The organism is Pseudoalteromonas sp. S1650, from assembly GCF_005887195.1.
In the GTDB taxonomy this organism is placed as follows: domain Bacteria; phylum Pseudomonadota; class Gammaproteobacteria; order Enterobacterales; family Alteromonadaceae; genus Pseudoalteromonas; species Pseudoalteromonas simplex.
The window spans coordinates 1-57,671 of the sequence record NZ_PNDF01000031.1; the positions used below are offsets into that span (position 1 = coordinate 1).

General features: G+C 40.8%; 43 protein-coding genes (1 of these 43 running past the window's edge). 37 read left to right on the forward strand and 6 right to left on the reverse strand.

Annotated features, from left to right (window positions below; genetic code table 11):
• Nucleotides 1–236: 236 nt before the first annotated feature.
• The 19 genes from CWB80_RS11155 (at nt 237) to CWB80_RS11245 (ending at nt 28,871) form a co-directional block, all read left to right on the forward strand.
• Nucleotides 237–632 carry a hypothetical protein gene (locus CWB80_RS11155; protein WP_054551399.1) on the forward strand — a complete coding sequence of 132 codons (396 nt, stop codon included), beginning with the start codon at nt 237–239 and terminating at the stop codon, nt 630–632.
• A 125-nt stretch (nt 633–757) separates the two neighbouring features.
• On the forward strand, nt 758–1,219 hold the full coding sequence (msrC, locus tag CWB80_RS11160; protein ID WP_138600640.1) for a free L-methionine (R)-S-oxide reductase MsrC: 462 nt from the start codon (nt 758–760) through the stop codon (nt 1,217–1,219).
• Complete coding sequence (locus tag CWB80_RS11165) at nt 1,216–1,494, forward strand: hypothetical protein (RefSeq protein ID WP_054551397.1); 279 nt, start codon at nt 1,216–1,218, stop codon at nt 1,492–1,494. The genes msrC and CWB80_RS11165 overlap by 4 nt, the downstream gene beginning before the upstream one ends.
• A 14-nt stretch (nt 1,495–1,508) precedes the next feature.
• The gene (proQ, locus tag CWB80_RS11170; RefSeq protein WP_054551396.1) at nt 1,509–2,159 is read left to right on the forward strand and encodes an RNA chaperone ProQ; all 651 of its coding nucleotides are present in this window, start codon (nt 1,509–1,511) and stop codon (nt 2,157–2,159) included.
• Between the two features lie 27 nt (nt 2,160–2,186).
• Nucleotides 2,187–4,211, forward strand: coding sequence for a carboxy terminal-processing peptidase (gene prc / locus CWB80_RS11175; RefSeq protein ID WP_138600642.1), 2,025 nt, complete (start codon nt 2,187–2,189; stop codon nt 4,209–4,211).
• Nucleotides 4,212–4,389: 178 nt separating this feature from the next.
• Entirely contained in the window at nt 4,390–5,871 is a 1,482-nt protein-coding gene (nhaC, locus tag CWB80_RS11180; protein WP_054551394.1) for a Na+/H+ antiporter NhaC, read from the forward strand.
• 41 nt (nt 5,872–5,912) lie between these two features.
• Nucleotides 5,913–8,507, forward strand: coding sequence for an aminopeptidase N (gene pepN / locus CWB80_RS11185; protein ID WP_138600644.1), 2,595 nt, complete (start codon nt 5,913–5,915; stop codon nt 8,505–8,507).
• Nucleotides 8,507–8,728 carry a DUF2835 domain-containing protein gene (locus tag CWB80_RS11190; RefSeq protein WP_082389168.1) on the forward strand — a complete coding sequence of 74 codons (222 nt, stop codon included), beginning with the start codon at nt 8,507–8,509 and terminating at the stop codon, nt 8,726–8,728. Before pepN ends, CWB80_RS11190 begins: the two co-directional genes overlap by 1 nt.
• Before the next feature lie 298 nt (nt 8,729–9,026).
• Nucleotides 9,027–11,111: a DUF1302 domain-containing protein gene (locus CWB80_RS11195; protein ID WP_054551392.1), complete on the forward strand. Its 2,085-nt coding sequence runs from the start codon at nt 9,027–9,029 to the stop codon at nt 11,109–11,111.
• Between the two features lie 12 nt (nt 11,112–11,123).
• Nucleotides 11,124–12,488 carry a DUF1329 domain-containing protein gene (locus CWB80_RS11200; RefSeq protein ID WP_138600718.1) on the forward strand — a complete coding sequence of 455 codons (1,365 nt, stop codon included), beginning with the start codon at nt 11,124–11,126 and terminating at the stop codon, nt 12,486–12,488.
• Between the two features lie 123 nt (nt 12,489–12,611).
• On the forward strand, nt 12,612–13,616 hold the full coding sequence (locus CWB80_RS11205; protein ID WP_138600646.1) for a WD40/YVTN/BNR-like repeat-containing protein: 1,005 nt from the start codon (nt 12,612–12,614) through the stop codon (nt 13,614–13,616).
• Nucleotides 13,616–15,940, forward strand: coding sequence for an efflux RND transporter permease subunit (locus tag CWB80_RS11210; RefSeq protein ID WP_054551390.1), 2,325 nt, complete (start codon nt 13,616–13,618; stop codon nt 15,938–15,940). The genes CWB80_RS11205 and CWB80_RS11210 overlap by 1 nt, the downstream gene beginning before the upstream one ends.
• Nucleotides 15,941–16,152: 212 nt before the next feature.
• Nucleotides 16,153–20,991, forward strand: coding sequence for an NAD-glutamate dehydrogenase (locus tag CWB80_RS11215; protein ID WP_138600648.1), 4,839 nt, complete (start codon nt 16,153–16,155; stop codon nt 20,989–20,991).
• 114 nt (nt 20,992–21,105) lie between these two features.
• The gene (gene pyrD, locus CWB80_RS11220) at nt 21,106–22,116 is read left to right on the forward strand and encodes a quinone-dependent dihydroorotate dehydrogenase (protein WP_054561585.1); all 1,011 of its coding nucleotides are present in this window, start codon (nt 21,106–21,108) and stop codon (nt 22,114–22,116) included.
• A gap of 120 nt (nt 22,117–22,236) precedes the next feature.
• Complete coding sequence (locus CWB80_RS11225) at nt 22,237–22,767, forward strand: cell division protein ZapC domain-containing protein (RefSeq protein WP_138600650.1); 531 nt, start codon at nt 22,237–22,239, stop codon at nt 22,765–22,767.
• Nucleotides 22,768–22,845: 78 nt separating this feature from the next.
• Nucleotides 22,846–24,963, forward strand: coding sequence for a bifunctional 23S rRNA (guanine(2069)-N(7))-methyltransferase RlmK/23S rRNA (guanine(2445)-N(2))-methyltransferase RlmL (gene rlmKL, locus CWB80_RS11230; RefSeq protein WP_138600652.1), 2,118 nt, complete (start codon nt 22,846–22,848; stop codon nt 24,961–24,963).
• Complete coding sequence (locus tag CWB80_RS11235; protein WP_054551385.1) at nt 24,956–25,189, forward strand: glutaredoxin family protein; 234 nt, start codon at nt 24,956–24,958, stop codon at nt 25,187–25,189. The genes rlmKL and CWB80_RS11235 overlap by 8 nt, the downstream gene beginning before the upstream one ends.
• Before the next feature lie 14 nt (nt 25,190–25,203).
• Nucleotides 25,204–27,114: an ATP-binding cassette ATPase Uup gene (gene uup, locus CWB80_RS11240; RefSeq protein ID WP_138600654.1), complete on the forward strand. Its 1,911-nt coding sequence runs from the start codon at nt 25,204–25,206 to the stop codon at nt 27,112–27,114.
• An 11-nt stretch (nt 27,115–27,125) separates the two neighbouring features.
• The gene (locus tag CWB80_RS11245; protein WP_138600656.1) at nt 27,126–28,871 is read left to right on the forward strand and encodes a DUF3466 family protein; all 1,746 of its coding nucleotides are present in this window, start codon (nt 27,126–27,128) and stop codon (nt 28,869–28,871) included.
• Between the two features lie 78 nt (nt 28,872–28,949).
• On the opposite strand, the gene CWB80_RS11250 is transcribed toward CWB80_RS11245, so the two are convergent.
• Nucleotides 28,950–29,459 (reverse strand): DUF2062 domain-containing protein, encoded by a 510-nt coding sequence (locus CWB80_RS11250; protein ID WP_054551382.1) that lies wholly within the window; start codon nt 29,457–29,459, stop codon nt 28,950–28,952.
• Between the two features lie 96 nt (nt 29,460–29,555).
• Here CWB80_RS11250 and CWB80_RS11255 point away from each other — a divergent pair, with 96 nt between their 5' ends.
• Genes CWB80_RS11255 through tcdA form a run of 7 tightly spaced genes read left to right on the forward strand, consistent with a single transcriptional unit; the run spans nt 29,556 to nt 36,890 of the window.
• Nucleotides 29,556–31,709 (forward strand): DNA internalization-related competence protein ComEC/Rec2, encoded by a 2,154-nt coding sequence (locus CWB80_RS11255; protein WP_138600658.1) that lies wholly within the window; start codon nt 29,556–29,558, stop codon nt 31,707–31,709.
• A gap of 59 nt (nt 31,710–31,768) precedes the next feature.
• On the forward strand, nt 31,769–33,511 hold the full coding sequence (msbA, locus tag CWB80_RS11260) for a lipid A export permease/ATP-binding protein MsbA (protein WP_138600660.1): 1,743 nt from the start codon (nt 31,769–31,771) through the stop codon (nt 33,509–33,511).
• Nucleotides 33,511–34,488 (forward strand): tetraacyldisaccharide 4'-kinase, encoded by a 978-nt coding sequence (gene lpxK, locus CWB80_RS11265; protein ID WP_138600662.1) that lies wholly within the window; start codon nt 33,511–33,513, stop codon nt 34,486–34,488. The genes msbA and lpxK overlap by 1 nt, the downstream gene beginning before the upstream one ends.
• Nucleotides 34,478–34,675: a Trm112 family protein gene (locus CWB80_RS11270; protein WP_036968654.1), complete on the forward strand. Its 198-nt coding sequence runs from the start codon at nt 34,478–34,480 to the stop codon at nt 34,673–34,675. Before lpxK ends, CWB80_RS11270 begins: the two co-directional genes overlap by 11 nt.
• Nucleotides 34,663–35,418, forward strand: a complete 756-nt coding sequence (gene kdsB, locus CWB80_RS11275) for a 3-deoxy-manno-octulosonate cytidylyltransferase (protein WP_138600664.1) — start codon at nt 34,663–34,665, stop codon at nt 35,416–35,418. Before CWB80_RS11270 ends, kdsB begins: the two co-directional genes overlap by 13 nt.
• Nucleotides 35,419–35,420: 2 nt before the next feature.
• Nucleotides 35,421–36,095 carry a TIGR01621 family pseudouridine synthase gene (locus tag CWB80_RS11280; protein ID WP_138600666.1) on the forward strand — a complete coding sequence of 225 codons (675 nt, stop codon included), beginning with the start codon at nt 35,421–35,423 and terminating at the stop codon, nt 36,093–36,095.
• The gene (gene tcdA / locus CWB80_RS11285) at nt 36,096–36,890 is read left to right on the forward strand and encodes a tRNA cyclic N6-threonylcarbamoyladenosine(37) synthase TcdA (protein ID WP_138600668.1); all 795 of its coding nucleotides are present in this window, start codon (nt 36,096–36,098) and stop codon (nt 36,888–36,890) included.
• Nucleotides 36,891–36,893: 3 nt separating this feature from the next.
• On the opposite strand, the gene CWB80_RS11290 is transcribed toward tcdA, so the two are convergent.
• The 3 genes from CWB80_RS11290 to CWB80_RS11300 form a co-directional block, all read right to left on the reverse strand.
• Complete coding sequence (locus tag CWB80_RS11290) at nt 36,894–37,307, reverse strand: SufE family protein (RefSeq protein WP_054551375.1); 414 nt, start codon at nt 37,305–37,307, stop codon at nt 36,894–36,896.
• Between the two features lie 13 nt (nt 37,308–37,320).
• The gene (locus tag CWB80_RS11295; RefSeq protein WP_138600670.1) at nt 37,321–38,535 is read right to left on the reverse strand and encodes an aminotransferase class V-fold PLP-dependent enzyme; all 1,215 of its coding nucleotides are present in this window, start codon (nt 38,533–38,535) and stop codon (nt 37,321–37,323) included.
• Nucleotides 38,536–38,646: 111 nt separating this feature from the next.
• Entirely contained in the window at nt 38,647–39,933 is a 1,287-nt protein-coding gene (locus CWB80_RS11300; RefSeq protein WP_054551373.1) for a citrate synthase, read from the reverse strand.
• A 408-nt stretch (nt 39,934–40,341) separates the two neighbouring features.
• Between CWB80_RS11300 and sdhC the strand changes: the two genes are divergently transcribed.
• From sdhC to argA, 9 genes are all read left to right on the forward strand, one after another.
• Complete coding sequence (gene sdhC, locus CWB80_RS11305; RefSeq protein ID WP_082389167.1) at nt 40,342–40,719, forward strand: succinate dehydrogenase, cytochrome b556 subunit; 378 nt, start codon at nt 40,342–40,344, stop codon at nt 40,717–40,719.
• The gene (sdhD, locus tag CWB80_RS11310) at nt 40,710–41,057 is read left to right on the forward strand and encodes a succinate dehydrogenase, hydrophobic membrane anchor protein (protein ID WP_054551371.1); all 348 of its coding nucleotides are present in this window, start codon (nt 40,710–40,712) and stop codon (nt 41,055–41,057) included. Before sdhC ends, sdhD begins: the two co-directional genes overlap by 10 nt.
• Nucleotides 41,058–42,830 carry a succinate dehydrogenase flavoprotein subunit gene (gene sdhA, locus CWB80_RS11315; protein ID WP_054551370.1) on the forward strand — a complete coding sequence of 591 codons (1,773 nt, stop codon included), beginning with the start codon at nt 41,058–41,060 and terminating at the stop codon, nt 42,828–42,830.
• A gap of 10 nt (nt 42,831–42,840) precedes the next feature.
• On the forward strand, nt 42,841–43,557 hold the full coding sequence (locus tag CWB80_RS11320; RefSeq protein ID WP_054551369.1) for a succinate dehydrogenase iron-sulfur subunit: 717 nt from the start codon (nt 42,841–42,843) through the stop codon (nt 43,555–43,557).
• A gap of 84 nt (nt 43,558–43,641) precedes the next feature.
• On the forward strand, nt 43,642–46,461 hold the full coding sequence (locus CWB80_RS11325; RefSeq protein WP_138600672.1) for a 2-oxoglutarate dehydrogenase E1 component: 2,820 nt from the start codon (nt 43,642–43,644) through the stop codon (nt 46,459–46,461).
• Nucleotides 46,462–46,464: 3 nt separating this feature from the next.
• The gene (odhB, locus tag CWB80_RS11330) at nt 46,465–47,985 is read left to right on the forward strand and encodes a 2-oxoglutarate dehydrogenase complex dihydrolipoyllysine-residue succinyltransferase (protein ID WP_138600674.1); all 1,521 of its coding nucleotides are present in this window, start codon (nt 46,465–46,467) and stop codon (nt 47,983–47,985) included.
• Nucleotides 47,986–48,162: 177 nt separating this feature from the next.
• Nucleotides 48,163–49,329: an ADP-forming succinate--CoA ligase subunit beta gene (gene sucC / locus CWB80_RS11335; protein WP_054551366.1), complete on the forward strand. Its 1,167-nt coding sequence runs from the start codon at nt 48,163–48,165 to the stop codon at nt 49,327–49,329.
• Complete coding sequence (gene sucD, locus CWB80_RS11340; RefSeq protein ID WP_054551365.1) at nt 49,329–50,201, forward strand: succinate--CoA ligase subunit alpha; 873 nt, start codon at nt 49,329–49,331, stop codon at nt 50,199–50,201. Before sucC ends, sucD begins: the two co-directional genes overlap by 1 nt.
• Before the next feature lie 194 nt (nt 50,202–50,395).
• Nucleotides 50,396–51,736 (forward strand): amino-acid N-acetyltransferase, encoded by a 1,341-nt coding sequence (argA, locus tag CWB80_RS11345; RefSeq protein WP_138600676.1) that lies wholly within the window; start codon nt 50,396–50,398, stop codon nt 51,734–51,736.
• 23 nt (nt 51,737–51,759) lie between these two features.
• Here argA and CWB80_RS11350 read toward each other — a convergent pair whose 3' ends face one another.
• On the reverse strand, nt 51,760–52,830 hold the full coding sequence (locus tag CWB80_RS11350) for a DUF3083 family protein (RefSeq protein ID WP_138600678.1): 1,071 nt from the start codon (nt 52,828–52,830) through the stop codon (nt 51,760–51,762).
• Nucleotides 52,831–53,058: 228 nt separating this feature from the next.
• Between CWB80_RS11350 and glnS the strand changes: the two genes are divergently transcribed.
• Entirely contained in the window at nt 53,059–54,726 is a 1,668-nt protein-coding gene (gene glnS / locus CWB80_RS11355) for a glutamine--tRNA ligase (protein ID WP_054551362.1), read from the forward strand.
• A gap of 85 nt (nt 54,727–54,811) precedes the next feature.
• On the opposite strand, the gene CWB80_RS11360 is transcribed toward glnS, so the two are convergent.
• A complete protein-coding gene (locus CWB80_RS11360) occupies nt 54,812–57,220 on the reverse strand; it encodes a TonB-dependent receptor (protein WP_138600720.1) in 2,409 nt (802 codons plus the stop codon).
• A 164-nt stretch (nt 57,221–57,384) separates the two neighbouring features.
• Between CWB80_RS11360 and CWB80_RS11365 the strand changes: the two genes are divergently transcribed.
• Nucleotides 57,385–57,671, forward strand: the 5' portion of a protein-coding gene (locus CWB80_RS11365) for a YaeQ family protein (RefSeq protein ID WP_138600680.1). It continues 241 nt past the right edge of the window; only the first 287 of its 528 coding nucleotides appear in the window; its start codon is at nt 57,385–57,387; the stop codon falls past the right edge of the window.

Here is a 57,671-nt window from a genome sequence, read left to right on the forward strand (position 1 = left end):
GGCCAGAGTGGTCGAATGCACCGGTCTTGAAAACCGGCAGGGGTTTGTAGCCCCTCTAGGGTTCAAATCCCTATCTCTCCACCATCATTGAAGCCGCTGAATTTATTCAGCGGCTTTTTTGTTTCTTAAGCTTCTCATTTGTTCTGCAAATTACGACTATTGTCGATATTTCGCATTTTAACTAGTTAGTCCATGCTTAACACTTCTCGTATTATCTTTGTGACATTAGGGAATTTATGAAACATCGTTTAGCAAAGAGTGTAGGACTTTCTTTATTATCGCCTGTGATCATCGGTTGTATCTTAGGCCTTTATTATGCATTCACACTTGAAGGAAATGGTTTTAGCATTTTCTTTAACTTACTTGTTAGCGCAATTGCCAATGCACACATAGTAGGCTTAACTATGGCAGCATTTGTAGTGCCTGGTTATTTACTTATGTTTAAATATGCAAAGGTTAATTATTCAGGTGTTCTGACACTTGGCTTACTAGGTGGCGCTATTTTTAGCTACTTACTGAGCGCTACAACAGGTATGGCTTTTGTAGTCAATGCTATGATGTCTGCTCTGGCAGCTGGACTGTTTTTATTTGGTCTAAGACAGGGCCTTACAACACAATCTTCTCATCAATAGCAGAATATTTAATCAAGCTGACTGAAATTGAGGGCAAAATGTTTTTTTTTGCCCTTAAAAGGTTTCATTTGTCGTCTACAAAGAGTACCTTTAGCTACTGTATGTTTAATAAGAAGTAGTTTGGTATGCAAAAGCAAGATTTTTACCAGTCATTAGTTAAACAAACTGAGTCGCTAATCGCTGGTGAATCAAATGTTATTGCCAACATGGCAAATATTAGTGCGCTGTTATTTACCTCTTTAGAGGATATCAATTGGGCGGGCTTTTATTTAATGGATTCACCTGAAGAATTAGTGCTAGGGCCGTTTCAAGGTAATCCTGCATGTATCCGTATTCCAGTAGGTAAAGGGGTATGTGGAACTGCCGCGCAAACACAACAAACACAACTCATTGAAGACGTGCATGCATTTGCTGGTCATATTGCCTGTGATGCTGCATCTAACTCAGAAGTAGTTGTGCCGATTTTCAAAGACGGTAAAGTATTTGCTGTACTTGATATCGACAGCCCAAGCATTGCGCGATTCGATACTGATGATCAAGCTGGTTTAGAAGCATTGGTAAAATGCTTTGAGGCAAATCTAAAATGAAAGATCTGCTAAATGTGCAAGATTACCTCTTTGCAATCCATGATGTTGGTGATTGGGAAGGGGAAGAAGAAGTTGTTGCCGAAAGGCTCAACGACTTGATTCACATGGCATGGGAGCGTCTACCAGATGACCTTGACTGTGAATCAATTGATGAAATTATAAATGGTATTTGGGAACACCTTCGTGGTGATTTAGCGCTTATTGAAGCGGACTTCGAAGAGTTGACCGACTGGGTAACACACTATGTCGATTCATCACTTGATGAAAAGATGTAATAAAAGGTTCTAACATGGAAACCACAAACAAGCTAAAAGATATTAATGAAGTATTGGATTTCTTATACCAAGAATTTCCACAATGTTTTAAACAAAAAGACGGTATTCAGCCGCTTAAAGTAGGTATCTTTAAAGATATCGCTGAGCGTATTGAAGGTTCTGAGAAAGTAAGTAAAACTCAGGTTCGTCAAGCACTAAGAAAGTACACCTCAAACTGGCGCTATTTAGAAGCTGTGACTAAGTCTGAGTTCCGTATCGATCTTGATGGTAATCAAGATGAAAAAGTAGAACAAGAGCACATTGAGCACGCACAAAAAGCGTTAGAAGAAAGCCGCGCTAAAATGGCAAAGCGTAAGAAGCCACAACGTCCACGTAAAGACGGTGACACAAAATCTTACAAAAAGAATAGTGGCCACCACGCTAAATCTGGCGAAAAAGGCGCTAAAGTAAATAATAAGCCTGCTAAAGCTGCTCCTGCAAAACGTTCAGGAAAAGTTGAACCTTTACCTGCCTCAGAGGTCAAGGTTAATAGCAAAGTTAAAGTTAAACTTGGCCAAGCACTTGTAAACGCGGTTATTACTGAAGTGAATAAAGATGAAGTTCACGTTGAGTTAGTAACAGGGATGCAAGTTAAGACCAAAGCAGACAGCCTGTATATCATTTAATAGCTGTAAAAAATAAAGGAGTTGTGTATGAGTAAAAAGTTTACGCTCATTCCGTTAGTCGCTGCCCTGTTTTCAGGTTCATTACTGGCATCATCAGACAATCTGACTGAAAAAGACCTGCCAGTACTCAAGCAAGAAAGCCAACATAGTACGGCAAGCAAACGGGTGACAAACTTATTTACTCGTGCACACTACAAACCAATTAAATTTAACGATGAATTATCTGAGAAGGTTTTTGATCGTTATATTGAATCTCTCGACTACAATAAAAATGTGTTTTTAGCGTCTGACATTGCCTCGTTTGAGCAATATAAAGACCAATTTGATAATGCATTGTCGACAGGTAAATTGGGATTTGCCTTTGATATTTTTAACTTAAGTTTAAAACGTCGTTTTGAACGCTATGACTATTCTTTATCGTTACTTGAAAACGAAATGAAGTTCGATAAAGAAGATGAGTATCTGTTTGATCGCGAAGACGCAAACTGGGCAACAAGCCAAGCTGAGCTTGATGAACTTTGGCGTCAGCGCGTTAAATACGATGCTTTACGATTAAAAATGACCGGTAAAGATTGGCAAGGCATTAAAGAAGTCTTGACCAAACGTTACCACAATGCACAAAAGCGTTTATTACAAACTAACAGTGAAGATGCTTTTCAAATCGTGATGAACTCATTCGCACGAAGCATTGAAGCGCATACCTCTTATTTATCACCTCGTCGCGCTGAGCAATTCAAGATGGACATGGATCTTGAATTAGAAGGTATTGGTGCGGTACTCAGTTATGACGAAGATTACACGGTAATCCGTAGCTTAGTCCCAGGCGGACCGGCTGATAAGTCTGAACAAATAAAAGCAGATGACCGTATTATTGGTGTTGCGCAAGAAGGTGAAGAGTTTGTTGATGTGATTGGCTGGCGTTTAGATGACGTCGTTGATTTAATCAAAGGCCCGAAAGGGACAAAAGTTCGCCTGCAATACTTAAAAGGGGCTGATGCTCACGGTACACCAAAAGTGGTTGAAATCACGCGTGATAAAATTCGCTTAGAAGACCGTGCTGCAAAATCTGAAGTATTTGAAGCAAAATATTCAGACTTAACCAGCAAAATTGGTGTGATTGAAATCCCTGGTTTCTATAACAATTTATCGCAAGACGTAAAAGTTGAAATTGCGAAGTTAAAAGAAGCCAAAGTTGACGGTATCATTATCGATTTACGTCAAAACGGCGGTGGGTCACTTTACGAAGCGACGCAACTTTCTGGCTTATTTATCGATCAAGGTCCAGTTGTACAAATTCATACGCTAAATAATCGTATTGAAGAGCAAAAAGACCGTGATGGCGTCACTTTTTACGATGGCCCACTGACAGTGTTAGTTGATCGCTACAGTGCGTCTGCCTCAGAAATTTTTGCAGCAGCAATGCAAGATTATGGCCGTGCAATTGTGATTGGTGAGCAAACCTTTGGTAAGGGAACTGTACAGCAGCATAAACCACTTGGCCGTGCTTATGACCTATACGACCACCCATTAGGTAGCGTGCAGTATACCATTGCAAAATTCTACCGAATTAACGGCGGAAGCACACAGCACAAAGGCGTGATCCCAGATGTGTCATTCCCATCGGCAATTGAGCCATCAGAATGGGGTGAGAGTCAACAAGACAACGCGCTACCTTGGGATAGCATCATACGTGCTAAGTACAACTCTGTTGATAACCTCAAACCAGCGATTGCTTACGTTAATAAGCTTCATGATGCCCGTATTGCAGACGAGCCTGAGTTTGGCTATGTATTTGCTGACATTGAGCGCTATCAAGAAGAGAAAGACCGTAAGACTATTTCATTGGTTGAAGCGACGCGTCTAAAAGAGAAAGACGAAGGTGAAGAACGCGCGTTAGAACGTGCTAATGAACGACTTGTTCGCCTTGGAGAAAAGCCAGTAGAGAAGCTTGACGATTTACCTGATAGCCTTGATGAGCTAGACCCTTTCTTAGAAGAAGCGGCATTAATCACCCAAGATTATATAAAATATGGTCGTATCGCTAAGAAATAATTAGCAATTAATTAGCAATATTGATTAATAAAAAGGCGCTTAAGCGCCTTTTTTGCTACCTAAAACAGGTTAGATTGGTATAATCACAAAATCTGGCTGCATAAGGCCACTGAAGTTTTGCGTCAAAGCTTACAATAATAATTAAACACGCCACATAAGACGTGTAGGAGACTATCTTTTGAATTCAATTGAAGAGAAGCCAATAAAACAGGCCAGTTTTTTAGATGCCTTAATCCCAATTACTGTGCTCGTGTGCCTACTAGGCGCTGCTGTTTATTTATTCGGTGATAACTCATCATCTGGTCCTAACCAAATCGCTCTATTATTCGCTACGTTTACCGCGGCATTAATTGGCTTAAAAAATGGTTACACCTGGAAGAAACTAGAACAAGCCATGATTGAGGGGATCACCTTATCCCTTGGAGCAATCATTATACTGTTAATGGTGGGTGCCTTAATCGGTACTTGGCTGTTATCAGGCACCGTACCCACTCTAATTTACTATGGCTTACAAATTATCAATCCTAGCTGGTTCTATGCCGCTAGCTGTTTGATTTGTGGCATTGTAGCTATGAGTATTGGTAGCTCTTGGACAACAGCTGCGACTATCGGTGTGGCGTTATTAGGTGTTGCAACTGGTCTTGGTCTTGAACAAGTTGTTACAGCAGGCGCGGTCATTTCTGGTGCCTACTTTGGTGATAAATTAAGCCCGCTTTCTGAAACAACAAACTTAGCGCCAGCAGTGGCTGGGGCTGATTTATTTGAGCATATTCATCACATGCTTTGGACTACAGTGCCAAGCTTCATTATTGCGTTAATTATTTTTATCTTTATGGGCTTTAATGCCGGTGGTTCAACAGAAGCGGGCCGTATTGATGAAATCGTTAATTTATTAGAGCAAAACTTTAATATTGGTTTTGAAATGCTAGTGCCACTGGTGGTGTTGTTGTTTTTAGCAATTCGTAAGATGCCAGCTTTCCCAGCTATTTCAATTGGTGCGGTGCTAGGCGCGATTTGGGCTATGTTATTTCAATCTGATTTAATCAATAGCCAAATTGATGCATCACAAGGCCAAGCAATTGGTTACTTCAAATTAGTTTGGACAACGTTCTTTGATGGTTTCAGCATCGACACTGGCGATGAAAAAATGGATTCATTATTGAGCGGTGGTGGTATGGCTGGCATGTTAACAACCACTTGGCTGATTATGACGGCCTTGATGTTTGGCGCTATCATGGAAAAAACTGGCTTACTTGATATGTTCGTTAAGAGCATCTTAAAAATTGCTAAAAGCACGGGCTCTCTTATCACAGCAACGATTGCAACCTGTATTGGTACCAATGCGGTTGCAGCTGACCAATATATCGCGATTGTTGTTCCTGGACGTATGTTTAAAGACGAATATGAAAAACGTGGTTTAAAGCCTGTAAATTTATCTCGCACATTAGAAGATGGTGGCACAATTACTAGCCCACTTATTCCTTGGAATACCTGTGGTGCCTATATGCAAAGTGTTTTACTAATCAATCCATTTGACTATGCAATGTACGCGTTCTTTAATTTAATTAATCCATTCTTAGCGGTTGTTTATGCCTATTTTGGTATTAAAATTTTACGTATTACCCCAAAACATCTTAAACAAGAAGCTAACGCCGAATAAACTATTTAGGCCCTGCTAAGCAGGGCCATTTGGAGTCAGTAATGTCTGCTACGAGTAAACCTCAAGCTCAATATTTAAAAGATTACCAAGCCCCACAATTCTCAATCCAGCACATCGATTTACGCTTCGAATTAGCCCCTTTAAAAACATCAGTGCAGTCAACCATGACAATCAATCGTACCGATGAAAGCAATGCAGATCTTTTGCTTGATGGTGTTGATTTAACGCTAATTTCATTGATGGTTGATGACAAAGCGTATGATGATTACACGCTTGAAGATGAAAAGCTGATAATTCATAACCTGCCTGAAAGCTTTATTCTGAAAATTGAAAACCATATTGATCCGCAAACGAATACCTCTCTAGAAGGTTTGTACTTGTCGGGTGGTGCTTATTGTACTCAATGTGAGGCTGAAGGTTTTAGAAAGATTACCTATTACCTTGACCGCCCAGACGTACTTGCCAGCTTTGATGTCACTATTATTGCCGACAAAAAGTACACTCACTTGCTGTCCAATGGTAACCAAGTTGAATCAGGTAACTTAGATGACGGTCGTCATTTTGTAAAATGGCAAGACCCATTTAAAAAGCCTAGCTACTTATTTGCATTAGTCGCCGGTGATTTTGACGTATTACGTGACCATTACACGACGCAGTCTGGACGAAAAGTTGAATTAGCTTTGTTTGTTGATAAAGGTAATTTATCAAAAACGCCTCATGCCATGACATCTTTAAAGAAATCAATGCAATGGGATGAAGAGCGCTTTAACCTTGAATACGATTTAGATATTTACATGATTGTTGCCGTTGATTTCTTCAACATGGGCGCAATGGAAAATAAAGGCCTGAATATCTTTAACTCTAAATGTGTTCTTGCAAATCAAGAAACAGCCACAGACAAAGATTACCATACGATTGAATCTATTGTAGGGCATGAGTACTTCCATAACTGGACCGGCAACCGTGTGACTTGCCGTGACTGGTTCCAACTGTCGTTAAAAGAAGGCTTAACGGTTTTCCGTGACCAAGAGTTCAGTAGCGACTTAGGTTCACGTGCGCTTAATCGTATTGATGCCGTTAAAGTCATGCGTACTCACCAGTTTAGTGAAGATGCAGGGCCGATGGCACACCCAATTCGCCCAGAAAAAGTCATTGAAATGAATAACTTTTATACGGTGACTGTGTATGACAAAGGGGCTGAAGTTATTCGTATGATGCACACCTTACTTGGAGAAGAAAAGTTCCAACAAGGTATGGCATTGTATTTCGAGCGCCATGACGGACAAGCAGTTACTTGTGATGATTTTGTTGCAGCCATGAGTGATGCGTCTGGCATTGATTTAACACAATTTAAGCGTTGGTATAGTCAAGCGGGTACACCTAAGCTCAATGTAGAGCAGGCGTATGATGAACAAAACCAGACTTTCACATTAAGCATTGAGCAGTTTGCACCTGATAATCAGCCTAACAATGTCTTACTGCATATTCCTTTTGCTATTGAGCTTTTAGATAGTGAAGGGCAGTCATTACCTCTTGTGATTGATAATCAGCCGCAAGATTCTGTATTGAATGTTACTGAAAAAACGCAGCAGTTTGTTTTCGAAGGTATTAAACAGCGCCCAGTAGCAGTGCTACTCGAAGATTTCTCTGCGCCATGTATAGTTAATCAAAATACACCTGCCGCTGATCTGTTACATATTATGCGTTTTGCTCGCAGTGACTTTTCACGTTGGGATGCTCAGCAGCGTTTATTTACTAATGAAATGAAAGCAGCGATTGCCAATGGTGAAGCTTGCTTATCTGATGATATCTTGTCGGCATTAAAGCTACTAGTTAATAATCGTGAAGGTGACCTTGCATTGATTGCGGAGCTGTTAAAACTGCCTAGCTACGATACTCTTGCAGCAGAATATGCCGTCATCCCTGTTGATGACATTATTGCTGTACAAAATGCATTTGAATCGCAAATTGCCAACTTCTTAACAGAATCATTGGTTAATTGTTATAAAGTGCTTGAAGATGATGGTTCAACATCCGCTACAGCCGTTGCAGTACGTGCTCTTAAGCAACTTTGTTTATACTATTTAGCGAAAACAAATCACAGCGATGTTAATAGCCTCATCAGAGAGTCAGCCCACAGTAATAATATGACCAATGCCCTTGCTGCATTAAGTGCTGTTGTAAAAGCAAATCACTCACTATGTGATACGCTTTTAACAGAGTTTGATGCTAAATGGCGTCATGATGTACTCGTTATGGATAAATGGTTTGCACTGCAAGCGATGAAAGATTCAGCAACGAGTATCAGCGATATCAAAGCGCTTTATGATCATCCAAGTTTTGACTTTGGTAACCCTAACCGTGTGCGTGCTTTGGTTGGTAGCTTTAGTCACTTTAATATCACTCAGTTCCACCGAGCTGATGGTGAAGGGTACCAGCTATTAGGTGACTTATTAGTGAAACTAAATGATATTAACCCCCAAAATGCATCGCGCATGCTGACACCTTTTATGTCATGGAAACGCTATGATGAAAATCGTTCAGCGGCAATGAAAGCACAATTGCAACGTTTAGCTGATTTAGATGGCCTTAGTGATGATCTGTTTGAAAAAGTAGAGAAAGCACTCGAAAGTTAATGACAGAATATTATTTTGCCTTGTATCTGAGTTACTCGGAATGTCTTGATTATTACCATGGTAAATATAAATCAGTGCAAGTCACAGAGGATGGTGGCAAGACAGTTCGCTTTGATGCTCACCATTTGCGTCCTTTTATTTCTTCGCTAGGAATAAGAGGGCGCTTTAGGCTGACATTAACGTCTGAAAATCAGTTTTTAAAACTCGAGAAAATTAGTTAAAAAAGCAGCTACGGCTGCTTTTTTTTGATGATTTTTCATAAAAAATACTAATTTTATCTATCCCCAATTCGCTAAATTTATTATATTTTTGTTAATTCAATTTGTTCTATTGTTAATTTACGTGTATAAATTATCTGGTATGACGTCTTACCAATACGTAAACGTCACATTTTTAAATAAATATTAACCGATTAGACGCGTTCTATATTGTAATTTTACTGTTTCGCTTCTATCGTTAGAAAGATACTAAAAACAACAATTTGATCACAAAACAACCCGTTACAGGGGGATGAACACAATGATAAAACGATCGCTTTTTGTTAAAAACAAAATAGCTTTGGGGCTTGCAGCAGCAACACTAGGTCTCTCAAGCACATCTTTGCACGCGGCTAATTTCGAGTTAGGTGACTTTGACATACGTTTTGACTCTAACTTTTCTTATGGTCAAAGCATTCGTGTTGAAGACCGAGACTTTCAACACATAGGTAAAAGTAATAATCCATCATTTGATTGGACGGGTTATCACTCAGCTCTAAACCCTATTTATTCTTCAGCTGATGTTTGGAACCAACCAGGTGCTTACTCAAATAATGGTGATGCCGGAAACTTAAACTTTGATAGTGGAGATTCATTCTCAAAGTTATTAAAAGGCACTCATGAGCTTTCTATCAGTAAAGATAACTTTGGTTTCTTCACTCGCTTTATGTATTTTTATGATTTTGCCTTAATGGATGGTGACTTTGCTTATACCAATCCAACGTCGGGTAAAAAAGTTGACCCTTGTGATGATGACGACACTAAAGAACAAGTATGTGCTGATTTACGTTTACTTGACGCTTATGTTTGGGCAAATTTTGATTTAAATGAAGGCCGTAACCCGCTGTCTATTCGTTTAGGCCAACAAGTTGTGAACTGGGGTGAGAGTACTTTGATTTCTCATGGTATTAACGTTAACCCTGTTGATATCGATCGTTTAAAAGCGCCAGGTGCAGAGTTAAAAGAAGCTTTCATACCTGTTGGTATGCTTTGGGCATCACTAGGCATCACAGATAACTTAACGCTAGAAGGTTTCTACCAATATGAATGGCATGAAACACGCCTTCCAGCGGCTGGTACTTACTTCTCGACGAACGATTTCGCGTCAGAAAATGGCTATCAGCAGAATATTCAATTAGGCTTCACGTCTAACCCAGATATCGATTTAGCATTCTTAACAGAAAGCTTAAATAATTTAGATGATATTGTTCGCTCGCAAGGTGTTGACCCTACATCAGCACAAGGCATAGCGATGATGTCGCAAATGTATCTCGCTTACCCAACCAAAGTTGCGTTGAAAGGTAAGGGCGGTGCAGGTAAAAATGAACCTGATGATGGTGGTCAATACGGTTTACGCTTGGGTATGTTTTTACCTGAGTTAAACGATACTGAAGTAGCGTTATACCACATTAACTACCATAGCCGTCGTCCTGTGATTTCAGGCCAGGTATCAAACTTCACTGATGCGGCAATCGCTGCTGATATCGGTATGTTATTAACAACAGATATCACTGAAGATAATGTAACTAGTTTACAAGCATTTACCAAAGGCCAGCTAGAATACCCAGAAGACATTAAGCTTTATGGCTTGAGCTTCAATACATCAATTGGTGAAACGGCTTTTTCTGGTGAATTTGCTTTCCGTCAAGATGAGCCTCTGCAAATTGATGACGTAGAGTTACTTTACGCGGGTATGCCAGAGCAATTGGCTGTTGCAGGTATTCGCCCTGATTTTGCAGGTATTTCGCAAATGAGTCCGGGTGATGCAACTAGCGTTGTAGGTCCTGGTGAAGTAGCACAAGGATTTATTCTTCGTAACACTGCTCAATTACAATTTACTGCAACACACTTATTTGGTCCATCATTAGGTGCTGATAGCTGGGCGGTAGTTGGTGAAGTTGGTGGCGTTAGAATTAACGATATGCCGGATTATGACGAGCTCCGTTTAAACGTTTCCGGTACTGGTCGAAGCGGCATTATGCAAGGCCCATTAAGTGATGATTATTCAACACTTCACCTAGGTCTGTCTAATGGTCCTGAAACAAACCCATTCCCAACAGCGTCTGCATGGGGCTATCGCCTTATCGCTAAGGGTGATTACTACAATATTTTTAGTGGCGTAAACTTCTCACCTCGTTTTGTTTTCTCACACGATGTGAATGGTATTACACCAGATCCAATGTATTTATTTATTGAAGATCGTAAATCACTCGGTGTTACTATGAACTTCAATTATCAAAATGCGTGGTCATTCGACTTTAGCTACAACTCATTCTGGGGTGGTGGCGCGACGAATACTTTCTCTGATCGCGATTATGTTTCATTTAATATTAAATATTCAATCTAAGGGTAAATTATGATTATTAGAAAACCTACCCTCATTGCTGCAGCGTTTTGCGGCGTTTTCGCAAGCTCAAGTGTACTTGCAAAAATTACCGCTGATGAAGCGGCACGTTTAGGCAGTGATTTAACGCCAATTGGCGCTGAAAAAGCAGCGAATAAAGACGGTTCTATTCCAGCTTGGGATGGTGGTATCACAACACCGCCAGCAGGTTACAAACCGGGTATGCACCATCCAGATCCATATGCTGATGATAAAATTTTATTCACGATTGATAAATCGAACGTTGCCCAGTACAAAGACTACTTGAGCCCAGGTCAAATTGAATTATTCAATACCTATCCTGATACGTTCAAAATGAACATTTACCCAACCCGTCGTAGTGCGTCATATCCACAGTTTGTATATGATGCAACTAAAAAATATGCGACGACAGCTGAATTAGTTGAAGGTGGTAACGGTATTAAAAATACCGCTGTGGGTGTACCTTTCCCAATTCCTAAAGATGGTTTAGAAGCTATTTGGAACCACTTGTTGCGATTCCGTGGCCTATCAATTGAACGTTCTGGTGGTCAAGCTGCACCGACAGCCTCTGGTTCATATAACTATGTAGGTTTTGATGAGCAACTTTTAGTTGAGTACTCATCACCTGAAGCAACACCTGAGAAGCTTCAAGAATCTAATATCTTGTTTAAGTTTAAGCAAAAGGTAACTGAGCCTGCTCGTCTTGCCGGTACTGCGTTATTAGTACATGAAACGATGGACCAAATTTTAACACCACGCCAAGCATGGACATACAATTCAGGCCAGCGTCGTGTTCGTCGTGCTCCAAATGTTGCCTACGATGCACCGGGAACAGCCGCTGATAGCTTACGTACGACTGATGACTTTGATATGTTCAATGGTTCTCCGAATCGTTACAACTGGACATTAAAAGGTAAGCAAGAGCTTTATATTCCTTATAACAGCTACAAGCTTCACAGCGACAAACTAAGCTACGATGATATTCTACAAGCAGGTCATATCAACCCTGAGCATGTTCGTTATGAAAAACACCGTGTTTGGGTGGTTGAAGCGAACCTAAAAGAGGGCACGCGTCATATTTATAAGAAACGTGTCTTTTATATTGACGAGGATAGCTGGCAAGTACATGTAGCGGATATCTATGATAACCGTGATCAAATGTATCGTGTAGCGATGGCGCATGGTCTTAACTACTATGAAGTACCAACTCATTGGAGTACGTTAGAAGTTTATCATGACCTTAACTCTCGTCGTTATTTAGCAATTGGTTTAGACAACCAAGAAAAAATGTATGATTTCTCACAATCATTCAACGATAACGAGTTTACTTCAAGCGCATTACGCCGCGAAGGTCGTTAATCCATTTAAGGCACCTGACTCCAGGTGCCTTTTGCAATTCGCGTAAGTCATCAGTACACGCATTAGGTTTCCCAGTGACTTTTTTGACTTCTCTTTTTATTTTTTCGAAGGCGATTTATCTTTATGAAGTATTTGCTTTATGCCTGTCTTGCTTATAGTGCTTCATGTTTTGCTCAAGACATGCCTATGCCACAACAAGCCATTAGCGCTGTTAACGCAAACAAAACTCTTCTCACCGACATTGAACTAGCTGGCCCAAATCTCATTGCAGTTGGCAAACACGGTGTGGTTATCACAAGTACAGACGCTCAAACCTGGCAACAAGCCAGTGTGCCTACTCAAGTGCTGCTAACAGCCGTTGATTTTTATAATAGCGATTTAGGTTGGGCATGCGGCCATGATGCTACCATCATCAATACCGTAGATGCAGGTAAAACGTGGCAATTACAGCAATCATTACCAAACATGGATAAGCCATGTTTAGACATTTTATTTACTACAGACAAACAAGGGTATGCAGTCGGTGCATATGGAATGTTTTATGAAACTAACGATGGTGGCCAAACTTGGCAGAAACGTTTTTTAGATAGCCTGTTATTTGAAGAAGACCGTGAATACCTCAATGATTTAAAAGACAGTGACCCAGAAGGCTATGAAATTGAAACTGCTTCAATACTGCCGCACTTTAATCGCATCGTTAAAACCGATGAGAGTCTATTTCTAGCCGGTGAAATGGGTTTAATGGCACAAAGTGTCGACAATGGTCAAACCTGGCAGCGTCTTGAGGAGATATATATGGGCTCTTTCTTTACGTTTGCGTCAACTGCGGATCAAGGTGGGGAAGACCTAGTTGCAGGCCTTCGAGGCAACATTTTCACTCGCCAAGCAGGCAGCGAACAGTGGCAACAAATACCACACGACAATTATGCAACCGTAAATAGCGCGATTAAATACAACAACCAGTGGTTATTATTTGCCAATAGCGGGGTGATATTCCAAATTGAGGATGGCCAATTATCAGAACAACAAATGGCCGATGGTAAATCGTTACTTGATGGTGTTGTGTTTCAAGACAAACTAGTTATGGCTTCAGAAAATGGCATTAAAGTGAAGGAGTTGAATCCGTAATGCGTGGTTTTTTAGATATTTTAGAAAGAGCGGTGTTTCGTCATCGCTTATTCGCAATTATTTCCTTTGCTTTGATCACTTGTTTCTTATTATTCAAAGCAACACAAATTCAATTAGACGCGTCGTTTAATAAAAATATTCCGCTTAATCATGACTACATGAAAGTTTACACCAAACATGAAAAACAGTTTGGCGGCGCTAACAGCATTTTAATTTCTGTCTGTGATGCAGATGGTGATATTTTTAATGAGGAATTTTTCACCCAACTTAAAGCAGTTCATGATCAGCTTTACTTTATTCCGGGTGTAAATCGCCCGTTAGTTAATTCAATCTTCGCACCGAGTGCGCGTTTTGTTGAAGTAGTTGAAGATGGTTTTGCTGGCGGTCCAATTATTCCGGCAAACTTCACTGCTGATAAACGTGGTCTTGCGGTTGTAAAAGAAAACATCGAAAAAGCAAAAGTCGTTGGCCGTATGATTGCCAGTGACTATTCGTGTGCAATGGTAACCGCTCAGCTACTTGAGACTGATCCACAAACGCAAGAAAAACTCGACACTTTAGCATTTGCAGAAAAGCTAGAAACACAAGTTCGTGAACCGCTCAGTACTGACAAGGTTAGTATTCATATTATCGGTTTTGCGAAAATGGCAGGGGATGTCGCAGAGGGCGCTAAGGGCGTACTGCTATTCTTTGCTATTGCCATTGCTTTCACATTTGTGATGGTTTGGCTGTTCTGCCACTCTTTAAAACTGACAATTTTACCGATTGCCTGTTCAATCATTGCCGTTGTTTGGCAGTTGGGCTTGCTTTCAAGCTTAGGTTTTGGTCTAGACCCAATGTCAATTTTAGTGCCGTTTTTAGTGTTTGCGATTGGTGTAAGCCATGGCGTGCAAATGATCAATGACATCGGCAAAAAAGTGTCTACGGGTAGTTCAACTCGGGTTTGTTGTCAGGCAAGCTTTAGAGCACTTCTGATCCCAGGTGGTATTGCACTGCTATCAGACACAATTGGTTTTTTAACTTTACTCACCATTGATATTGGTATTATTCGTGAACTTGCTATCACCGCAAGTTTGGGTGTAGCGGTAATTATTTTCACTAATTTAATTTTATTACCTGTATGGGCATCGTACATGCGCTTTGAAGGCTCTGTGCATATTCAAGCAGGTACTCACACAGACAAACCAAATCTACTAGACAAGTTACGCGAGCTATTAGTAAAAGCGACAGACCGTAAAACGGCGGGTTTTATTATCGTCTTTACGGCTGTGTTATTTGCAGTGGGTTACTGGCAAGCTGACAAAATGCGTATTGGTGACTTGCATGCTGGTGCGCCATCTTTGCACCAAGATGCCCGCTATAACCAAGACACCTTTTTGATTTCTGATAAATACACTATTTCTTCAGATATCCTAAAAGTGATTGTAGAAGCGTATCCTGCTGCGTGTACGGAGCATGATGTTATGGAGCGTATTAGTCGTTTCCAATGGCAGATGGAAAACGTTGCAGGGGTACAATCGGCTGTGAGCTTAAGCTCAGTTGCGCAATCTGTGAACGCCGGCTTCAACGAAGGTAACTTAAAATGGCAAAGCCTGCCGCGCAATACGGCAAGTTTAGTGCAAGCTACTTCACGGGTTGAAACAAGCTCAGGTTTACTTGATGGAAACTGCTCTGTAATGCCAGTGATTATTTTCTTAAATGACCACAAAGCAGAAACGATTGACCATGTGGTAGCGAAAGTTAAAGAGTTTGCTAAGGCAGAAGAAACCGATGAATTAAAGTTTAAGCTAGCGTCAGGCCCTGTCGGTGTTATGGCCGCAACGAACGAATCGGTATCAGCTGCACAGCTACCTATGATGCTTTACGTTTACGGCGCCGTAATCCTGCTATGCTTAATTAGCTTTAGAAGTGTTAAGGCAACGGTCGCGGTTGTATTACCTCTGTACATCGTATCAACCTTAGCGCAAGCGTTGATGGTACAACTTGAAATAGGTTTAACAGTGTCGACATTACCAGTTATCGCTTTAGGTGTTGGTATTGGTGTCGATTACGGGATTTACATACTTTCATCAATGATGGGGCAGCTAAAACAAGGTGTGGCACTGGAAGTCGCTTATCGTAATGCATTAGCAGAGCGAGGTAGTGCAGTGCTGTTCACAGGTATTACCTTAGCCATTGGTGTTAGCACATGGATTTTCTCTGATCTGAAGTTCCAAGTGGATATGGGTATTCTTTTAACCTTCATGTTTTTGGTTAACATGTTGGGTGCAGTACTACTTTTACCTGCAATTGGTAGCTTCCTCTGGACTGACCAGAAAAAATAATGTGAATAATTGTGCTCCGATATGGCCAGTAATGGCCATTTATATCTATATTTTGTGAATAGATGACCAAATAGCTGAAAAGCTTAAAATGATTTCATCGAAAAGGCTGTTTATTAGCTGTAAAAGAGTTAGAATTTACCTGACTCCACGCTAATAAATGGCTGTACAAATATTCTACTAATCGATAAGTAGTATAGATTAAGGAACATACAATGACACGAAATGAAGGGCAAGCCTCGGTTATCTTAGATAATGTCTGTAAGCTGATCCAGAAAAAAGTTCACGCTGATAATGTGTTACTCGTTGAGAAATTCGCCAAAGCCTTGTACAGCAATATGTCTAAAGAGGATTTGGCTCATCGCAACGATAGTGACTTATATGGCGCTGCACTAAGCCTATGGAACTCGCTAGAAAAAAATAATTCTGATGACGCGGTTGTCCGTGTTTTCAATCCTGAAGTGGCAAAAGATGGCTGGCAGTCATCGCACACCATTGTTGAAATCATCGCGAAAGACATGCCTTTCCTCGTTGATTCTGTGCGTATGGCCATGACCCGCGCAAACATCGCTTCTCACTTATTACTTCACTCTCCGCTGAAAATCCAACGTGATAAAAATGCTAAAATCACCGGTATTTCAAGCTTAAAAGCAGAGCAAGAATCAACGTCGACAAAAACTGTGTTCTTTATCGAGATTGATCGTCAAACAGATGCAAAAGTAATTGAGTCTTTCAAAAAAGAACTTGAGTCTGTGTTAGTTGACGTATCTATCGCTGTAGAAGATTGGCAGCCAATTCGTGAAAAGCTTATTGCGGTAACGAAAGACTTACCAAAACGCCACCATAACAATAACGAAAGCGAAGTCGCAGAAACGGTAGAGTTTTTAGACTGGTTAGCTAAAGATAACTTTACGCTAATGGGTTACCGTGAGTATGAACTTTCGCCAGTGCAGGGTGATTACCAGTTAAAAGGTAAAAAAGGTACCAGCCTTGGTCTTATGAAAAACACAGACGAAGAGCATAGCCGTTTACTTTCTGAGTTACCTGAAGTAGCGCGCCAAGAAGCCCGTAGCAGCAACTTATTAATTTTAACGAAAACAAATTCAGTGTCACGTGTACATCGTCCAGCGTATATCGATTATGTAGGTATTAAGCGTTTTGATGATGAGGGCAATGTAATTGGTGAAGACCGTTTCCTTGGTTTATTCTCATCAAGCTTTTACAACAACAGCGCCGCTGATGTACCTGTACTGAAAAGTAAGATTAACCGCATTATGGAAATGTGTGACTTTGCTAAAGGCACCCATGCATACAAAGCGGTATTAAATATTTTAGAAACGTATCCACGTGATGAGCTTGTGCAAGCACGTGAAGCTGAACTACTTGAAGTTGCCATGGGCGTATTACAAGTACAAGAGCGTGATATGTGCCGTATTTTTGTGCGTAAAGACGCATATGGCCGTTTCTTCTCTTGCATGGTATATGTTCCGCGTGAGCGCTATAACACGGCACTACGTCGTGAAACGCAACGTATCTTAGCCAATGCATTTAATTCTGACGACAAAGTCGAATTTACTACTTTCTTCTCTGAGTCAACATTAGCCCGTACACATTACACGGTGCGTGTGACTGACAATAATATTGAATATAACGTGAAAGACATCGAAAACAACCTAATTGAAGCTGCCCGTACTTGGGAAGATAGACTCCAATCTGCACTACTTGAAAGCGCAGGTGAAGCACGCGGTAAAGAACTAAACCGTAAATATGCACAAGCGTTTGCAAGTGCGTATAAAGATCAGGTTTTACCAAGTGCAGCGGTTGTTGATATTGAAAAACTAGAACTTCTGAATGACGAGAACAAACTAGAAATGTTGTTCTACCGTCCACAAGAAGAAGCAAACACTAATGTTGTTCGTTTAAGCTTATTCCATAAAGATGAGCCAATCCACCTGTCTGACGTTATGCCAATGTTAGAAAACTTTGGTTTACGCGTAGTTGGTGAAACTCCTTACTCAGTGAAAACGACTGACGGTAAAGTTAATTGGATCATGGATTTCACCATGCTAATTGACAACAAGGGCATTGCTGATTTTGATAAAGTGTCAGCGCGTTTCCGTGCAGCGTTAACGAACGTGTGGAATAACCGTTTAGAAAATGATGGTTTCAACCGTTTAGTATTAATGGGTGGCTTAACAGGTCGTGAAGCGTCTATTCTTCGTGCCTACGCTAAATACATGCGTCAAATTGGTGTAACTTTCTCGCAAACTTACATCGAAAGCACATTTGCAAATTACCCACACATTGCATCGCAAATCGTTAACTTATTCACTAAAAAGTTCTCAGTTAAGAACCCAGGTAGTGAAAAGACACTTGAGAAGCTAGTTGCACAAATTAATCTTGAGCTTGAAAACGTAGCAAACCTAGATGATGACCGTATCATTCGTTTATACGTTGATATGATCAATGCAACTCTTAGAACGAACTTCTTCCAAAAAGAAGCGGATGGCCAATTTAAATCATACGTATCATTCAAAGTTCAGCCTTCTATGATCCCAGAAATGCCATTACCACTGCCTGCGTTTGAGATCTTTGTATACTCGCCGCGCGTTGAGGGTGTGCATTTACGTGGTGGTAAAGTTGCTCGTGGTGGTTTACGTTGGTCTGACCGTCGTGAAGACTTCCGTACTGAAGTACTGGGTCTTGTTAAAGCGCAACAAGTTAAAAATACGGTTATCGTGCCAGTCGGTTCGAAAGGTGGCTTCGTATGTAAACAGCTACCGACAGACCGTGAAGCATTCTTCAAAGAAGGCCAAGAGTGCTACAAGATTTTCATCCGTGGTTTATTAGATATCACAGATAACATTGAACGTGGTGAGATTGTGCCACCAGTTGATGTTGTTCGTCATGATGAAGATGACCCGTACTTAGTTGTTGCTGCCGATAAGGGTACTGCGACTTTCTCTGATATCGCAAACGGCATCGCAAATGAATATAACTTCTGGCTAGGTGATGCATTCGCATCAGGTGGCTCAGTAGGTTACGACCACAAGAAAATGGGTATCACTGCTAAAGGTGCGTGGGAATCTGTTAAACGTCATTTCCGTGAAATGGATATTGACTGTCAAACAACTGATTTCACTGTTGTAGCAATCGGCGATATGGCGGGTGACGTATTTGGTAATGGTATGTTGCTTTCTAAGCACATTCGCTTACAAGTAGCGTTTAACCACATGCATATCTTTGTTGATCCAAACCCAGATGCAGCGACATCTTACCCAGAGCGTGAGCGTTTATTTAATCTACCGCGTTCTTCTTGGGAAGATTACAACAAAGACCTTATTTCACAAGGTGGTGGCATTTTCTCTCGTGCGGCTAAATCAATTAGCTTAAGCCCAGAAATGAAGAAAATGCTTGGCACTAAGAAAGCGAGCATGACACCTAACGAGTTAATCAAAGCGGCTCTAATGATGGAGTTTGATTTACTTTGGAATGGTGGTATCGGTACTTACATCAAGAACTCTAAAGAGACTGATGCTGATGTGGGTGACCGCGCGAATGATGCACTACGTATTAACGGTTCTGAGCTTGGTGCGAAGATCTTAGGTGAGGGCGGTAACTTAGGTGCGACTCAATTAGGTCGTATCGAATTTGCTGCTAAAGGCGGTCGTGTTAACACTGACTTCATCGATAACGTTGGTGGTGTTGCGTGTTCAGATAACGAAGTAAACATCAAAATCTTACTTAATGGCCTAGTTGCTGAAGGTGACTTAACACGTAAACAGCGTGATGAGTTACTTTATTCAATGACTGATGAAGTGTCTGAGTTAGTATTAAAAGACTGTTATCGTCAAACGCATACCTTATCGATTACTCAATCAAAAGGTACGTCAACGCTTAAAGAAAAAGTACGTTTCATCCATGCCCTTGAAAAAGATGGCAAGCTTAACCGTGCAATCGAGTTTATCCCAACGGATGAAGAACTTGCAGAGCGCGCAGCAGCGGGTAAAGATTTAACTCGTCCAGAGCTTTCTGTACTTGTTTCTTACGCGAAGATGGTATTAAAAGAGTCTCTAGTGGTTGATGAAATCACTGAAAACCCTTACTACCGTCAGTTATTAGTTAAGTCGTTCCCAGTGCCACTTCGTGAGAAGTTCAACGATGCAATGGATAACCACCCACTTCGTAAAGAGATTATCGCAACGAAACTTGCAAATAACATTGTTAACGATATGGGTCTTAACTTCATGATTCGTATGCACGAAGAAACAGGTGCTAACGAAGCTGAAATCGCACTTTGCTACTCAATTGCAAAAGAAGTGTTCCAGATGCCAGAAACATGGTCATCAATTGTTGCACTTGATAATAAGATCCCAGCAGCTGTACAAACAGAAATGCTATATCAATTACGTCGTACGGTTCGTCGTGCAACACGTTGGTTCTTACGTCATCGCAATAAAGCTCAAACGATTGAGCAAGCAATTGAATTCTTTGCACCAACATTTGCTGATTTAAGTGAAAACTTAAACAGCTACATGGTTGAAAAAGAAAGCGATCGCCTAGTTAAAGCGGCAGAGAAGCTAATTGACAGCAATGTACCAAAAGCACTTGCAACACGTATTGTGTCACTATCAAGCCTATTCTCTGTAATGGACTTAGCTGAAATCGCAGATAATTCAGAGCGTAGCATTGATATGGTTTCTAATACCTACTTTAAGCTTGGTGCGCGTATGGGCTTACATTGGTTCCTTGACCAAATCACCAACCAACCAGTTGCAAACCACTGGCAAGCACTTGCTCGTGCTTCATACCGTGAAGAGTTGGATTGGCAACAACGCACATTATCAGCTGTGGTACTTAATAGCTTTGCTGCAGACAGCAAAGACATTGATGCACAAATTGATGAATGGATGGATAACCAAGATCTACTATTACAACGTTGGAAGCAGATGCTATCTGAGTTCAAAACATCGCAAAGCCATGATTTTGCGAAATTCTCAGTGGCACTTCGTGAACTAATGTTGTTAAGCCACAACTGTGACACTTCCAAATAAGTGAAAAGTCGTTAAAATACATACCCCAGCTCGCTGGGGTATTTTTTTGCCCTTAATTTGCAATGGTCCGTTTATAAACGGCTACCTTGTTTATTTTTACCTAAGGAACAAACCATGTTTTATGATCTAGCTCGCCGTTTTATGTTTACCCGTGATGCGGAGTGGGCTCATGAATTTGCACTTAATAATTTACGCCGATTTGCTCATACGCCATTGAGTGCTGCGTGGTCTCAATCTGTCCCTAATAAACCCGTTAATTTTCTAGGTTTAGAATTTAAGAACCCAGTCGGTTTAGCGGCAGGCTTAGATAAAAATGCTGAGTGTATTGATGCTTTTTCGCAAATGGGTTTTGGTTTTGTAGAAGTAGGTACTGTTACACCACGTCCGCAAGCGGGTAACGATAAACCGCGAATTTTCCGTTTGCCTGAATCAAATGCGATTATTAACCGCATGGGCTTTAACAATAAGGGCGTTGATAACCTAGTTAACAATGTTAAAGCGGCGAAATATGACGGTATTCTAGGTATTAATATTGGTAAAAATAAAGATACACCTAACGAGCAGGGTAAAGATGATTACATTCACTGTATGCGTAAAGTATTTGAGCATGCATCGTACATCACAGTAAATATTTCTTCACCGAATACCCCAGGTCTTCGTGACTTACAATATGGTGAAGCACTTGATGACTTATTGCAAAGCTTAAAGAATGAACAACTTGATCTAGTTGCTAAACATAACAAACAAGTGCCTATGCTAGTTAAGATCGCCCCTGATCTTGATGAAGTACAAATTGGCCAAGTTAGTGAGTCATTGATCAACAATAAGATCGATGGTGTTATTGCTACAAATACCACGCTTGAGCGCGCGATGGTACAAGGTCAACAATACGCAAACGAAGCGGGTGGATTATCTGGCCAACCAGTACGTCAGCGTTCAACCCACGTGGTTAGTGAGCTTAAGCGTTTAACCGAAGGTAAACTACCTATCATTGGTGTGGGTGGTATTGATGATGCGGATTCTGCAAAAGAGAAATTTGCAGCAGGTGCAGACCTTGTACAAGTTTACACTGGATTCATTTATAAAGGCCCAGAATTGGTAAAAACGATCCTAAATAGCTTATAAGGATCAGTTATCTAAGCAATTGATCATTAATAAAATGTTCTAAGAAATCATTTTATTAATGGTCTGCTTTAGTTATAATTTATGATTAAGCGCACAGTATTTATTCGTTAGGGAGGAGACATGTTACAAGCATCTAAGCAATGGAAATGGCTTGCTTGTGCGAAAAATAATCGTCTTTTGGTTGACCTTGACCAAGATATGCAACTGTGCACGCCTTACAAACTTCGCCAACTTACTGATGCTGTTTTACAAGAGCCAAACTTTAGCCTTGAAGATGCTGCATTTTATCAGCAAGTTTATCAATACCTCGAAACATTCTCACTGTGGAACCCTGCACAGCTTTGCCAAATCGCGCTAAATGCCACTGCGGTCAAATTTCATTTAAAGCCTGTACTTGCAAAAAGTTGGTTCTTTCATGAGTATCATGGCAGCCAGCCAAGTGTTGAAGCGGTTGTTAAATTGTGCTCGCAGGCACAAGAAGGTGAGTTTTTAATTGTTGATCACTCGAGCGAAGCCTCAGTGTGTATTAACCTAAGCCAACACTTTCAATTAGACGAAAACCTTTCTCTTGAACAGTTTGAAGCTATTAAGGTTTTAAATAACCGTATCCATCCTGTTTATATTCAACAAAAACAGTTCAAATCAGCCTAATATCCCTGCAAATGTTGGCGTTTTTGTTCGCCAAGCTATGCTATAATCCTGTGCAATTAGCATTTAAGGGTTTTTACTTTGCAATTTATCGCACTTACTTCTATCGGAATAGAAAATTTACTTGTTGATGAGCTTACAGCACTCGGTGCCGAAGTCTCAAAACAAACCGTGGGCTCTGTACGTTTTGAAGCAGATAGCTTGTTAGCACAAAAGATTTGTTTATCGAGCCGTTTTGCGACTCGTATCATGATGCTGATAGAAGAAAAAGAAGGCGTAAAAGACAAAGACAGCCTTTATCAATTCGCACGCTTGCAGCCTTGGCAGGAGTGGTTTGGCCCTAAACAAACCTTTGCTGTTGATTTTAGTGGTACAAATAACGACTTAAAAAATACGCAATTTTCAGGTCTAGTTGTAAAAGATGCGATTGTTGATTACTTCGCTGATTTGTTCGAACAACGTCCAGATGTTGATAAATACAATGCCAACGTTCGAGTTGTAGCAAGATTGAACCGTCAAGGTGTTGCGCTTTATATCGATTATTCTGGCCCGCGTTTATCTGAGCGTGGTTATCGTCAAGATCAAGGTAAAGCGCCGATTAAGGAGCATTTAGCTGCTGCTCTTGTAAAAAGAAGTGGTTGGCTTGAAAACGTGCAACAACCTTTATTCGATCCATGTTGTGGTTCGGGTACCATTTTAATTGAAGCCGCAAGCATGGCTCGCAATGAAGCACCGGGCTTATTCCGTGAAGGTTTTGCCTTTGAGCGCCTGCCTAGTTTCCGTATTCAAAAGTACAAAGAATTAAAAGCAGAACTAACTGCACAAATTACAGATCCTAAACTTTGGCTTATTGGCCATGATATTGACGGAAGTGTGATTGCAAAAGCGCAAGAAAACGCAGAGCGTGCAGACCTTGCTAATGTGATTAAGTTTAAACAAAGCGATGCCACTAAGTTAACCTCCGTTGCGAAACTACCTGGTGTGGTGATTTCAAACTTACCTTATGGTGAACGTTTAGGCTCAATGGCTGAGCTGGTTAACTTACACCGTAGCTTAGGTGTTGGCTTCAAAAAGCACTTTAATCATTGGAAACTTGCTTTACTTGGCACTGACGAAAGCTTATTTAAGTTATTAAAGTTAGTTAAGTTAAAACGCTATAAGTTTAAAAATGGCCCGTTAGATGTTGTATTAAATCTTTACCAACTAGACGATAAACAAGTAGAACTTAGCAAAGAAGATAAGCCAGCTCTTAACTTTGAAGGTTCAACCGCCTTTGCAAACCGTTTAAAGAAAAATAAGCAAAATTTAAAGAACTGGTTAAAGCAAAATGAAGTGAGCTGCTACCGTGTTTATGATGCGGATATTCCAGAATATAACGTAGCTGTTGATGTATACGATGATTCAGCGGTTATTTTTGAATATGCTGCACCGAAAGAAATCGACGATAATACGGCTCAAAAACGTTTGCAAGATGTGATCAGCCTGACTGCAGAGCAGTTAAATATCGCACCAGAAAATATCGCAGTTAAAGTTCGTAAAAAACAAAAAGGTGAAGAACAATATACCAAGGTAGCAAAACAAAATCGTACTCAAGTCGTTGAAGAGTTTGGCGCTAAATTCAAAGTTAATCTATTTGATTATCTAGACACTGGTTTGTTCTTAGATCACCGTTTAGCTCGTCGTTATATCCAACAAAACGCACAAGGTAAACGTTTCTTAAACTTGTTTGCTTATACGGGCAGTGCATCTGTGCATGCTGCTGTGGGTGGTGCTAAAGCCATTACCACCGTTGATATGTCAAAAACCTACTTAAAGTGGGCACAAGAAAACTTTGCCCTGAATGATATCAGCAATACACGTTATCGTTTTGAGCAAGCAGACTGCTTGAAGTGGCTTGAGTATGCACAAGGCCAATATGATTTAATTTTCTTAGATCCACCGACGTTCTCAAACTCAAAACGTATGAAAGATGCGTTTGATGTTCAGCGCGACCATATCAAACTACTTACCTGGGTTAAGAAAATTTTAAGCCCGAACGGTACGCTTATATTCTCAAACAATAAGCGTGGCTTTAGCATGGATGAAGTAGGGCTAATGGGTCTGGGTTTAAAAGCAGAAAACATTTCTGACAAGACTTTATCACCAGATTTTAAACGTAATAAGCAAATTCATAATAGCTGGCTTATTACTCATGGCTAATTTTACCCTGTACCACACTGATGGCTGTCATCTGTGTGAAATGGCCGATGAATTATTAATTGCTGCAAACGCTTCGTTTGTAGCAAAAGACATTATGGACAGTGAACAGCTGATTGAACTTTACCAAACCAGTATTCCGGTTGTGGAATCTCATCAAGGCGAGAAATTATTTTGGCCTTTTGATGCTGAGCAATTAGCGCAATTTATTGCTGATAATAAAGAATAAGAGTAGTAATCACGATGGATTTAATCAGAATAGCCAAAGCTCAACTCGCTTATGGTACGCATCCGCTACTAGATGATGCCGATGCCGTTATTGAGTCAGGAGAGCGTGTTTGTATCGTTGGTCGAAACGGTGCAGGTAAATCAACACTACTAAAAGTGCTTGATGGCCAAGTGACTTTGGATGATGGCGAAATCAACCAATTAGGCGGTATTCGCATTTCACGTTTAGAGCAAGATCCACCAAAAGGGGCGGCAGGCTCAGTATTTGATTATGTAGCGCAGGGTATGCCTGACATCGCTAACTTACTGATAGAATATCACCAAGTTAGTAATCAAATGCAAACAGACTATAACGATAAATTGCTCAACAAATTAGAGCGTTTATCTAATCAATTAGAAACTGTTGATGGCTGGCGCTTTGATACCCGTATTCAGCTCGTTTTATCTCGTTTAGAGCTAGACCCAGAAGCCAAGCTTGAATCATTATCAGGTGGTTGGTTACGTAAAGTTGCGCTTGCAAGAGCCTTGGTTAGTGAACCCGATTTACTGCTACTTGATGAGCCTACCAACCACTTAGATATGAGTAGTGTTATTTGGCTTGAGCAGTTTTTAAAAGAGTTTAAAGGCGGTATCGTTTTTATTTCTCACGACCGTGCATTCATTCGAGCAGTTGCAACCCGTATTCTTGACTTAGACCGTGGTAAGCTGGTTTCGTACCCTGGCGATTACGCGACGTACCTTGAGCAAAAAGCGCATGATTTAAAAGTAGAAGAAACACAAAACGCACTATTTGATAAACGCTTAGCAGAAGAAGAAGCGTGGATCCGCCAAGGTATTAAAGCACGTAGAACGCGTAATGAAGGCCGTGTGCGCGCTTTAAAAGAGTTACGTAAAGAGCGTAAGCAGCGTGTTGATCAGGTCGGTAAAACCGATTTCAATATTGAAACAGCGGATCGTTCAGGTAAATTAGTATTCGAAGCGAAAAACATCGGTCATGCATTTAAAGATAAAGTGATCGCGAAAGATTTCTCGACCCTTGTTATGCGTGGCGATCGTGTTGGCCTTGTCGGACCCAATGGTATTGGCAAAACAACACTGCTTAAAATTTTATTTGGTGACTTAACACCAGATAGCGGCAGTGTTAAGCAAGGTGTTAATTTAGAGTTTGCTTATTTTGACCAGTATCGTCAAAAGCTTGATGAAGAAGCCACAGTACAAGATAACGTAGCTGAAGGTAAGCAAGAAGTGATGATGGGCGGGCGCTCACGTCATGTACTTGGTTACTTGCAAGACTTCTTATTTCCACCGGCAAGAGCGCGTACGCCAGTAAAAGCACTTTCAGGTGGTGAGAAAAACCGCTTATTATTAGCAAAGTTATTTTTAAAGCCATCTAACATTATTGTTCTCGATGAGCCAACCAATGATCTTGATATTGAAACCTTAGAGCTCTTAGAAGAGATCATCAACCAATATCAGGGCACTGTGCTGATTGTAAGCCATGACCGTGAATTTATTGATAATACCTGTAATTCTGTATGGGCATTTGAAGGTAACGGCAAGATCACTGACATTGTCGGAGGCTATAGCGACTATGAAGCATATGCAGCTCATTTAGCTGAGCAAGAAAAACAACAACAGCAACAAATTAAGCAAGAAAAGCCGGCCGTTGTTAGCCAAGATAAAACACCAAAGAAAAGTAATAAACTCTCTTACAAATTAAAACTTGAATTAGAAGAATTACCCAGTAAAGTGGAACAACTTGAAAAAGCGTTAGACGCTCAGCAAGTTGTGGTTAATGACCCTGACTTTTTTAAGCAAGATGCTGCAATTACAACAGAAGCATTGAACCATTTAGCCGAGTTAGAGTCTGAGCTTGAAGTCGCTTTTGAGCGCTGGGAAGAACTCGAAGATTTAAAGAATCAGTAGTAAGGATTAAAATGAAATACAAATTACTCGCTGCCAGTATTTTAGCCACCCTAAGTACCTCAGCGATGAGCGCAACCTATAAATTAGAAGAATTAGGTGGGCTAGACGGAGCAAAACATAATTACGTAACAGATGTCAGTGAGAATGGTCATATTATAGGTATAGCCAATTCTCTTTATAGGTTACCAATTGATATCTCATATATTGATTTTACAGACTCTGCTATCAAAAATGCCTATGATGCTCGTGAATCATATTTTGAATCAATAGACAAAGAGATTACTTTTACATTAGATGATATTGAAAATAATGATGCAGTGAATACCAATGCTGATGCCCATCAGTTTATGATTGATTTTATTACAGACACTCAATCTAACCGTTTAACTAATTCAGAGTATCAGAAACTATCAAGTGTAGCTGCGACGATATACGGCTCCGAGGGTGTTTCGGAACAGGTATTATTCGATGAGCAATCACTAGATTATGATGGCTTAACGCGTTCAACTACGAACATCCTAAATGCAGTTAGTGATGATGGTGTTATGGTTGGTTGGGGGAGTGCCCCATATGAAAAAACATCGTTTACACAAACTGATGAAGATGAAGAGGAAACACATTTCTTAAGAGATTTTATTAGTCGTGCTATTGTAATTACAGAAGACGGTGTAAAAGTTGAACTTGCACCAGAGTTCGACGAGTACGGCGGTATTAGTACAGCAAATGATATTATCAAAACAACTAACGGCTATGAGGTTGTAGGTAGTGTTTCAATTGATATCGCAGTTGATCCTCTCGATGATATTACTGATAACTGTGATGGTGAAGATGAACCAGTCTCAGACTGTGTCGAAACATACAATCGAAGCTATACGGCGGGTATTTTTAACAAGCGTGCTGTTAAGTGGACGTTAGATAGCTCTTTAAACATCACTAATACAGAATTGTATGGTTTAGGTTTAACACCAGAAGATGATGAAGATTTCGCTTTTCGTAGCAACGCAATAACTCTGAACGACTCAGGTTTAATTGTGGGTACATCAGATGTTCGTTACAAAGACACCGATACTAGAATTACAATGCCAGTTATCTTTGAAAATGGTGAAGTAAAACAGTTTATAGACCAAGACGATGATTGGACTTCGGGACAAGCTTTAGCTGTAAATAATAATGATATTATTGTTGGTTATGCTGCTAAAAGAATTGACACAGCAACACGCACTAAGTTTTTTTATTATGATAAAAAAAGCGATAGTGTAGTTTTCCCATCCGATTATTTCTCTAGCTCTAGCTCAGTTGCAAACGATATTAATGATAACGGTATTATTGTTGGTGAAGGTGAAACAGATATCTATAACACCACTACTCGTCGTAGAGAAGGCTTTATTTATACGGTGGGTGATGATTCTATAGTTAATCTCAATGACTTGTTACCTTGTTATGAAGAAGATGGTGAGACTCGCTTTAAATATACGATTGCTGAAGCGAAATCAATTAACAACAATAATGAAATCTTTGGTGTTGCGACTAAAACTGTTGAAAAGACAGATTCATTCGGTAATGTTGTAGTTGATGTTGATGGCAATATCGAATATGAAAGTATTGCTGTTGCTGTTAAGTTAACACCAATTGATGGCAGTGTTGAAGAATGTCCTGCAGAAGAGATTGAACAATACGAGCGTCAATCAGCAAGCTTCCCATGGTATGCTTTATTGCTATTACCATTTGCAGCTGCACGTCGCTTCTTTAAAAAGTAATCGTTTCGTAATCGAGACTTACTAATCAATATTAAAAACCCAGCTTTAAGCTGGGTTTTTTGTCTATACTGAAATCAGTTATTTTTTATGGCGATGTATCCATGCTTTTCGGACTGAGCGTTTCCAAAGCATGTCGGTAGCAAAATAACCGATGATAGCAGCTGCAGTAGCACAAATAAGTGAGCCAACTAAAAAGGCTGGGCCAATTGTTGTAAGGCTATCTATAAACCATTGCCAGCTTGGTTCAAATTGGAAGTGCTGTTGTGGCTGAGCAAGGGCAATCGTGCCTACAATATATGAACAATAGAAAATAGGAGGCATGGTTAGTGGGTTCGTGATCCACACGGTTGCAACAGAAATCGGTAAATTTACTCGAAATGGAATAGCCAGGGCGGCTGCAAGAACCATTTGAAAAGGAACAGGGATGAACGCAAAAAATAAACCAACCGCAAATGCACCACGTGCTGAGCGTCTATTTAAGTGCCATAAATTGGCATCATGCAATAAACGACCAAAAATTCTTAAATACTTGTGTTCTTTTACCTTGTTATGATCTGGTAAAAAGCGTTGGATCGTTTTCTTAGCCATTTAAAGCAACCATTTACATCTATTTGGTTATGCAGCGGCTTTGTCATAGGCTGTTTTTTCACCCTATATACATTTGGCACTGCGGCGTTTTATATAATGAGTTTTGCTGTATTGCTAGCAGGTGCCTATTTTAAGCCTTTTTTAACTCTATTGTCAGGGTTTATTTGCGCTATTTTGGTAGTGATTTTTCATTACTTCATCTTTTACTCAATCTCTGACTGCAAAATAGATTATCAACAAAGCCGATTAGTTCGATTTGAGGTAGTTGAAACATACAGTGAACAAAGCCCTTACTACATTAAAGCAAGTCTGAAACATATTGAATCTTGCCCTACAAGCATCCGACCTGCTCCTAATGCAATGCTCAGCATTACTTCAGATAAACCAGTTACTAGTGGAGATGAATTAAGCGCAGTACTCAAACTTAAACCTTATCGGTCAGTAAAAAATTTCTACAGTTTTAATAGAGAGCGGCAAGCATTATTTGAGCGAGTATTTTATAAAGGCCGAAGCGTAGGAGAGATAAGCTATTTAAATCATCATCAATATGACTCCCTGCGTGTGAGTTACCGCACTTATATTGATAAAATTACGGCAAACACCCAATTACAATGGCTTTATTATGCGCTTTTAACCGGTGACAAAAGTAAAATAGGTTATGAAGATAAAAAGCACTTGCGTGAATTAGGATTGTCTCATCTACTTGCTATTTCGGGTCTTCATATCGGACTTATCTTCGCAGTCGGTTTTTATAGTAGTAAGTGGCTGCTAAGAGTGAGTCACTTTCGTGTAAGCCAATCAATTCAATTAAATAAGCTATTTGTTGTAATAGGGTTCAGTTGCTCGCTCGTTTATGTTTACTTAAGTGATTTTATAGTTTCTGCAAGCCGGGCGCTGCTAATGTTAGGCTGTTACCTTGTAATCTATAACTTAGGAAAAAACCCAGTGCGTTGGCGTTCAATTTTGTACGCCTTGAGTGTGGTGTTGTTTATAGACCCATTTACGCTGTTGAATCCTGGGCTCTATTTCAGTTTTTTGGCCGTTACGATCATCTTTCTACTGACTAAAAAAACAATTAATTTGTCACTTAGATTTTTAAAGCGTTTTGTACAGCTACTGCAAGTTCAATGCGCTTTATTTGTTGGTTTACTACCGCTATCCTTATATTACTTCTCAGGTACTAGCGTGATAGGTTTATTGATTAACCTTATTGCTGTGCCCTTGGTTGGTGTGCTGTTATTGCCTTTGTTGATTTTTTATAGTCTGATTTCTAGCCTACTGGATATTTCAGGTCTGTTATCACTTATCGACATTGCCCTGTATTTTAGTTATCAACTATTGCTTTCTATCCCTAATGACTGGCGTTGGTTGTCGTTCAATGAGTTTAATTTCTCATTATTGATCATCAGTTACATAACACTTCTGCTGTTGTACTTTAGCCCTAATAAATATGTGTGTTTAATTCCTGTTTGTATATATGCCGTTGATAGTAAATTACAGTCAGAAGCTAAGTTTCAGTTGGATGTGTTTGATGTCGGGCATGGCTTAATGGTGATGGTAAGAAGCAAAAATAAAGCGATAATTTATGATTTAGGCCCACAGTATTTTGGCCGTTATGATTATGTACACCGCGTATTACTTAACAACATCAATAAACAGCAGCTATCTGTGATTGCCACCATAATAAGCCACTTAGATAACGATCATTCTGGCGGTTTAGCCAGTTGGAAAGAGGCTGGCTATCAACACACTTTAGCTACTTTTCATCCTCAGGGGGTGTTAAATAAGTGCAAAACAACCACCATCAAACTTGCTGAGCTTAATATCAGAAGTTTTACAGCAAAGGTAGAAAAAGCGAGTCGCAATGACCAATCTTGCTTATTAAAAGTAACAGGTTTTAATTATTCACTTTTACTAACTGGAGATATATCAGCAGCGGCAGAAGCTAAACTTGTTGAAGAGGAGGTGGATTTACGAGCGACTATTTTAATAAGCCCCCATCATGGTAGTAATACCTCGTCAAGTTATGAATTTATAGATGCAGTAAATCCTGAAGTAGTTATCCATTCATCTGCTTACCAAGGGCAATGGCACTTTCCTCACCCAGAGGTTGTAAATCGTTATAACCAACACCATATACAGCAGTTATCGACGGCAAAGTATGGCCATATACGCATAAAATTTTATTCAGATACGTATCGCTTAGAATTTGCGCGAGAGCAGGAAAGTTATTGGTTCGAACAAGATTGACGTTTTGTTTTTACCCCCTAAAGGCTACAATAGTCGAAGTCTATGAATAAGAGAGTGTTATGGATCAAACTACATCCCAAATCTATAAGCGATTAATCAGTTATGTGGGTGATTATAAGTTAATCGCGTTTTTCGCCATTGTAGGCATGATTGGCTATTCAGCCATGGATGCATTGTTTATCAATTTAATGAAGCCCTTCATTGATGAAGGTTTAAATGATCGTAACACTGATGTTTTAACTTATGCACCATTTGTTGTGATTGCATTGGTATTAGGTCGTGGCATGTTTAACTATATGTCGTCGTACTGTTTAAGTTATGTTGGCTCTCAAGTTGTAAGAACGTTGCGCCAACAATTATTCGAACATATTTTACATCTGCCGGTGTCTTTTCATGATAAAAATTCAAATGGCGATTTAATCTCTAAAATCACCTTTGATACTGAGCAGGTTCAACAAGCCATTACCAAAGCCCTGTTAATTGTTGTTAGAGAAGGGGCGTTTGTTGTTTTCTTACTTTTTAATATGTTTTATACCAGCTGGAAGCTATCACTAATATTTTTAGTTATTATTCCGCTTGTGGCCGTGATCGTTGCCTTTGTATCGAAACGCTTTCGTATGATTTCGAAAAAAATCCAATCTGCTATGGGCCAAGTAACTCGCAGCTCAGAGCAAATGCTATCTGGTCATAAAGTGATACATGGCTTTGGTGGTCAACAGCAAGAGATATCGCAATTCTCGGCTATTAATAATCATAATCGTCAGCAGCGCATTAAAATGGATGCAACTAAAGCGTTAAGCGTTTCTGTTATCCAAATTTTGGCAGCAAGCGCGATGGCGGTGATTTTGTGGGTTGTGTCTATGCCGTCAATGATTGATACCATCAGTTCAGGTGACTTCGTATTACTAATTTCATCAATGATGATGTTACTGCGTCCACTTAAGCAACTTTCAAACGTTAATAGCGATTTACAACGTGGTATCTCTGCAGCGCAAAGTATCTTTTTGGTACTTGATGAAGAGGTAGAAAAAGACACAGGCACCTACAGCGTTGCTAAAGTAACTGGGAAAATTGAAGTGAACAATGTGACCTTTAAATACCCAACGAAAGATGAACCTGTATTAAAGAATTTATCACTTTCGATTAATGCCGGCGAAAGCATAGCATTGGTTGGCCGTTCTGGCTCAGGTAAATCGACCATCTCAAATTTATTGCCGCGTTATTATGAGCTTGAAGGTGACAGTGAAATTTTGCTTGATGGCGTCAACATTGCTGATTACAAACTGACAGACTTACGTAAGCAATTTGCACTGGTTTCACAGCAAGTGGTTTTATTTAACGACACCATCACGAATAATATTTGCTATGGCCTTGACCGCGAATTAACAAACGAGGAGTTAATGGCGGTTGCTAAGCAAGCCCATGTTTGGGAGTTTGTTAAAGACTTACCAGAAGGTTTAGATACCATGGTGGGTGAAAATGGCGTTATGTTATCAGGCGGTCAGCGTCAGCGAATAGCCATAGCACGTGCAATATTAAAAGATGCCCCTATTTTGATTCTTGATGAGGCGACATCTGCGCTTGATACTGAATCTGAAAAACTAATCCAGCAAGCACTTGATAGCTTAATGAAAGAAAAAACATCGATTGTGATAGCACACCGTTTATCAACAATAGAAAACAGTGATTGCATTTATGTCATCGACCATGGTCAAGTTATCGAAAAGGGCACGCATGGCGAGCTACTTGAAAAAGACGGTACCTATAGTGCGTTATGTAAGATGCAGTTTGGTGAGCAGTAGTGAGTGTTATTGAAAAAAGCTGGTATAAAAAGCCAGGTTTATTAAGCATTTTACTCTTGCCTTTGAGTGTGCTTTTTTGGCTTATCTCAACGCTTCGTGCTTTGTTTTATAAGCTAAATATACTTAAGGCTTTTAAAGCGCATGTTCCTGTCATTGTTGTTGGTAACATTAGTGTGGGTGGAAACGGCAAAACGCCCTTTGTTATTTGGCTTGCTGAGTACTTACAGCAGCAAGGTTTAAAAGTGGCTGTGATCAGCCGTGGCTACGGTGGTCAGTCTGATTCGTATCCACTGTTAGTGACAGAACAAACGACGACAACGCAAGCAGGTGACGAACCTGTACTTATTAAACGCCGCCTAGGCTGTGTTGTAATGGTTGGCCCTGACCGACAAGCTAGTATAAAAAAGTTAGAGCAACATGATATCGATGTCATTATTTCTGATGATGGCATGCAGCATTATAAAATGGCGCGTGATATCGAATGTTGTATTGTTGATAGTGAACGCCAATTTGGTAACGGTTTATTAATGCCTGCAGGTCCACTTCGTGAAACCAAAGCGCGCTTAAAATCGGTTGATTTAGTCATAGAAAATGGTGGCAACGCACAAAGCCGCTATGATTTAGCATCAAGCCCATTTCGAACCGTGAGTAATTCAGAACTCGCCAATTCAGTTCAAGAGAAAGGCCATGCGGTCAGTGCTATTGGTAACCCCAAACGCTTTGAAATAAGTCTTGAGCAGCAAGGCATTAACTTACTATCTACTCATCATTTTCGTGATCATTATGCCTACCAAGCAAATGACTTCAGCGATTTTGCAGATGACGCTGTATTTATGACAGAAAAAGATGCCGTTAAATGCTTTAGTTTTGCTAAACCAAATTGGTATTATTTACCTGTTGATGCAAAGCCAACAGCAGCAGTTATCGAAAAACTTAATTTATTATTAAAACAAAAAGGGATCCTCAATGGCCTTTGATACAAAATTACTTGAAATTATCGCTTGCCCAGTGTGTAAAGGTAAATTACGTCTTGACAAAGAAAATCAAGAGCTTATCAGTACCGCTGCGAAACTAGCGTACCCAATCAAAGACGATATCCCGGTGCTTTTAGAAAATGAAGCCCGTGAATTAAGCCAAGAAGAGGTTGATAAGTGGAATTCGTAGTCGTTATCCCAGCTCGCTACTCATCGACGCGTTTACCAGGTAAACCACTTGCTGATATTTGTGGTAAACCAATGATCCAACATGTTTATGAAAAAGCAGTTGCGTCAGGTGCATCACAAGTTTATGTAGCGACTGATCATCAAACAGTGTTTGATGCAGTAAAGAAGTTTACTGATAATGTATTGATGACACGTGAAGATCACCAATCAGGCACAGAGCGTTTAGCTGAAGTAGTTGAACAGTTAAAGCTTGAAAGTGACACTATTGTAGTCAATGTGCAAGGTGATGAGCCTTTACTGGCAAGCGAAAATGTATCTCAAGTTGCCATGCTACTTGCTGATTCTGATGCGCCAATGGCGACATTGAGCACCAGCATTGATGAGATAGACGATATATTTAATCCCAATTGCGTAAAAGTCATTAACGATGCAGACAACAACGCACTGTATTTTTCGCGCTCGCCTATCCCTTATCACCGTGATGCGATGATGAATGATGACCGAGAGAAGCTAAATCTTGCTGATTTTGCGCGCCATATTGGTATTTATGCTTATCGTGCTGGCTTCATTAAAGACTACATCGAGTTACCAGAATCTCGATTAGAGCTTTTAGAGTCATTAGAGCAGCTTCGCGTACTTTATCATGGTCACAAAATTAAAATCGCAAAAGCTCTGTGTGCACCGCAAGCAGGCGTAGATACCCCTGAAGACTTAGCGCGCGTTATTGCAGTGCTTGGCAACTAAAAATGCATGATGTAAACAATGTTCATCTTCATGCCAGTGAAGATGACTTCTTTGTTTTTTATAAACCAGCAGGTGTGAGCTTTCATAGTGAACAATGTGCTGGTTTTGTCGTACTTGCTGAAGAGCTTGTTAATGAGAAGCTCTACCCGGTTCATCGGCTAGATAAAGTAACATCAGGTTTAATTATATTAGCCCGTAACAAAGAAGCTGCAGCCGAATTCACTTCACTATTTTCTGATCATAAAATAAATAAGTTTTATCTCGCAGTGAGTGATGCTAAGCCTAAGAAAAAGCAAGGTTGGATAAAAGGGGATATGCAAAAAAGTCGTCGTGGTGCATTTAAGCTGTTAAAGAGCCAAGCGAATCCTGCTATCACACGCTTTTATTCAAAAAGTATTCGACCAGGGCTTCGTGCATACTTGTTAAAGCCATTCTCTGGTAAAACACATCAGCTTAGAGTCGCAATGAAAAGCTTAGGTGCGCCAATTCTAGGTGATAGTACCTATGCGGGTAGTGAAGACGAGCGCACAAACTTGCATGCCTATGCACTACAATTTAGCTATAAAGGGCAGCTTAAAGAATATCGATGCGATTACACTTTAGGTGCTCATCTTAATGAAGTTTTTAACTCAGACGAATTCAAAGAGTGGACAGCTCCTTGGACGTTGGATTGGTAAATGAAAGAAACAACACAAGACATCCGTTTTGGTGGCATTAAACGTTTATATGGTCATCAACAATTTGATTGGTTACAACAAGCACATTTTTGTGTCATTGGTATTGGTGGCGTAGGTAGTTGGGCTGCTGAAGCATTGGCTCGAACGGGTGTAGGGCAACTAACCCTCATTGATTTAGATGATATTTGTGCAACCAATGTTAATCGTCAAATTCATGCTTTAACTGGCACCGTAGGCGAAGCAAAAGTAGAAGCGATGAAAACACGTTGTGAGTTGATAAACCCAGATATCAAAATTAATGTTATTGACGATTTCATTACGCTAGATAACATTCGTGAGCATATTAAAGGCTTTGACTATGTAATTGATTGTATTGATGCTGTAAAAGAAAAAGCTGCGCTTATTGCTCACTGTAAACGCATAAAACTACCGGTTATTACCACCGGAGGAGCAGGCGGGCAAACCGACCCTAGTCAAATCAGTTTTGGTGACGTTGCAAAGACAACTCATGATCCATTGCTTGCAAAAGTACGTTATATTTTGCGAAAACAGTACAACTTTAGTAGCAATCCAAAGCGAAAATTTAACGTCGATTGTGTTTATTCTACAGAGCAGCTTGTATATCCAACCTCCGAAGGTGAGGTTTGCCAAGCAAAACAAGGTGCAGATGGTTCAATGAATATGGACTGTAATAATGGTTTTGGCTCTGCAACCATGGTAACAGGCAGCTTTGGCTTTTTTGTTGCAGCCAAAGCGATTAGAAAATACCTCGATAAAAAACAGCGTAGTTTATAAAACTTATTGTTTTTGTTCAGCCATGGTTTGAATTTTATCAACCATGGCTTTAATACCATTCCCACGAGAAGGGCTCAAATGGCTAATTAGACCGAGTCGTTCAAATTCATCATAGGCATTAATTTGCGCCGCTTGCTCCGGTGTTAGACCATTGTATAAGGCTAAAATTAAAGCCAATAGCCCTTTAACGATGCGAGTATCTGAATCGCCCGCTAAAACCAGGCTATTTTCTGTATGATCAAAGTCGATATATAGCCACACTTTACTTTCACAGCCTTTAACTAGGGCATCATCTACTTTGAGCACTTCAGGCATAACAGGTAATTGCTTACCTAAAAGCATTATTTGACGATATTTTTGCTGCCAGCCAGCAGCTGTTTCAATGTTTTTACTAACGGCTTCAAACGCTGAATTCATAACTTATCCAAAATTAATCTAATAATTCGATACTACTTTTAACGGCACTGATAAAGGCATCGACATCAGCTTTATTGTTATATAACGCAAAACTTGCTCTTACAGTACCTGGTATGCCTAAATGGCTCATAATAGGTTGCGTACAATGATGGCCACTACGTACCGCAACACCAAATCCATCCAGTAGGGTGGCTAAATCAAACGGATGTTCATCGCGATAATTAAAACTAATGTTACCAATGTTATGTATTTGGTTTGAATAGATATTAATACCATCGATAGCTGATAATTGTTTTATCGCATAGTCAAAAACTGTATGCTCATGTTGACGCATTTGCTGAAAATCTAACGATGTTAAATAATTTATTGCCTCAGTAAAGGCAATGACACCTGCAATATTGGGTGTTCCTGCTTCAAATTTACCCGGCGCATCACGAAAAGTGCTGTGTGTTAGGTTCACTGTTTCGATCATTTCGCCACCGGTTTGATATACATCGAGCGAATTTAACAGCTCAAATCGGCCATATAGGCCTCCTAAACCTGTCGGCCCGAGCATTTTATGGGCAGAAAACACGTAAAAATCACAGGAAATTTCTTGTAAATTAGGGCGTAAATGCATCGCAGCCTGCGCACCGTCAACAATAGATATAGCATTAATGGCCTTACATGCGTTAATGATCGGCGCTAAATCAGTAATATTACCAAGGGTATTTGATGCATGGGTAATAGCGACAATTTTAGGCTCTTGTTGTTTGATAAATTCACTACAGTGCACGCTATTAATAGTTAAATCATTTTCTATCGGCAAAATAATGACTTCTGCACCGGTGCGTTGTGATAATTGTTGCCAAGGGACTATGTTGGCGTGGTGTTCAATGGCTGATAGGGCAATTTTATCGCCAGGGTTAAGCCTCGAAGCCAGACCATTTGCGATTAAATTAATCGATTCGGTTGCGCCTTTGGTCCACACTATCTCATTACTTTTTACAGAAAAATAATCTGCAAGTAGCGTTCGGGTTTGTTCATAGTTGCGTGTCGCGTTTTCACTGAAAGTATGACGGCCGCGGTGCACATTGGCGTTCTCATGGCTATAAAATCGGCTAAGAGCATTAATAACTGCCTGTGGCTTTTGCGAGGTAGCCGCTGAGTCTAAATACACCAAAGGCTGCTCATTGACTGTTTCATTCAGTATTGGAAAGTCAGCACGTATTTTAGCAATGTCGAACATGGAAGGCCCTTAACAGCAAGAATGCGACGATTTTAATTACTTTGCACAAATAGACAAGTGCAGGGCAACAAAAAAGGCCGCATAGCGGCCTTTTTTAAACGCAAATTCGTATTAACGTTTGTCTGTTGGTACGTAATCGCGTGAAGTTTCACCAGTGTATAACTGACGAGGACGGCTGATCTTGTGACCAGGTTGAGAAAGCATCTCATCCCAGTGAGAGATCCAACCAACAGTACGTGACATTGCAAAGATTACAGTGAACATGCTTGTTGGAATACCGATTGCTTTTAAGATGATACCTGAGTAGAAATCTACGTTAGGGTAAAGTTTCTTCTCAACGAAGTATGGGTCTTCAAGTGCAATTTGCTCAAGCTTCATAGCGATATCAAGAAGTGGATCTTGAATGTTTAGCTCTGCAAGTACTTCGTGACATGTTTGACGCATTACTGTCGCACGTGGGTCGAAGTTTTTGTATACACGGTGACCAAAGCCCATAAGACGGAAAGGATCAGACTTATCTTTCGCTTTAGCAACGTACTCGTCGATACGGTCAACAGAGCCAATTTCTTCTAACATGTTAAGACATGCTTCGTTAGCACCACCGTGCGCAGGGCCCCATAGAGATGCGATACCAGCCGCGATACACGCGTAAGGGTTAGCACCTGAAGAACCAGCTAGACGAACAGTTGACGTTGATGCGTTTTGCTCATGGTCAGCGTGAAGCATGAAGATTTTGTCCATTGCTTTAGCAAGAACAGGGCTTACTTTGTATTCTTCAGCAGGTACTGAGAACATCATGTGTAAGAAGTTTTCAGCGAAGCTTAAGTCGTTACGTGGGTAAACAAACGGTTGACCTACATTGTATTTGTAAGCCATCGCAGCGATAGTTGGTAGTTTAGCAACTAGCTTGATTGCGCTTGTTTTACGTTGTGTTGCGTCAGTGATGTCTAAATCTTCGTGGTAGAAAGAAGAAAGAGCACCTACAACACCACACAGCATTGCCATTGGGTGAGCGTCAAAGCGGAAACCTTGGAAGAAGTTTGCGATTTTAGTATCAAGCATTGTGTTGTGCGTGATTTCTTGAGCAAACGCTTCGTATTGTTCTTTAGTCGGTAATTCGCCGTTTAATAGTAAGTAGCAAAGCTCGATGTAGTTTGATTCATCAGCTAATTGCTCGATTGGGTAACCACGGTGTAATAGAACACCTTTGCCGCCATCGATGTAAGTGATTGAAGATTCACAAGAACCGGTCGACATGAAACCTGGGTCGTAAGTGAAGTGACCGTGTGAACCTAACGTACGTACGTCGATTACGTCTTGGCCAGCAGTGCCTTGGTAAATTGGAAGTTCGATTGGATCAAGACCATCAATATGGACCGTGGCTTTCTTATCCGCCATCTATTTATCTCCTATTAAGATAACAACTCTGATTGTTATGTTCTGAATCTGTTTAAGCACATTCTTTTCATTTTAACGTGAAAGAGGGGTATAAAGTCAATTTTTATAAACATTATGCACAAATGGATAATAAATATTCTGTCAGGATTAAATATTATACTATTGGCTAATTCGCAAACGTCTCTTACTAAACAAGAATTGTAAAAAGACCTTTGGCTATATATACTATCCAAGGTTTTATACCGTATTGTCTGTAGGTAAACTTTATTTTTACATTTGAGTTTTGCATAAGTGTGAACTTTTTGTGTATCAACACGGTTTACTTAGATAGTTCCATCGAAATTCATTTTGATGGGTTTTAGAAAAACAAGTAGATGAGCCCGATAAGGGCAAGATGGGCAAGTAACTGTGAAAAAGCAAAGACCTGTAAATCTAGATCTAACAACTATATCTATGCCGGCAACGGCTAAAGCATCAATTTTACACCGCGTCACCGGTGTTGCATTATTTTTTGCTTTAACGTTTGTCATTTGGGCTTGGTCTGAGTCTCTTTCTTCTGCAGAAGGTTTTGAATTCGTCAAGGGTCTGTTCAGCGGATTCATTGCCAAATTCATAGCATGGGGCACCATTTCTGTATTGGCGTATCACTTAATTGGTGGTATCCGTCATATCATTATGGACATGGGTCACTGGGAAGAACTTGAATCAGGTAACTTCAGCGCTAAAGTTGCATTAGCTTTAGGTGTTGTAGCTGCAATTCTAGCAGGAGTGTGGATATGGTTTTAAATCAAGCAACTCTTAAACGTGATGGTGTACAAGATTTCGTATCACTACGTGCAACAGCATTAATAATCAGCGCTTACGCGATTTTTATTATCGGCTATTTTTTATGTACGCCAGAAGTCACTTTCGAAGCCTGGCAAGGCCTATTCTCTAACCTAGCAATGAAAGGGTTTACCTTAATTACCCTAGTTTGCATCATGGTTCACACCCGTATCGGCCTTTGGCAAGTTCTTACTGACTATGTTAAATGCGCTAAATTACGTGCTGTTTTAGGCTTTGTATTAAACCTTATGGCTGTTGCTTACGTAGCAATTGGTCTAATCGTTTTATGGGGTGTTTAAGTGAATTATTCTGTTCGTGAATTTGACGCTGTAGTGATTGGTGCCGGTGGTGCGGGTATGCGCGCAGCACTAGCTATCACTGAATCAGGCAAAACCTGTGCACTTATCTCAAAAGTTTTCCCTACACGTTCTCACACTGTGTCTGCACAGGGTGGTATTACGGTTGCGCTGGGTAACTCACATGAAGATAACTGGGAATGGCACATGTACGATACTGTTAAAGGTTCCGATTTTATCGGTGACCAAGACGCTATCGAATATATGTGTAAAACAGGCCCAGAAGCTATTACTGAATTAGAAAACATGGGCTTACCATTTTCTCGTTTTGAAAATGGCCGTGTTTATCAACGTCCTTTCGGCGGCCAGTCGAAAAACTTTGGTGGTGAACAGGCTGCACGTACTGCAGCAGCAGCTGACCGTACAGGTCACGCGCTATTACACTGTTTATACCAACAGAACGTTAAAAACAAAACTAACGTATTCTCTGAGTGGTACGCACTAGATTTAGTTAAAAACAGCGACGGTCACGTTGTTGGTTGTACAGCAATCGACATCGAGTCTGGTGAAGTTGTTTACTTCAAATCAAAAGCTGTTGTTTTAGCAACAGGTGGTGCAGGCCGTATCTATGCATCGACAACGAATGCACACATCAACACTGGTGACGGTGTTGGTATGGCTACACGCGCTGGCGTTGCAATGCAAGATATGGAAATGTGGCAGTTCCACCCAACAGGTATCGCCGGTGCCGGTGTACTTGTAACTGAAGGTTGTCGTGGTGAAGGTGGTTACCTTCTAAATAAAGACGGCGAACGCTTCATGGAACGTTACGCTCCAAATGCAAAAGACTTAGCGTCTCGTGACGTTGTTGCTCGTTCAATGATGACTGAGATCCGTGAAGGTCGTGGTTGCGATGGTCCTTACGGTCCACACATCAAGCTTAAGCTTGACCACTTAGGTGAAGAAACACTTAACTTACGTCTTCCAGGCGTATGTGACCTTGCGAAAACATTCGCACACGTTGATCCGGCAAAAGAGCCAATTCCAGTTATCCCAACATGTCACTACATGATGGGTGGTGTTCCAACTAACGTAAATGGTCAAGCATTACAAATTGATGCAAACGGCCAAGAGAAAGTAGTTGAAGGTTTATTCGCTGTTGGTGAGATTGCATGTGTATCTGTACACGGTGCTAACCGCCTAGGTGGTAACTCACTACTTGACTTAGTTGTATTCGGCCGCGCAGCTGGTAACTTCTTAGGTAAGTACCTTAACGGTGTTGAAGCAGGTAAAGATGCGTCTGATTCAGACCTTGAAGCATCACTTGCGCGCTTTAACCGTTGGGAAAGCTCTAAAGCTGGCCAAGGTGAAGACCCAGTACAAATCAAGAAAGACCTACAAATGTGTATGCAACTTAACTTCTCGGTATTCCGTGAAGGTGATGCAATGGCAACAGGTCTTAAAGAGCTTAAAGAAATTCGTGAACGTCTTCAGTACGCTCGTCTTGACGACAAGTCGACTGAGTTCAACACTGCACGTATCGAATGTCTAGAGCTTGATAACTTGATGGAAACAGCTTACTCAACAGCAGTAGCTGCAAACTTCCGTACAGAAAGCCGTGGTGCACACTCTCGTTTTGACTTCCCAGATCGTGATGACGAAAACTGGTTATGTCACTCAATCTACGATCCTAAGAGCGAAGAAATGAGCAAACGTGATGTAAACTACGCGCCGAAACTGCGTGAAGCTTTCCCACCTAAAGCACGTACATACTAGGAGCGAGACGATGGCACAAGTACAATTTTCGGTTTATCGTTACAATCCAGATGTTGATAATGCACCACGTATGCAGGACTTCTCGCTAGAAACGCAAGAAGGCCAAGATATGATGGTATTGGATGCCCTTATGCAATTGAAGGAGCAAGATCCAACATTATCATTCCGTCGTTCATGCCGTGAAGGTGTGTGTGGTTCAGACGGTATCAACATGAATGGTAAAAATGGTTTAGCGTGTATCACGCCTTTATCTACGCTACTTAAAGGTGGCAAAGGTAAAATCGTAATTCGCCCATTACCAGGTTTACCTGTGGTACGTGACCTTGTTATTGACATGAGTCAGTTCTACACTCAATACGAAAAAGTTAAGCCTTACCTAATCAACGACACGCCTGCGGCGGGTGAGCGTCTTCAGTCAATCGAAGAACGTGATAAGTTAGATGGCTTATATGAGTGTATCTTATGTGCATGTTGTTCAACATCGTGTCCTTCGTTCTGGTGGAATCCAGACAAGTTCATCGGTCCTGCGGGCCTTCTTCATGCGTATCGTTTCTTGGCTGATAGCCGCGATACAGCGACTGAAGAGCGTCTTGCTGACCTTGACGATGCGTTCAGCGTGTTCCGTTGTCACAGTATCATGAACTGTGTTAGCGTGTGTCCAAAAGGTCTTAACCCGACCAAAGCAATTGGACAAATCAAATCAATGCTTTTAAACCGCGCTGTTTAAAGCTTGAATATGTAAGGTGGTTAAGTGATTAACCACCTTGTTTTTACAACAATTAATTTCTGCGCTAAAGAAAAGGGCTTATAAATGCACGAAGGTGTGATGAAGGCATGGCTAGAATCTTCTCACTTAAACGGCGGTAACGTTGCTTACGTAGAAGAGCTTTATGAAGCGTACTTAGATGATGCGACTTCTGTGCCAGAAGAATGGCGAGAAGTGTTCGAACAATTACCAAAAGTTGATGGTGTGGATGTTGACGTTAAACATTCAGAAGTTCGTTCACAATTTGCACAGCTTGCTAAAAACAAGCATAGAGAAGTAGTGGTAGCAGAGGGTGGCTCTGGTGATCCTAAACAGGTCAAGGTGCTACAACTTATTAATGCTTTCCGTTTCCGTGGTCACCAAAATGCCAACCTAGATCCATTAGGTATTTGGCAACGCGAACGTGTTCGTGATCTAGAATTAGAGTACCACGATTTATCTGAAGCTGATTTTGACCGTGAATTCAATGTGGGTTCGTTTGCTGTCGGTCGCGAAACCATGCCATTAGGTGAGCTATATCAAGCACTCAAAACGACTTATTGTGGGTCGGTTGGTGCTGAGTATATGCACATCACTTCAACTGAAGAAAAGCGTTGGTTACAACAACGTTTAGAATCAGTGCAATCACGTCCAACGTTCTCTAAAGAAGAAAAGCTACGTATCCTCAAAGGATTAACAGCTGCAGATGGTCTTGAAAAATATTTAGGGGCTAAGTTCCCTGGTGCAAAACGTTTCTCACTTGAAGGTGGTGATGCGTTAGTACCAATGCTTAAAGAACTAATTCATCGTGCAGGTGAAAGCGGACAAAAAGAAGCTGTTATTGGTATGGCTCACCGCGGTCGCTTGAACGTACTAGTGAACGTTTTAGGTAAAAACCCATCAGAATTATTCGATGAGTTCGCTGGTAAACACAAAGACACATTAGGCTCAGGTGATGTTAAATATCACATGGGTTATTCATCTGACTTTGCAACTAAGGGTGGCAACGTGCACATGGCACTTGCATTTAACCCGTCTCACTTAGAAATCGTTAACCCAGTGGTTATGGGTTCGGTACGTGCTCGTTTAGACCGTCTAGGTGATAAGTCAGGTATTAAAGCATTACCAATTACTATTCACGGTGACTCTGCAATCGCAGGTCAAGGTGTTGTACAAGAAACATTTAACTTATCGCAAACTAATGCATTTAGTTGTGGTGGTAGTATCCGTATCGTTGTAAATAACCAAGTTGGTTTCACAACGTCTAAACAGTCTGATGTACGTTCTACACCATACTGTACTGATATTGCGAAAATGGTTCAGGCACCAATTTTCCACGTTAACTCTGACGATCCTGAAGCGGTTGCATTTGTTACTCAAATCGCACTTGATTTCAGAAACCAGTTTAAACGTGATGTAGTGATTGATTTAGTATGTTATCGCCGTCATGGTCATAACGAAGCGGATGAGCCGAACGCGACTCAACCACTTATGTACCAAAAAATCAAAAAGCATCCAGTACCTCGTCTAATTTACGCAGACCAATTAGTTGCTGAAGGTTCATTCTCAGAAAATGAAGTAAAAGCACTTGCTGATGATTACCGTAACGGTTTAGACAAAGGCAACTGTGTTGTTGAAGAAATTCAACTAGAAACATCACACTCTTCTGATTGGGCTAAGTTTGTTGGTCACGATTGGGATGTTGAGTACGATGCAACAGTATCGGTTGAAAAGTTAAAAGAGCTTGGCGAAAAAGTAGCAAGCTTCCCAGAAAGCCACAAAGCACAGTCGCGCGTTAAGAAAATCTATGACGACCGTAAGCTAATGGCAACAGGTGAAAAACCACTTGATTGGGGTATGGCTGAAACACTTGCTTATGCAACCCTTGTTGATGCAGGTACAGATATCCGTTTAACTGGTCAAGATTCAGGCCGTGGTACATTCTTCCACCGTCATGCTGTTGTTCATAACCAAAAAGATGCATCAACATACTTGCCGCTGCAAAATATCAGCGAAAAGCAAGGTGCATTTGAAGTGTATGACTCAGTTCTTTCTGAAGAAGCGGTACTTGCATTTGAATATGGTTACGCAACAGCTGAACCTACGTCACTTGTAATGTGGGAAGCACAATTTGGTGACTTCGCTAACGGTGCACAAGTTGTATTTGACCAATTCTTAAGTTCAGGTGAGCAGAAGTGGGGCCGTTTATGTGGTCTTACATGTTTACTTCCACACGGTTATGAAGGTCAAGGTCCTGAGCATAGCTCGGCACGTTTAGAGCGTTTCTTACAGTTGTGTGCTGATCACAACATGCAAGTATGTGTTCCTTCAACACCTGCGCAAGTTTATGCAATGCTTCGTCGTCAATCTGTACGTCCACTTCGTCGTCCATTGATTGTTATGACGCCTAAGTCGCTACTTCGTCACCCGTTGGCAACATCTTCACTTGAAGAGTTATCTGAAGGTGTGTTCCACAATATGATCGATGAAATCGATGATATTGCAGCAGATAAAGTAGAACGCGTTGTATTCTGTAGCGGTAAAGTTTACTACGAGCTACTACAAGAGCGTCGTAAGCAAGAATTAAATAACATTGCTATTGTTCGTGTAGAACAATTATATCCATTCCCACACGCTGAGATGGATACAATCATGCAGCGTTACCAACACGTTAAAGATTTTGTTTGGTGTCAAGAAGAGCCACAAAACCAAGGTGCATGGTATTGTTCTCAACACCACTTTGTTGATGCAATCCCAGCCGGTGCTAAATTAACTTACGCAGGTCGTAAAGCATCAGCATCACCAGCGTGTGGTTACATGTCAGTGCATAATAAAGAACAACAAGCGCTCGTTGCAGATGCGCTTACTATTGAAAAGAAAGGATAAGCAATGAGCACAGAAATTAAAGTTCCTGTACTTCCTGAGTCGGTTGCTGATGCTACTGTTGCAACATGGCACGTAAGTGTTGGCGACAAAGTAAGCCGCGACCAAAACTTAGTAGATATCGAAACAGATAAAGTTGTTTTAGAAGTTGTTGCACCAAATGACGGTGTAATCACTGAAATTTCACAAGAAGAAGGTGCAACGGTACTTGGCGAACAAGTAATTGCATTACTTGGTGATGCAGATGCTGCACCAGCAAGTGACGACTCTGCACCAGCTAAATCAGAAGACGCGCCAGCTAAATCAGAAGACGCGCCAGCGGCGCAATCAGCACCAGCATCAGAAGGTAAAGAAGTGGACATTAAAGTACCTGTACTTCCAGAATCAGTCGCAGACGCGACAATTGCTACTTGGCACGTTCAACCAGGTGAAGCGGTAACACGCGACCAAAACCTTGTTGACATCGAAACTGATAAAGTTGTTCTTGAAGTTGTTGCTCAAGAAGACGGTATCATGGGTGAGCACATTCACGCTGAAGGCGAAACAGTACTTGGTGAGCAAGTAATTGGTACAGTTAAAGCGGGTGCAGCACCGGCAGCAGCAGCTCCTAAAGCTGAAGCAGCACCAGCTTGCGAATCAAATGACAGCTCTGACGTATTAACACCGTCAGTTCGTCGTTTAATCGCTGAGAAAGGTCTTGATGCATCAAAAATCAAAGGTACTGGCAAAAATGGCCGTGTAACTAAAGAAGATGTTGATACATTCTTAAAAGCACCAGCAGCAGCGCCTAAAGCAGAAGCAGCAGCGCCAGCAGCACCTATGGGTGACCGTACACAAAAACGTGTTCCTATGACTCGTTTACGTAAAACAATCGCTAATCGTCTTCTTGAAGCGAAAAACTCAACTGCAATGTTAACGACTTTCAACGAAGTTAACATGAAGCCAATCATGGACCTTCGTAAGCAGTACCAAGAAGTATTCGAAAAGCGTCACGGTATCCGTTTAGGCTTCATGTCTTTCTACGTGAAAGCAGTTACTGAAGCACTTAAGCGTTTCCCTGAAGTAAATGCGTCTATCGACGGTGATGATATTGTTTATCACAACTACTTCGACATCAGCATCGCGGTTTCTACACCACGTGGTCTTGTTACTCCAGTTCTTAAAGACTGTGACAAGCTATCAGTTGCTGAAATCGAAAAAGGTATCCGTGAGCTAGCGCTTAAAGGTCGTGACGGTAAATTATCAATTGATGATATGACAGGTGGTAACTTCACTATCACTAACGGTGGTGTATTCGGTTCATTACTATCTACACCAATCATCAACTTACCACAGTCTTCAATTTTAGGTATGCACAAAATCCAAGAGCGTCCTATGGCTGTAAATGGTAAAGTTGAAATCTTACCAATGATGTACTTAGCGTTATCTTATGATCACCGCCAAATCGATGGTAAAGAATCAGTAGGTTTCTTAGTAACAATTAAAGAGTTACTTGAAGATCCGACTCGTTTACTACTAGATGTTTAATCTGGTTGTATGAAAACTAAGCTGTGAACCTCGTTCACAGCTTTTTTTTTGCGCCTTTGGTCTAACTGGGGTTTTCATGTGGAGCCTTGGGATTTATACTAAGTGCGCAATTTGGGATAGCTGTTTATTTTGCATAAATATTCAGCTCTTTTAGTATAAAAAATTGGATAAAGCATCATGAATTTGCATGAGTATCAGGCAAAACAACTTTTTGCCGAATATGGTTTACCAGTTTCTCAAGGTTTCGCTTGCGATACACCTGAAGAAGCTGCAGCAGCTGCTGAGAAAATCGGCGGTGATATGTGGGTTGTTAAAACACAGGTTCACGCAGGTGGCCGTGGTAAAGCTGGCGGTGTTAAGCTAGTTAAAACAATCGACGAAGTTAAAGAGTTCGCTGCGAACTGGTTAGGTAAAAACTTAGTTACTTACCAAACAGACGAAAATGGTCAGCCAGTAGCTAAAATCCTTGTTGAAAGCTGCACTGACATCGCTAACGAATTATACCTTGGCGCTGTAGTAGATCGTGCTTCTCGTAAAGTTGTTTTCATGGCATCTACTGAAGGTGGTGTTGAAATCGAGCAAGTTGCAGAAGAAACTCCAGAACTAATTCACAAAGCTGAGATCGATCCACTAGTTGGTCCTCAAGCTTACCAAGCACGTGAGTTAGGCTTCAAACTAGGTTTAAACCCTACTCAAATGAAACAGTTCGTTAAGATCTTCATGGGTCTTGCTAACATGTTCAACGATTTCGATTTCGCACTATTAGAAATCAACCCGCTAGTAATCACAGACGAAGGTAACCTTCACTGTCTAGACGGTAAAATCGGTGTAGATGGTAACGCGCTTTACCGTCAACCTAAAATCCGTGAAATGCACGATCCTTCACAAGAAGACGCGCGTGAAGCTCACGCTGCAAGCTTCGAGCTTAACTACGTTGCACTAGACGGTAACGTTGGTTGTATGGTTAACGGTGCAGGCCTAGCGATGGGTACTATGGACATCGTAAACCTACACGGTGGCAAGCCAGCTAACTTCCTAGATGTTGGTGGTGGCGCAACTAAAGAGCGTGTATCTGAAGCATTCAAGATCATCTTATCTGACGACAACGTTAAAGCTGTTTTAGTTAACATCTTTGGTGGTATCGTACGTTGTGACATGATCGCAGAAGGTATCATCGGCGCAGTTAAAGAAGTAGGTGTTAACGTTCCTGTAGTAGTACGTTTAGAAGGTACTAACGCTGAACTTGGTCGTGAAGTACTAGCTAGTTCTGACCTTAACATCATCGCTGCTGAATCACTAACAGACGCAGCTGAAAAAGTTGTTGCTGCTGCGGAGGGCAAATAATGTCTGTATTAATCAATAAAGATACAAAAGTTATCTGTCAAGGTTTCACAGGTGGCCAAGGTACTTTCCACTCTGAGCAAGCGCTTGAGTACGGTACACAAATGGTTGGTGGTGTAAGCCCAGGTAAAGGCGGTCAAACGCATCTTGGTCTTCCAGTATTCAACACAGTACGTGACGCTGTTGAAGCAACTGGCGCAACTGCATCAGTTATCTACGTACCAGCACCTTTCTGTAAAGATGCAATCTTAGAAGCTATCGATGCTGGCATCGAGCTAATAGTTTGTATCACTGAAGGTATCCCAACACTAGACATGGTTGACGTTAAAGTTAAGCTTGATGAAACTGGTGTTCGTATGATCGGTCCTAACTGCCCAGGTGTTATCACTCCGGGTGAAACTAAGATCGGTATCATGCCTGGTCACATCCACAAGCCTGGTAAAGTAGGTATTGTATCACGTTCTGGTACTCTTACTTATGAAGCGGTTAAGCAAACTACTGACGCTGGTTTCGGCCAATCAACATGTGTTGGTATCGGTGGTGACCCAATCCCTGGCACTAACTTCATCGACGTTTTAGAAATGTTCGAAAAAGACGAGCAAACTGAAGCTATCGTTATGATCGGTGAAATCGGTGGTACTGCAGAAGAAGAAGCTGCAGAATACATCAAGCACAACGTGACTAAACCTGTTGTTTCTTACATTGCTGGTGTTACTGCACCTGCAGGTAAGCGTATGGGTCACGCTGGTGCAATCATCGCAGGCGGTAAAGGTACTGCTGATGAGAAATTTGCTGCATTAGAAGCTGCTGGCGTAAAAACTGTACGTTCATTAGCTGATATCGGTAATGCACTTAAAGAGAAAACAGGCTGGTAATCAGTTCTAATCTCTTAAAAAAGGCTCGCTAATGCGGGCCTTTTTTGTATTTATCCCTTTCTTATAACTCGCACGAAAATTCCACCTACAAATTAAGAATAATAATGCTTTATTTGTGAATATAAATTCTCTACACTTGTGGCTTGTATATCTGTTTTTATTAAAACATTCGACTTTAATAAGGTAAATATTACGTGCGTACCACAGAATTGGTAGATGGATTTCGCCAGTCAACTCCATACGTTAATGCTCACCGCGGTAAAACATTCGTTGTTATGCTTGGCGGAGAGGCGATCGATCAGTCTGGTTGTCGCAGCATCATCAACGATGTCGCGTTATTAACTAGTCTTGGTATTAAGATTGTTTTAGTGTTTGGTGCTCGTCCACAGTTTAACGCAGCGCTTGAACAAGTTGGCATAACTAGTCAGTTTCATAATGAGATACGGGTAACTGATAACGCAACATTTGATGTAATTAAAAAAGTTGCGGGTGCAATGCAGTTTGATATAACCGCGCGTTTATCTACGTCTTTAAGTAGTACACCTATGTCTGGCTCATTTTTAAATGTGGTGAGTGGTAATTTTGTTATTGCTCAGCCTTTAGGTGTTGATGAAGGTGTTGACTATCATCATTCAGGTAGAGTGAGACGTATTGATGTTGCGGGTATTCGCCACCAGTTAGATAACAACGGAATTGTTCTGCTTGGGCCAATAGCGGCGTCTGTTACAGGTGAAAGTTTTAACTTAACTGCTGAAGAAATTGCTACGCAAGTAGCGCTCAAGCTTCGCGCCGATAAAATGCTTGGCTTTTGTAAAGAAGCCGGTATTTTGGATGAAAATGGTGAAGCGATTGCAGAGCTAATGCCAAATGAAGCTGAGCAGCTATTAGCAAGCTATCGCAAGCAACCAGATTCATGTTTAAGTGCTACTGTATTTTTACAAGCTGCAATTGATGCTTGTCGAGGTGGCGTGCATCGTTGCCACCTTGTTAGCTATAAAGAGGATGGCGCATTACTTCAAGAGTTATTCTCTTTAGATGGTATTGGTACACAAATCGCACCACAAAGCTCTGAGCAATTACGAAGTGCCAGTATTGCTGATATTACCGGTATCATTAACCTTATTAGACCCCTTGAACAGCAAGGCTATTTGGTTCGTCGTTCTCGTGAACAGCTAGAAATCGAAATTGAACAATTTACGGTTATTGAGCGTGATGGACTTATCATAGCCTGTGCGGCTTTGTATCCGTTTGCTGATGAACAAGTAGGGGAGTTTGCAAGTTTGGCTGTCCACCCTCAGTACCGAGATGCCGACCGCGGCAGTTATCTACTGAGGTTTATTATTAATAAGGCTAAACGTGCAGGTTATTCGCATTTATTTGCTCTCACCACACGCAGTATTCACTGGTTTTTAGAGCAAAGTTTTGAAATAGTGACAGTTGAAGAGCTACCTGCGAAGAAAAAAGCGCTTTATAACCATGAACGCCGCTCTAAAGTATTGCGTCTAGATTTAACTAAGCTAGGTAATAAGAGGTGACGCATGCGTCACCTCTTATACTCTTAATATTGATAGTTAATGTGCTGATAAAAACGCACACGTAAATCTTGGCGAGTCGGATTAAACGCCAGTTCATCGGTTACTTCATTTATCGCACTTTGCACTTGATTCATAAACTTACCATAACCAATGTCATGCTTGTCTTTATCGGCTGCGGCAATCACAAAATGTAGCGAATCTACAAGTTGATCTGCATCCCAGTACTGTTGTAATTGCACTTTTTCAGAGCTGCAATCAAAGGTTAACTTTTGTAGTTCGCTGTTACTTTGCGCGTTATCAATATTGCTATTACGAACAATAGGGCGGGTACCGTTAGCGATGAAAGCGCCGAGTGTTAAGCCGCGTTTATCACATGCTCGTTTGAACGCATCAAAGATATATTGATAAAACTGCGTATAATTCTCTTCATTCAACATATGCTGAAATTGCGTTTTAATGGCACGAGTTACTGGAATCGAAAACCCAGCGTATGTCATCTCACTGTGTTCATTTGGCACATGACATTGGCGAGACTGGTAACGTGGGTATAAGCTACGTAATTTATAGCCATAGCTTTCTTTGTGACCTTTTGCTTTAGCAAATAAATCATAAGTTAGGTGTTGGTGGTCACGAATTTTAAGAGGTGGTTGGCCGCTTAGTAGCTTTTCTTGTAGTGAGTTGATCACTCTTTGCACATTATGATGAAAACTAGCCGCATGAGCGCGAATATCTTCACCGGTCGCTAAGAATAATAAACGAATTTTTTTGCATTTTTGCTCACCATCAGCAAATACATTATGTGCTTCATGGTATTGTGGGTTATAGAAAAACAAAATTTGCTTAGCGGTTTCTAAGCTATATGCCTCATCATGGTAACGAACCACTGGCAGTTTATCGTTGGCGATTAGGTGTACATTATGTAATTCATACTCATCACATAGTGCAAATAACTCCCTTGCAAGACGCTTATAAGCACAGCTCACGTTGGTGAACTGGGCAAAAAACTCATCAGTAGGTTTAAATTCAACTAACACATACTGGTTTGCACGTGCTGAGCTTGGAATATAGACTCGATGTTGATTGAGCGAAGCCATCTCTTTTCCTTATTGGTAGTGAAACTGACGGCACTATATCGCTAGTCAATGATCATTTTATTGCGTTAGAACAATTTTTTTACCGATTTTGTCCAGTCTGTGAACTATGTATTCAACAATCGACGTAATATCTTCAATAAACATGATGCAACCACTGTATGTTAGGGTTTGTTTTTGTAATAATGCATTAGTTTTGTCACCATGCAATATTCAGAGGATTATGCTCCTATGGCGGAAATTGAGAATCGCCCAAGTAACTTTATTAGAACGCGTATCGACGAAGATCTAGCAAGCGGTAAGCATGCGTCTACACACACGCGTTTTCCACCAGAACCAAACGGTTTTTTACACATTGGTCATGCAAAGTCTATTTGTTTGAATTTTGGTATCGCCCAAGATTATCAAGGTCTTTGTAACTTACGTTTTGATGATACGAATCCAGAAAAAGAAGACATCAACTACGTAAATTCGATTAAAGAAGATGTGCAGTGGTTAGGTTTCCAGTGGGATGGTGAAATTAAATATTCATCTAACTATTTCGATGCGTTATACGGCTATGCTGTTGAGCTTATCGAAAAAGGCCTAGCGTATGTGTGTTTCTTATCGCCAGATCAAGCCCGTGAATACCGTGGTACTCTAAAAGAGCCGGGTAAAAATAGCCCACACCGTGATACGCCAGTTGAAGAAAACCTAGCGCTATTCGAAAAAATGCGTAATGGTGAGTTCAAAGAAGGCGAATGTGTACTGCGTGCTAAAATCGATATGGCAAGCTCATTCATGGTATTGCGTGATCCAATTTTATACCGTGTACGTTTTGCTCATCACCACCAAACAGGTGACAAGTGGTGCATTTACCCAATGTACGACTTCACGCACTGTATTTCAGATGCGCTAGAAGGTATTACACATTCATTATGTACGCTTGAGTTCCAAGATAACCGTCGCTTATACGATTGGGTATTAGATAACATCAGCCTTGAGTGTCATCCGCAACAAATCGAGTTCTCACGATTAAATCTTGAGTACACCATTATGTCTAAGCGTAAATTAAACGACTTAGTAGTAAATGGTCATGTTGAAGGCTGGGACGACCCACGTATGCCAACGATTGCTGGTCTACGTCGTCGTGGTTATACACCTGCATCAGTGCGTGAGTTCTGTTCTCGTATCGGTATCACTAAACAAGAAAACATGGTTGAAATGGGCATGCTAGAAGCTTGTATCCGTGAAGACCTAAATGAACATGCACCTCGTGCAATGGCTGTTCTTGATCCGGTGAAGATTGTTATCGAAAACTATGACGCAGATAAAGTAGAAACATTGTCTGTAGCAAATCACCCGAATAAAGAAGAGATGGGTCGCCGTGACGTACCTTTCACTCGTGAACTTTATATCGAGCGTGAAGACTTCCGTGAAGAAGCAAACAATAAGTTTAAGCGTTTAGTTCTTGATAAAGAAGTACGTTTACGTGGTGCGTATGTAATTAAAGCTGAGCGCGTTGAAAAAGACGAAAACGGCGAAATTACAACTATCTTCTGCTCTTACGATCCTGAAACTTTGGGTAAAAACCCAAGTGATGGCCGTAAGGTTAAGGGTGTAATTCACTGGGTATCAGCGAGTGAATCTATCACAGCTGAAGTTCGTTTATACGACCGTTTATTTAACGTGCCAAACCCAGCGGCAGCAGAAGACTTTAACGCAACACTAAACCCTGAATCACTTGTGGTTCTTGAAAATGCGAAAGTTGAGCCGTCACTTGCAAATGCACAAGCAGAGCAGGGCTTTCAGTTTGAGCGTACAGGTTACTTCTGTCGTGATAGCAAAGCAGAAACATTAGTATTCAATCAAACTGTGGGTCTTCGTGATTCATGGGCAAAGATTGAACAAAAGGGCTAATACCTAATCTATTAAGTGTCTAAGCTTAATAAAAAACCCTTTCACTTTTAAAGTGAAAGGGTTTTTTTATAACTCTTAAAAGCGATTAGAAATAACCGCGAATACCCAAGCTGAAGTTACGACCAGGTAGTGGCGCTTTTTCTTTAATGAATGAGCTGTGTACGAAACCAAGTTCATCGGTTAAGTTGTCAACATTAATATAAAGCTGTGTATCAACAGGACCTAAGTCAAGTTGGTAGTTAGCTGATGCATCAAATAGGGTATAACCGTCAGTTTTTGTCTCGTAAGCAGTAATGTCAGACTGCTCAAAATAATGAGTACCGGTTAGGCTAAACTTCCAATCAGACACTGTGTACTGTAATTCAGAACCCAGTTTATTAGCCGGAATACGAGGTAAATAACCTTCATCATCTTTTAGCTTAGCCGTTGTTAAATCACCAAACACTTTAACTAGCGCATTTGGCGTCACTTGATAGTGTACGTCAAATTCAATACCGTATAATTTCGCATCTTTACTTGTGAATTGATAAACCGCCATTGCATCTTCATCTGCATCAGCTGCAGATTCTAAGCCATGCTCTTCATCAAAAACTAAACCGGTATTTTGCTGGAAGTAGTAGTTTTCAATGTCGTTATAGAAGAAGTTAACTGTGTAACCAAAGTCACCAATAAAACGACGGAAACTTAGATCAAAGTTCGTTGCAGTTTCTTGCTTGATATCTTCTGGCTCAAAATGAATTTCGCCATCTTCAATATGATAACCAAGACCTACCTCGTAAGTGCCTGTTGCGATATGAATACCGTTTGATAGTAATTCAGCACTCAGCGGCGCACGTTCTGAACGTGATACACTTAAAGCAACACTTTGACCTTCTTGATATTGCCAAATTGCACCTGCAGATAAGCTTAGGTTTGTGAAATCTTCACTGTAGTTAATGATTTCAGCTTCTTCTTCGTCATGGTGCTCTCCTTCCTCTTCATGATCGTGATGATGCTCAGCCATGCTTACAGCAGAATCGATTTGATAATCTTCAAGGCGTGCACCTAATTCAATGGTCACATCACCAAACTGGCGCTCTTCAAGAACGAATAACGCGTTTGTTTTAGTGACACTTGCTGGCGTAAAAGCTTCTTCACCATCTGCATCATAGTCAGACTCAGTGTAGTGATAACCAGCCATACCGTGCCAAAGGCCTAACTTGTGCTCTACGGTTGCACGTGCTTCGGTTGTTTTGTTTGTAAACACGGTGCCCACTGCACCATCTTCAATTTCAGCGTGTTTGTAGTCTGTGTAGCCAACGCGTAGTGAGATATTTTCAATCCAGTTATCATGAAGTGCATAGCTCATGTAGCCTTGCCAGCGGTCTTGCTCTAGCTGTGCAAATACTGATTCTTCGTGCTCTTCTTCACCTTCATGTTCGTCACGATCTTCCTCTTCTTCATGATGATGATGCTCATGAGCAGGAATACCGTAATCTGTTTCGATGCGGCCGAATGACACACCTATCGTTAGGTGATCGCCCACGTAACTAGTACCAAAGTTAACTGTTTGGCTATCGATAAAGGTGTTTTCTACGCTGTTAGCTGTTTCGTGTTCTTCATGCTCTTCACCTTCATGCTCCTCGTGCTCTTCATGTTCCTCAGGAAGCTCAAAGTTCGGTGTGTCGTAATCGTGTCCTTTACGCTTGGTACCGTCAAAATGGAAGTTGAAACCATCGTTACCGGTTTCAAGTTTTGCAGCATAGGTGTTGGTATTAGATACTGTATCGTGTGTATATTGAGCAGCACCGGTTAAAGACTCGATGTTATCGGTAGGAATACGGTTATCAACAACGTTCACCACACCACCGATAGCGCCAGAGCCATAAAGTAGAGTAGCAGGGCCGCGAAGTACTTCGATTTGCTCTGCTGCTAGGCTGTCATTTGATGTTGCGTGGTCAGGGCCGATACGAGATGCATCACTGCTATCAAGGCCATTTTGGGTGATTTTCACACGCGGACCATCTAAACCACGAATAATTGGGCTTGATGAAACTGGGCCAAAGTAGCTAGCATTAACGCCTGGTAAACCTTTTAGTGTTTCGCCTAATGTCGGTTTTGCTTTGTCTTTTAACTCATCACCGGCTAAAACATTCACAGGCGAAATCATTTCAAGACTATTTTTATGAAGCGCTGATGCATAAACAACAACCGTTTCAACTGAGGTTGGTGTAAGCGTAACCACAACATTTTGGTCTTCGCCATTAATAGCAATACGCTTATCGATGAAATTGTTTTTACTGATGTGAAGCTGACCTTTATTATCTACATCAATTTTAAACTGACCTTGTTTGTCAGTCACAACACTTTGTGATTTGCCGTGTACATGTATTTCAGCATTACTGATAGGTTGTTGGTTTTTATCTAATACTTGACCTGTGATCACAGCAGCCATTGTTGATTGGGAAAACAGCGCAGCGGCAACAGCACTAGAAAGAATTGAAACTTGCTTCATCATTACTACTTCTAAGTTTGTTGTTGAGTGTTGCGTTATATTATAACGCTGAAAATATTAATCGCAATAACGTTATACTATAACTTTACCTATACCTTAACCTAAGTCGCGATTTTATCACCATACACTATACTGAGACTGTTACACTGAGATGGCTGAATCTTATGTCTGATAAAAATAGGGTATTCAAAGCAAATTTTACTATTGCTGATTTAAGAGAGCATCGTAATCACAAAGAGGTGTTTACCACTGCTTGTGACCGTCGTGAAAGCTATCAACACTTTGTACTCAAGCTTTTAAGTTATTGCTTATTTTCACACAACGAAACAGCCATATTGAATGCAAGGTTCAGTCATGCTGAACCGGATGTGTCAATAAAAGCGCTTGATGACCACTATCAAACATGGCTTGCTGTTGACCAACCGGATATTGTGCAGCTTAATAAAATCGC

Excerpts from the sequence above, each read along its gene's own strand:
- CWB80_RS11155 (WP_054551399.1), top strand. The coding sequence starts at position 237 with ATGAAACATCGTTTAGCAAAGAGTGTAGGACTTTCTTTATTATCGCCT.
- msrC (WP_138600640.1), top strand. The coding sequence starts at position 758 with ATGCAAAAGCAAGATTTTTACCAGTCATTAGTTAAACAAACTGAGTCG.
- CWB80_RS11165 (WP_054551397.1), top strand. The coding sequence starts at position 1,216 with ATGAAAGATCTGCTAAATGTGCAAGATTACCTCTTTGCAATCCATGAT.
- proQ (WP_054551396.1), top strand. The coding sequence starts at position 1,509 with ATGGAAACCACAAACAAGCTAAAAGATATTAATGAAGTATTGGATTTC.
- prc (WP_138600642.1), top strand. The coding sequence starts at position 2,187 with ATGAGTAAAAAGTTTACGCTCATTCCGTTAGTCGCTGCCCTGTTTTCA.
- pepN (WP_138600644.1), top strand. The coding sequence starts at position 5,913 with ATGTCTGCTACGAGTAAACCTCAAGCTCAATATTTAAAAGATTACCAA.
- CWB80_RS11190 (WP_082389168.1), top strand. The coding sequence starts at position 8,507 with ATGACAGAATATTATTTTGCCTTGTATCTGAGTTACTCGGAATGTCTT.
- CWB80_RS11195 (WP_054551392.1), top strand. The coding sequence starts at position 9,027 with ATGATAAAACGATCGCTTTTTGTTAAAAACAAAATAGCTTTGGGGCTT.
- CWB80_RS11205 (WP_138600646.1), top strand. The coding sequence starts at position 12,612 with ATGAAGTATTTGCTTTATGCCTGTCTTGCTTATAGTGCTTCATGTTTT.
- CWB80_RS11210 (WP_054551390.1), top strand. The coding sequence starts at position 13,616 with ATGCGTGGTTTTTTAGATATTTTAGAAAGAGCGGTGTTTCGTCATCGC.
- CWB80_RS11215 (WP_138600648.1), top strand. The coding sequence starts at position 16,153 with ATGACACGAAATGAAGGGCAAGCCTCGGTTATCTTAGATAATGTCTGT.
- pyrD (WP_054561585.1), top strand. The coding sequence starts at position 21,106 with ATGTTTTATGATCTAGCTCGCCGTTTTATGTTTACCCGTGATGCGGAG.
- CWB80_RS11225 (WP_138600650.1), top strand. The coding sequence starts at position 22,237 with ATGTTACAAGCATCTAAGCAATGGAAATGGCTTGCTTGTGCGAAAAAT.
- CWB80_RS11235 (WP_054551385.1), top strand. The coding sequence starts at position 24,956 with ATGGCTAATTTTACCCTGTACCACACTGATGGCTGTCATCTGTGTGAA.
- uup (WP_138600654.1), top strand. The coding sequence starts at position 25,204 with ATGGATTTAATCAGAATAGCCAAAGCTCAACTCGCTTATGGTACGCAT.
- CWB80_RS11245 (WP_138600656.1), top strand. The coding sequence starts at position 27,126 with ATGAAATACAAATTACTCGCTGCCAGTATTTTAGCCACCCTAAGTACC.
- CWB80_RS11250 (WP_054551382.1), bottom strand. The coding sequence starts at position 29,459 with ATGGCTAAGAAAACGATCCAACGCTTTTTACCAGATCATAACAAGGTA.
- CWB80_RS11255 (WP_138600658.1), top strand. The coding sequence starts at position 29,556 with ATGAGTTTTGCTGTATTGCTAGCAGGTGCCTATTTTAAGCCTTTTTTA.
- msbA (WP_138600660.1), top strand. The coding sequence starts at position 31,769 with ATGGATCAAACTACATCCCAAATCTATAAGCGATTAATCAGTTATGTG.
- CWB80_RS11270 (WP_036968654.1), top strand. The coding sequence starts at position 34,478 with ATGGCCTTTGATACAAAATTACTTGAAATTATCGCTTGCCCAGTGTGT.
- CWB80_RS11280 (WP_138600666.1), top strand. The coding sequence starts at position 35,421 with ATGCATGATGTAAACAATGTTCATCTTCATGCCAGTGAAGATGACTTC.
- tcdA (WP_138600668.1), top strand. The coding sequence starts at position 36,096 with ATGAAAGAAACAACACAAGACATCCGTTTTGGTGGCATTAAACGTTTA.
- CWB80_RS11290 (WP_054551375.1), bottom strand. The coding sequence starts at position 37,307 with ATGAATTCAGCGTTTGAAGCCGTTAGTAAAAACATTGAAACAGCTGCT.
- CWB80_RS11295 (WP_138600670.1), bottom strand. The coding sequence starts at position 38,535 with ATGTTCGACATTGCTAAAATACGTGCTGACTTTCCAATACTGAATGAA.
- CWB80_RS11300 (WP_054551373.1), bottom strand. The coding sequence starts at position 39,933 with ATGGCGGATAAGAAAGCCACGGTCCATATTGATGGTCTTGATCCAATC.
- sdhD (WP_054551371.1), top strand. The coding sequence starts at position 40,710 with ATGGTTTTAAATCAAGCAACTCTTAAACGTGATGGTGTACAAGATTTC.
- CWB80_RS11320 (WP_054551369.1), top strand. The coding sequence starts at position 42,841 with ATGGCACAAGTACAATTTTCGGTTTATCGTTACAATCCAGATGTTGAT.
- CWB80_RS11325 (WP_138600672.1), top strand. The coding sequence starts at position 43,642 with ATGCACGAAGGTGTGATGAAGGCATGGCTAGAATCTTCTCACTTAAAC.
- odhB (WP_138600674.1), top strand. The coding sequence starts at position 46,465 with ATGAGCACAGAAATTAAAGTTCCTGTACTTCCTGAGTCGGTTGCTGAT.
- sucC (WP_054551366.1), top strand. The coding sequence starts at position 48,163 with ATGAATTTGCATGAGTATCAGGCAAAACAACTTTTTGCCGAATATGGT.
- sucD (WP_054551365.1), top strand. The coding sequence starts at position 49,329 with ATGTCTGTATTAATCAATAAAGATACAAAAGTTATCTGTCAAGGTTTC.
- CWB80_RS11350 (WP_138600678.1), bottom strand. The coding sequence starts at position 52,830 with ATGGCTTCGCTCAATCAACATCGAGTCTATATTCCAAGCTCAGCACGT.
- glnS (WP_054551362.1), top strand. The coding sequence starts at position 53,059 with ATGGCGGAAATTGAGAATCGCCCAAGTAACTTTATTAGAACGCGTATC.
- CWB80_RS11360 (WP_138600720.1), bottom strand. The coding sequence starts at position 57,220 with ATGAAGCAAGTTTCAATTCTTTCTAGTGCTGTTGCCGCTGCGCTGTTT.